The sequence below is a fragment of the Paenibacillus sp. FSL K6-1566 genome (assembly GCF_038050475.1).
GTDB classification, from domain to species: domain Bacteria; phylum Bacillota; class Bacilli; order Paenibacillales; family Paenibacillaceae; genus Paenibacillus_AQ; species Paenibacillus_AQ lactis.
This window is the reverse complement of record NZ_JBBOSR010000001.1, coordinates 2642402-2700072: the sequence shown is the minus strand read 5'-3', so window position 1 is coordinate 2700072 and position 57671 is coordinate 2642402. Positions and strand designations below refer to the sequence as shown.

At 52.8% G+C, this 57671-nt stretch carries 58 protein-coding genes (1 of these 58 cut by a window edge); 9 read left to right on the top strand and 49 right to left on the bottom strand.

Going from position 1 to position 57671, the window contains the following annotated elements:
- The 11 genes from NST08_RS11800 to metH form a co-directional block, all read right to left on the bottom strand.
- Positions 1-1077 carry the 5' portion of an SAF domain-containing protein gene (locus tag NST08_RS11800; protein ID WP_007129984.1) on the bottom strand. 15 nt of this gene lie to the left of the window's left edge, so 1077 of the gene's 1092 nt are visible here — the first part of the coding sequence; it begins with the start codon at positions 1075-1077; the stop codon falls past the left edge of the window.
- A 27-nt stretch (positions 1078-1104) separates the two neighbouring features.
- Positions 1105-2568, bottom strand: a complete 1464-nt coding sequence (locus tag NST08_RS11795; protein WP_341341778.1) for a serine/threonine protein kinase — start codon at positions 2566-2568, stop codon at positions 1105-1107.
- Positions 2569-2723: 155 nt separating this feature from the next.
- Positions 2724-3788 carry an SAM-dependent methyltransferase gene (locus NST08_RS11790; RefSeq protein ID WP_007129982.1) on the bottom strand — a complete coding sequence of 355 codons (1065 nt, stop codon included), beginning with the start codon at positions 3786-3788 and terminating at the stop codon, positions 2724-2726.
- Positions 3789-3793: 5 nt separating this feature from the next.
- Positions 3794-4567 carry an ABC transporter ATP-binding protein gene (locus NST08_RS11785; RefSeq protein ID WP_007129981.1) on the bottom strand — a complete coding sequence of 258 codons (774 nt, stop codon included), beginning with the start codon at positions 4565-4567 and terminating at the stop codon, positions 3794-3796.
- Positions 4564-4911, bottom strand: coding sequence for a thioredoxin family protein (locus NST08_RS11780; protein ID WP_007129980.1), 348 nt, complete (start codon positions 4909-4911; stop codon positions 4564-4566). The genes NST08_RS11785 and NST08_RS11780 overlap by 4 nt, the downstream gene beginning before the upstream one ends.
- Positions 4908-5249, bottom strand: a complete 342-nt coding sequence (locus NST08_RS11775) for a cyclic-phosphate processing receiver domain-containing protein (RefSeq protein ID WP_007129979.1) — start codon at positions 5247-5249, stop codon at positions 4908-4910. The genes NST08_RS11780 and NST08_RS11775 overlap by 4 nt, the downstream gene beginning before the upstream one ends.
- Positions 5250-5267: 18 nt before the next feature.
- On the bottom strand, positions 5268-6116 hold the full coding sequence (locus tag NST08_RS11770; RefSeq protein WP_007129978.1) for a deoxyribonuclease IV: 849 nt from the start codon (positions 6114-6116) through the stop codon (positions 5268-5270).
- Positions 6106-6924: a DNA-formamidopyrimidine glycosylase gene (gene mutM / locus NST08_RS11765; protein WP_007129977.1), complete on the bottom strand. Its 819-nt coding sequence runs from the start codon at positions 6922-6924 to the stop codon at positions 6106-6108. The genes NST08_RS11770 and mutM overlap by 11 nt, the downstream gene beginning before the upstream one ends.
- 53 nt (positions 6925-6977) lie before the next feature.
- The gene (locus NST08_RS11760) at positions 6978-7766 is read right to left on the bottom strand and encodes a TIGR01457 family HAD-type hydrolase (RefSeq protein ID WP_007129976.1); all 789 of its coding nucleotides are present in this window, start codon (positions 7764-7766) and stop codon (positions 6978-6980) included.
- Between the two features lie 413 nt (positions 7767-8179).
- On the bottom strand, positions 8180-9109 hold the full coding sequence (gene rnz / locus NST08_RS11755; protein ID WP_007129975.1) for a ribonuclease Z: 930 nt from the start codon (positions 9107-9109) through the stop codon (positions 8180-8182).
- A gap of 87 nt (positions 9110-9196) precedes the next feature.
- Positions 9197-12637 (bottom strand): methionine synthase, encoded by a 3441-nt coding sequence (gene metH, locus NST08_RS11750; protein WP_007129974.1) that lies wholly within the window; start codon positions 12635-12637, stop codon positions 9197-9199.
- A 168-nt stretch (positions 12638-12805) separates the two neighbouring features.
- On the opposite strand from metH, the gene NST08_RS11745 reads away from it, so the two are divergent.
- A complete protein-coding gene (locus NST08_RS11745; RefSeq protein WP_007129973.1) occupies positions 12806-13342 on the top strand; it encodes a cupin domain-containing protein in 537 nt (178 codons plus the stop codon).
- Positions 13343-13450: 108 nt separating this feature from the next.
- On the opposite strand, the gene NST08_RS11740 is transcribed toward NST08_RS11745, so the two are convergent.
- The 5 genes from NST08_RS11740 to NST08_RS11720 all read right to left on the bottom strand — a co-directional run bounded on the left by NST08_RS11740 (position 13451) and on the right by NST08_RS11720 (position 16557).
- The gene (locus NST08_RS11740) at positions 13451-13855 is read right to left on the bottom strand and encodes a FixH family protein (protein WP_007129972.1); all 405 of its coding nucleotides are present in this window, start codon (positions 13853-13855) and stop codon (positions 13451-13453) included.
- A 278-nt stretch (positions 13856-14133) separates the two neighbouring features.
- On the bottom strand, positions 14134-14925 hold the full coding sequence (locus NST08_RS11735) for an HAD family hydrolase (protein ID WP_007129971.1): 792 nt from the start codon (positions 14923-14925) through the stop codon (positions 14134-14136).
- 39 nt (positions 14926-14964) lie between these two features.
- On the bottom strand, positions 14965-15489 hold the full coding sequence (locus NST08_RS11730; RefSeq protein WP_007129970.1) for a hypothetical protein: 525 nt from the start codon (positions 15487-15489) through the stop codon (positions 14965-14967).
- Between the two features lie 216 nt (positions 15490-15705).
- Entirely contained in the window at positions 15706-15912 is a 207-nt protein-coding gene (locus NST08_RS11725) for a DUF896 domain-containing protein (RefSeq protein ID WP_341341777.1), read from the bottom strand.
- Between the two features lie 273 nt (positions 15913-16185).
- Positions 16186-16557 (bottom strand): LysM peptidoglycan-binding domain-containing protein, encoded by a 372-nt coding sequence (locus NST08_RS11720; RefSeq protein WP_007129968.1) that lies wholly within the window; start codon positions 16555-16557, stop codon positions 16186-16188.
- Between the two features lie 177 nt (positions 16558-16734).
- On the opposite strand from NST08_RS11720, the gene lexA reads away from it, so the two are divergent.
- Entirely contained in the window at positions 16735-17361 is a 627-nt protein-coding gene (lexA, locus tag NST08_RS11715; RefSeq protein ID WP_007129967.1) for a transcriptional repressor LexA, read from the top strand.
- A 205-nt stretch (positions 17362-17566) separates the two neighbouring features.
- Here lexA and NST08_RS11710 read toward each other — a convergent pair whose 3' ends face one another.
- The 24 genes from NST08_RS11710 to NST08_RS11595 form a co-directional block, all read right to left on the bottom strand.
- Positions 17567-17791, bottom strand: a complete 225-nt coding sequence (locus tag NST08_RS11710) for a sulfurtransferase TusA family protein (RefSeq protein WP_007129966.1) — start codon at positions 17789-17791, stop codon at positions 17567-17569.
- Positions 17792-17803: 12 nt separating this feature from the next.
- Complete coding sequence (locus NST08_RS11705) at positions 17804-18868, bottom strand: YeeE/YedE family protein (protein ID WP_034272143.1); 1065 nt, start codon at positions 18866-18868, stop codon at positions 17804-17806.
- 283 nt (positions 18869-19151) lie between these two features.
- Entirely contained in the window at positions 19152-19967 is an 816-nt protein-coding gene (locus NST08_RS11700; RefSeq protein WP_007129964.1) for a hypothetical protein, read from the bottom strand.
- Complete coding sequence (locus NST08_RS11695) at positions 19964-20506, bottom strand: RNA polymerase sigma factor (RefSeq protein WP_321184922.1); 543 nt, start codon at positions 20504-20506, stop codon at positions 19964-19966. The genes NST08_RS11700 and NST08_RS11695 overlap by 4 nt, the downstream gene beginning before the upstream one ends.
- Before the next feature lie 329 nt (positions 20507-20835).
- The gene (glnA, locus tag NST08_RS11690) at positions 20836-22164 is read right to left on the bottom strand and encodes a type I glutamate--ammonia ligase (RefSeq protein WP_007129962.1); all 1329 of its coding nucleotides are present in this window, start codon (positions 22162-22164) and stop codon (positions 20836-20838) included.
- A gap of 51 nt (positions 22165-22215) precedes the next feature.
- Positions 22216-22626 (bottom strand): MerR family transcriptional regulator, encoded by a 411-nt coding sequence (locus tag NST08_RS11685; RefSeq protein ID WP_007129961.1) that lies wholly within the window; start codon positions 22624-22626, stop codon positions 22216-22218.
- Positions 22627-22708: 82 nt separating this feature from the next.
- Positions 22709-23962 carry a methionine gamma-lyase family protein gene (locus tag NST08_RS11680; RefSeq protein WP_213615120.1) on the bottom strand — a complete coding sequence of 418 codons (1254 nt, stop codon included), beginning with the start codon at positions 23960-23962 and terminating at the stop codon, positions 22709-22711.
- A gap of 449 nt (positions 23963-24411) precedes the next feature.
- A complete protein-coding gene (hflX, locus tag NST08_RS11675; protein WP_341341776.1) occupies positions 24412-25698 on the bottom strand; it encodes a GTPase HflX in 1287 nt (428 codons plus the stop codon).
- Between the two features lie 126 nt (positions 25699-25824).
- Positions 25825-26808, bottom strand: a complete 984-nt coding sequence (locus NST08_RS11670; RefSeq protein WP_028403544.1) for an AAA family ATPase — start codon at positions 26806-26808, stop codon at positions 25825-25827.
- Between the two features lie 82 nt (positions 26809-26890).
- Positions 26891-27550 (bottom strand): YdcF family protein, encoded by a 660-nt coding sequence (locus tag NST08_RS11665; RefSeq protein ID WP_028403545.1) that lies wholly within the window; start codon positions 27548-27550, stop codon positions 26891-26893.
- Positions 27550-28107: a DUF402 domain-containing protein gene (locus NST08_RS11660; protein ID WP_028403546.1), complete on the bottom strand. Its 558-nt coding sequence runs from the start codon at positions 28105-28107 to the stop codon at positions 27550-27552. Before NST08_RS11660 ends, NST08_RS11665 begins: the two co-directional genes overlap by 1 nt.
- A gap of 102 nt (positions 28108-28209) precedes the next feature.
- Positions 28210-30891, bottom strand: a complete 2682-nt coding sequence (locus tag NST08_RS11655; protein WP_251536805.1) for a transglycosylase domain-containing protein — start codon at positions 30889-30891, stop codon at positions 28210-28212.
- Positions 30892-31153: 262 nt separating this feature from the next.
- On the bottom strand, positions 31154-31393 hold the full coding sequence (gene hfq / locus NST08_RS11650; RefSeq protein WP_007129953.1) for an RNA chaperone Hfq: 240 nt from the start codon (positions 31391-31393) through the stop codon (positions 31154-31156).
- Between the two features lie 54 nt (positions 31394-31447).
- Positions 31448-32395 (bottom strand): tRNA (adenosine(37)-N6)-dimethylallyltransferase MiaA, encoded by a 948-nt coding sequence (gene miaA, locus NST08_RS11645; protein WP_007129952.1) that lies wholly within the window; start codon positions 32393-32395, stop codon positions 31448-31450.
- Entirely contained in the window at positions 32385-33164 is a 780-nt protein-coding gene (locus NST08_RS11640) for a class I SAM-dependent methyltransferase (protein ID WP_007129951.1), read from the bottom strand. The genes miaA and NST08_RS11640 overlap by 11 nt, the downstream gene beginning before the upstream one ends.
- A 17-nt stretch (positions 33165-33181) precedes the next feature.
- On the bottom strand, positions 33182-35161 hold the full coding sequence (gene mutL, locus NST08_RS11635; protein WP_251536807.1) for a DNA mismatch repair endonuclease MutL: 1980 nt from the start codon (positions 35159-35161) through the stop codon (positions 33182-33184).
- Between the two features lie 278 nt (positions 35162-35439).
- Positions 35440-38244, bottom strand: a complete 2805-nt coding sequence (gene mutS / locus NST08_RS11630) for a DNA mismatch repair protein MutS (protein ID WP_341341775.1) — start codon at positions 38242-38244, stop codon at positions 35440-35442.
- 59 nt (positions 38245-38303) lie between these two features.
- Complete coding sequence (locus tag NST08_RS11625) at positions 38304-39560, bottom strand: putative amidoligase domain-containing protein (RefSeq protein ID WP_251536811.1); 1257 nt, start codon at positions 39558-39560, stop codon at positions 38304-38306.
- Between the two features lie 107 nt (positions 39561-39667).
- Positions 39668-40234 carry an outer spore coat protein CotE gene (locus tag NST08_RS11620; protein ID WP_007129947.1) on the bottom strand — a complete coding sequence of 189 codons (567 nt, stop codon included), beginning with the start codon at positions 40232-40234 and terminating at the stop codon, positions 39668-39670.
- 129 nt (positions 40235-40363) lie between these two features.
- Complete coding sequence (locus NST08_RS11615) at positions 40364-41344, bottom strand: aromatic acid exporter family protein (protein ID WP_341342624.1); 981 nt, start codon at positions 41342-41344, stop codon at positions 40364-40366.
- A 121-nt stretch (positions 41345-41465) separates the two neighbouring features.
- Entirely contained in the window at positions 41466-42344 is an 879-nt protein-coding gene (locus NST08_RS11610) for an ABC transporter permease (RefSeq protein ID WP_050954024.1), read from the bottom strand.
- Positions 42311-43084 (bottom strand): ABC transporter ATP-binding protein, encoded by a 774-nt coding sequence (locus NST08_RS11605; RefSeq protein WP_007129944.1) that lies wholly within the window; start codon positions 43082-43084, stop codon positions 42311-42313. The genes NST08_RS11610 and NST08_RS11605 overlap by 34 nt, the downstream gene beginning before the upstream one ends.
- Before the next feature lie 40 nt (positions 43085-43124).
- A complete protein-coding gene (locus NST08_RS11600; protein WP_028403555.1) occupies positions 43125-44132 on the bottom strand; it encodes an ABC transporter substrate-binding protein in 1008 nt (335 codons plus the stop codon).
- Positions 44133-44379: 247 nt separating this feature from the next.
- Positions 44380-45897, bottom strand: a complete 1518-nt coding sequence (locus NST08_RS11595; protein ID WP_341341774.1) for a carboxypeptidase M32 — start codon at positions 45895-45897, stop codon at positions 44380-44382.
- A 135-nt stretch (positions 45898-46032) separates the two neighbouring features.
- On the opposite strand from NST08_RS11595, the gene NST08_RS11590 reads away from it, so the two are divergent.
- From NST08_RS11590 to NST08_RS11560, 7 genes are all read left to right on the top strand, one after another.
- A complete protein-coding gene (locus NST08_RS11590) occupies positions 46033-46362 on the top strand; it encodes an iron-sulfur cluster biosynthesis family protein (protein ID WP_341341773.1) in 330 nt (109 codons plus the stop codon).
- A gap of 34 nt (positions 46363-46396) precedes the next feature.
- Positions 46397-46966: a beta-class carbonic anhydrase gene (locus NST08_RS11585; RefSeq protein WP_007129940.1), complete on the top strand. Its 570-nt coding sequence runs from the start codon at positions 46397-46399 to the stop codon at positions 46964-46966.
- Between the two features lie 203 nt (positions 46967-47169).
- Positions 47170-47727 carry a PadR family transcriptional regulator gene (locus NST08_RS11580; protein WP_341341772.1) on the top strand — a complete coding sequence of 186 codons (558 nt, stop codon included), beginning with the start codon at positions 47170-47172 and terminating at the stop codon, positions 47725-47727.
- An 80-nt stretch (positions 47728-47807) separates the two neighbouring features.
- Positions 47808-48278: a hypothetical protein gene (locus NST08_RS11575; RefSeq protein WP_007129938.1), complete on the top strand. Its 471-nt coding sequence runs from the start codon at positions 47808-47810 to the stop codon at positions 48276-48278.
- A 3-nt stretch (positions 48279-48281) separates the two neighbouring features.
- Positions 48282-48560: a YxcD family protein gene (locus NST08_RS11570; RefSeq protein WP_007129937.1), complete on the top strand. Its 279-nt coding sequence runs from the start codon at positions 48282-48284 to the stop codon at positions 48558-48560.
- Between the two features lie 367 nt (positions 48561-48927).
- Positions 48928-49533 (top strand): YjgB family protein, encoded by a 606-nt coding sequence (locus NST08_RS11565; protein ID WP_007129936.1) that lies wholly within the window; start codon positions 48928-48930, stop codon positions 49531-49533.
- Between the two features lie 158 nt (positions 49534-49691).
- Positions 49692-49994, top strand: a complete 303-nt coding sequence (locus tag NST08_RS11560; protein WP_338112048.1) for a cysteine-rich CWC family protein — start codon at positions 49692-49694, stop codon at positions 49992-49994.
- Here NST08_RS11560 and NST08_RS11555 read toward each other — a convergent pair.
- The 9 genes from NST08_RS11555 to NST08_RS11515 form a co-directional block, all read right to left on the bottom strand.
- Complete coding sequence (locus tag NST08_RS11555) at positions 49942-50943, bottom strand: phosphotransferase (protein ID WP_341341771.1); 1002 nt, start codon at positions 50941-50943, stop codon at positions 49942-49944. The genes NST08_RS11560 and NST08_RS11555 overlap by 53 nt on opposite strands.
- A gap of 58 nt (positions 50944-51001) precedes the next feature.
- Entirely contained in the window at positions 51002-51607 is a 606-nt protein-coding gene (locus tag NST08_RS11550) for a methyltransferase domain-containing protein (RefSeq protein ID WP_341341770.1), read from the bottom strand.
- A gap of 174 nt (positions 51608-51781) precedes the next feature.
- On the bottom strand, positions 51782-52564 hold the full coding sequence (locus NST08_RS11545) for a sulfite exporter TauE/SafE family protein (RefSeq protein ID WP_341341769.1): 783 nt from the start codon (positions 52562-52564) through the stop codon (positions 51782-51784).
- A 105-nt stretch (positions 52565-52669) separates the two neighbouring features.
- Complete coding sequence (locus tag NST08_RS11540; RefSeq protein WP_341341768.1) at positions 52670-53797, bottom strand: MBL fold metallo-hydrolase; 1128 nt, start codon at positions 53795-53797, stop codon at positions 52670-52672.
- A 101-nt stretch (positions 53798-53898) separates the two neighbouring features.
- The gene (locus NST08_RS11535) at positions 53899-54486 is read right to left on the bottom strand and encodes a sulfurtransferase TusA family protein (RefSeq protein WP_144869483.1); all 588 of its coding nucleotides are present in this window, start codon (positions 54484-54486) and stop codon (positions 53899-53901) included.
- 145 nt (positions 54487-54631) lie between these two features.
- Positions 54632-55117: a DsrE/DsrF/DrsH-like family protein gene (locus tag NST08_RS11530; RefSeq protein WP_028403563.1), complete on the bottom strand. Its 486-nt coding sequence runs from the start codon at positions 55115-55117 to the stop codon at positions 54632-54634.
- Positions 55118-55180: 63 nt separating this feature from the next.
- Complete coding sequence (locus NST08_RS11525) at positions 55181-55408, bottom strand: sulfurtransferase TusA family protein (protein ID WP_007129929.1); 228 nt, start codon at positions 55406-55408, stop codon at positions 55181-55183.
- A 136-nt stretch (positions 55409-55544) separates the two neighbouring features.
- Positions 55545-55805, bottom strand: coding sequence for a metal-sensitive transcriptional regulator (locus tag NST08_RS11520; protein WP_007129928.1), 261 nt, complete (start codon positions 55803-55805; stop codon positions 55545-55547).
- Positions 55806-55984: 179 nt separating this feature from the next.
- Complete coding sequence (locus NST08_RS11515) at positions 55985-57370, bottom strand: MATE family efflux transporter (protein WP_213615143.1); 1386 nt, start codon at positions 57368-57370, stop codon at positions 55985-55987.
- Between the last annotated feature and the right edge of the window lie 301 nt (positions 57371-57671).

Sequence of the window (57671 nt, the reverse complement as noted above, 5' to 3'; positions counted from 1 at the left end):
TATCAGCTCATCATCTTGGGTGCCTTCAGCCGCTGTCGTTGCGGAAGTCTCCAATCCATAGCCTCCCAATATTTGCTCGGCCTCAACGTCCCTCTCGACACGAGGCTCATTCACCTCCTCGCTCCCGCCGGCTGGAAAAGATCCAGTGCTCCTGTCGCTAGTGGTCTGCCCGCCGCTGCTTGCTGGGCTCCAGGAATCAGGACTCCTCGCCGTTCCGGCCAAAGCCGGTACAACATGAATCTCGCTCATTTGAACCTGCTGTTCCGTATTCCTTTCGCGTAAATCCTCCTCTAGTAATCTCCGCACCGCTGTCTCCAGCTGCTTCTCGGCCCTCTGGACGATATTCGGGTCGCTTGCGATCAGCTTCGCCACCTCCTCATTCGGTGGATAGGTCGGAATTGCCTTCGCCTGCAGCTCAGGCTCGACATAAGTCAGCGCATAGATGGTGGCCTGGTGCAGGTATGCATCCACCAGCGCGCTCGATAGAAGTAGAATCTCTTGCTCGCTCAAGGTCGTCCAGAAGGCAGGAGTCTGTAGCTTATCAATTTTCTTCTTGGATAAAACAATGTAATCCTGGCCCGTCGGGAATTGGACCCTGATATCAACAACGTCCCCTTTGATTAAATTGCTCGGCAGGTACACGGCTTTCATCTCGCGGTGTCTGAGATCGTCCGGCGTCGGCGCTTCTTCGAACAGCATCGATCGGGTAATGGGTGTTCCTTTCAGCAGGCCGATCTTGGCTCCCTTGCCTTCGACCTCATCCTTAAGCGACGCTAAATTCGCTGGTGCAGCGTCGGCTGGAAGGCGAACCTCCTTTAGGTCCTTCGCTTCGATCCGATGTCCGGGCGGGATATCCTTCAATGGAACCCAAGCCGTCTTCATCGTGTTCAAATGCAGCAGCTGGGACTGTTCGAGCTCGGTGATCCGCTGCTCGTATTTGGAGCGCTCCATACTCTGCTTCTCCTTCAGGTCTTGTATAAAATACATCGTGGTGCCGCCACCTACCGCCCCCATTACAGCCGCTCCCGCCAGTCCGGCTACGATCAGCTTACGGCTGCGCCGTCTAATTATCGGCATTGCTTCATCTCCTTCTCGATAATCCGGTCATTTCTTGCGGAAGAGAAATTTGCGTTTCCGCCCGGTTGTTGGTATAAAATCCCGGCAAATTCCGGCGTATGTACGCTCGCTATCCTCCAGCATTTCGAAAGGGTCCAGCTGTAGCGGAAGCCCGACCACCTTCTCCGTTTCGAGCGCACGCTTCACCCGCTGAACGGAATCCGCACCTGCAAGCGGCAGCGCGTAGATCCGATGCGGCTGAGGATGTCTGGACAGCATCCGGGCCAAGGTCACTAAGTCATGCTGCCTCCACTCCGCCCCCGAGCCGATTACGATCGGCAAATCCGCGCGAAGAAATTCCTCCAGCCGCTCGCTATCTCGGTAGGCTCCCAAGTCCAGCACGACCGCCTCATAGCACCCTCCGAGCACTCGGATCACTTCGCCCCTGGAGGTTTGTCGCCAGAAATCTATGCCGTTCAGCTCAAACGTTCGGCTAGTCCCTCCCTGCCCCCCTTCGGCAATGTCCTGAATGCGGCTGAAGGCATTGGCTTTAACACTCATCTCTACGACTGCGACTTTACCGTATTTCGTTGCCAGGAAATGTCCAAGTGCGATGCAGGTATGCGTCGTGCCAACTCCCGGCGACGCGCCTAGAACCGCCGCAACCAGCGTTCCGGCTGCAGACCCCGGGCTGGGCTCCTGAACGGCCGCAAACGTTCGCTGGCGGAATAATGCTTTGCGAACCTCTTCTGTTGACTGGTACCGCTGCTCGGGCGCATACTGCAGCAGCTTTCGGATCACCGGCACCATTTCTCTCGGCAAGTCTCCCCGAATATGCCGCTCCACGCCGGTGATCCATTCGCTGAATCGGCCTGCAGTCGCAAGGTACAGCAGCAATGCGCCTAGACCGTATAAGTCTGATCTCGCATCACTTTGCCTCCCCCCATACTGCTCCGGTGCCGCAAACCCGACCGTGCCGAGCTTAACGGTATCCTCGCTTCCGGCCGACTTATAGCTACGGGCGATCCCGAAGTCAATCAATCGGACCTCCAGCATTCTCGTCAACATAATGTTCGATGGCTTTAAGTCCCTGAATATGACCTGCGGCTCATGGCTGTGCAAATAAGCCAAGACTTCCAGCAGCTGATCCGCAAGGGACATGATAAACTCGGGCGGGACATCCGCCCGCCGCTCCCGGAAATACTTCTCCAAGGTTACACCGTCAATATAATCCATCACCAAATAGGTGCAACCGGTGTCTTCAGTACGAAAAAAATCGACGATCCGCGGCAGGCGGGGATGGTTGAGCTTGACCAGCAGCCGAGCTTCCTCCTCGACCGTGCGCTGCATGGCCGGCTCGGACTGGCTTTCCTTCACCGCCCATCGTTTTCCTGGGAGCTTCAAATCTTCCGCCAAATATACACAGCTCATGCCTCCTTGGCCGATAACGCGATCAATCGCATAGCGTCCGCCCAGCACTTCGCCGTGCACCAATCTCGAAGCATGCGTCATTCTTCGTCCACTCCTTCGCCCTGCATAGGCAACAAAAAAAGGGAAGGCACGCCGTCGTATCGATAATTGATACGAAACGGGATGCTTTCCCTTTGGTTGTTTGGTTAATTTTGGAATCATTATAGACCAGGTTGATCTCATTTGTAAAGACTTTTTTAATACTTAATCATATAGAGCGTGATCTCATCCCGGTTGTGGAACAGCTGCTTCGCACCCTGAATCTGCATCCGGGCTTCCTCAAATACCGCGATAATCTCCTTAATGAGCGCCATTGGCTTCTTGGTCAGGAGCTTGACGGTAATGACGGCCGTCCCTCCAGTCTGAAGACTGTACAGCAGGCCTGTCACCAATCTGGCCATTTGCTTCGGACTCCAGCTCATATCGCAGACCAGCAGATCGAACTCCTGCTCCTTAAAGGATACGTCCGCCGCATTTTTATGAATGACCCGAAGCATCCGGTTCCCCTCTAAGGAAGGGTGCATGCGCGCCGGATCCACAGCCGTCACCTCCAAGCCTTGCTCCAGTAAAAACGAGGTCCAACCGCCGGGGGCTGCACCGATATCCAATGCTCGGCGGAAGCTGCGGAAAGGAATCCCGAACTGCTTTTCGGCTTCGAGAAGCTTAAACTTTGCTCTGGAGATCTGACCCTCCTCGCGTTGGAAGCGAACAGCACCTCCGTTCCAGTCGGACAAATTGTCCTCAGGTTTCGATACGCCCAAATACCAGGTTTCTTCATCGGCAAAGATTGAGATGATCCACTCCGGCTCCTGTACGGTAAATTCAAGCTCAAGCGCTGACAATCGGCTTTGCAGCATATCGCGTAACGCCCCCGGACTATCCGTCCATGAGCTATTTTCACTCTTACGGATCTGGATCGCAACCCGGCTCCTGCCAATCTCATCACGATTCAGCAAATACTGCTCCGCCTCGTTAAGCGCTTCTTCCGCTTGACCGGCAGGCAGCTCAACATTCACTGGAAACAGATGCCTCAGAAATATTGGAGGCTGGGATTGAATCATCCTCACCGCCTCTTCTACGGATCTTGCCAATGTAACGAGAAATACTTCGCCGGGTATTAACACGGAGCTTTTCAAGCTGCCGAACATCCGGCGCAGCTCCTCTTGGGCATAGGGGGCGAAACCGTGATTCGCCGTGCATACCAGCTTGCTGTGGAAATCCTGTTGCTGCTCCCGCTCATCATTCACATTCCATTCGTCCAATCGGATTAACCTCCAGAAATAACTTTGATCCAGGGACGACCGCTTTCCCATTCCAGCCGGGCGTCGATATCATAAGTTTGTTTAATAAGTTCGCTGTTCAATACGTCTTCCTTCAGGCCGGCTCCTTCAAGCCGTCCTTCCTTAATTAGCGCTACATGGGTGAATAGCGGGACAATCTCCTCAATATGATGGGTTACGTAAATGACGGCAACGTCCCGTTTTCCTAATCGGCCAATCTCCTCCAGCATTAGCTCGCGCTCGTACAGATCCAGGCCGGCACAAGGCTCATCCAAAATTAAAAGCTTCGGGTCATGCATTAAGGCACGTGCCAGCATCACCTTTTTCCGTTCCCCTTGAGATAAGGTGCCAAGCGGCTGTTCGGCCAGGTGTCCAAAGCCCATCTCCTCTAGCAGAGCGTAAGCCTTACCGCGGACATCTGCCGGGATTTCCTGATAAAACCGCAAGAACGCATAGGCGCCTGTGGACACAACCTCCCATACCGGATCATGCAGCGTCAGCTTCTCCATTAACGATTGGCTGATATAGCCGATTTCCTTGCGGACCTCCCGGACGTCGCATTGACCATACACATTCCCGAGCACCTCAATCCTACCGCTGCTGGGAAACTGATAGCCGGTCATCAGCTCGAGGAGCGTCGTTTTTCCGGAGCCGTTCCTCCCCAGAATAACCCAATGCTCTCCCGGCCGCACCGTCAACGAAACATCATGCAGGATTTGGCGTTCTCCGCGAACCAGAGATACATACTGCATCTTGATCATGGCTTCACCCTCCTGACAAAGTTCAAAATATCCTCGACCGATCCCATCCGGTACAGCACTTCTGGCTCCTTATTCGGCGTGCTGCCGGCCGTCATCAAGGCAGGCACGCTTCGAATCTGATACCGGTTTACAACCGCAGGAAGGAAGTTGACATCGGCCTCCAAAATCTCCACGTCCGGGAGAATATGCTCCACGATATGGAGCATTTTGCGGGCTGCCGCGCACGTACCGCAGAATGGCGTGTGCAGAAAGACTACGACCGGCTCGCCTTCCATCTTTCTGCCGGCAAGCCTCTCGAGCCACTCCAGCCGATCCAGCAATTCCCGCTCCGTCACTGCCTTCATCTCGTTCCCTCGGCGATCTCGCGGATCAGCGCTTCCGGCATCGGTCCATTATGGACACGGACATCCTCCGGCATATGCTCATAGAGCATTTCGTACATTTTGCGGCGGCCGTATGGACTCGATGTATGGAGGTATATTTCTTTTGCGCGCAGCTTCTCAGCGATCATGGCCGCCACCACGTCACCACCGTTCATCTGATCGTGTCCCAGCTCATAATCCAGAGACAGCACGTCCACTTCACATTCGCGGAGCATCATCAGACATTCTTCCCCGTTTCGCGCCAAAGCAAATCCTTTCGGATGGGGGCGCCAGTCATCCAAATATAGATGGATCTTCATTGCCTACTCTCCCTTGATTTAAGACCAGGACAATACCGTGGCGATATCTTCCCGATGCGTACCGTCCGGTCCTTTTTCGCTTTCCAGAACAAGTGCCTTGCCGGCAATTTCAGGCGCCAGCGCAAGCTGTTTCAGCGCGTCCGCACCGATCTTCCCTTGACCGATCCGGGCATGGCGGTCTTTCCTGGAGCCGGCACCGTATTTTGAATCATTAAGGTGCACTGCAATCAGATGCTCCCAATACTGCAGCGAGCGTCCTCTGGCAAGCAGCTCCTCCGTATTGGATGGATCCCAGCCCCCTGCGGCGAACAAGTGGCAGGTATCGAGACAAAAGCCTATTTTTTCAGGGTATTTCGCAAGCTGCCTAATCTTCACGCACTCCTCCAGCGTTATGCCCATTGGACCATGATCGCCTGCCTGATTCTCAATTAGGAGCTTGGTCTGTCCCTTCCAATCCGCCAGCACGTCGTTCAAGCATTGGATAATATTCTGATACCCTGCCAGCGGATTATCGCTCTTGAGGTGCCCGAAATGAACGACGATGCCAAGGGATCCGCAGGCTTCTGCGATTACCAGGTCGTTCTTGAGAGAATCCACCGTCAGCCTGTAATGCTCTTCACCGCGCGTGAACCCCGTCGCCATGTTCGTCGGGTACGGCGTATGGGCGATCGAGACCAAATTTTGCTCGCGGCAAAATTTTGCGCATGCAGCGGCATTCGTAAAATCAGGTGCTTTTAAGTGCAGGCTGCGCGGATTTTTCGGAAAATACTGATACGACAGCGATCCCAGGGAAAGGGCATGCTGGGCGGCGGCCAGAAACCCGCCCCGGGTACTGACATGGCTTCCGATCCGCAGCTTAGGTTTCATGCTGGCAATTCGGACAGAAGAATACCTTCCGCCCGGTATGCTCCGTTTTTATAATCGGTGTCCCGCAACGGACGCAGGGCTCTCCTTCACGGTCATATACCTTGCACCTGTCATTGTAAGATCCGGTCAAGGCGTCGCCGGCTTGAAACGGCATTTCCATGTAGCCCCCTCCGTCCGTCGCTTCCGTCATCACCTTAACCGTACTGTCATACAGCTGCTCCAGCGCCTCTGCAGACAGGTCTTGGATTTTCGAGAGCGGATGAATCCGGGCATCAAAGGCGATTTCGTCCGCATAGCAATTGCCGATTCCAGCCATCACCTGCTGATTGACCATGGTGCTCTTCAGCGCACCCCGGCGCTTGCCGATCAGCTCGACAAAGCGAGCTTTGTTCATCCGGCGATCCATCAGCTCCGGCCCGAGATGCTTCAGCGCCTCATCGGTCTCTCTTGCCGTCAGAAAATGCAAATAGCCGAGGCGGAGTCCGATGAAATACAATATCTGGTCTCCAAAAGTGATCTCAACCTGTGTAGAACGCGATGGGCGCTCCTCATCCTTCCGTCCTAAATACAGCATGCCGCCCAGCATGAGATGCAGCAGCAGACGGCCACCATTATTGAGGTGAAACACGAGATGCTTGCCTCTTCGTTCCACAAAAATAACCCTGCTTCCCATGAGGGCCTCCGTAAATTGCTCCATCGTTACATTGAGCGATTTCTCCCGGTTCACGACGACATTCGTGATCGGAATATTAACGATCGTCTGAGTCAATAATCTTCGGTAATTTTCCATTTCCGGCAGTTCAGGCATGATTCATCTTCCCTTTCGTCCATCAGCATCATCAGCTAATTCAATAAGGTTACCTACGGACACAGCAGCCGGGCCGCTTCATCTAAATCCCGGCAAATATATTCCGGCGAAACACCGGCGGCGTCGATATGAGACTGCATATTTTGATCCGTCGTAATTCCTGTTAACACAAGTACCGTTTTGCATCCGGCGTGGACGCCTGCGGCAATATCCGTGCGTATATTATCTCCAACCACGTAAATATCCTCGGTCTGAACCCCGAGACGATCCGCGGCGAATTTCATCAGAATCGATGAAGGCTTGCCGATGACCAGCGGCTTCACACCGGACGCCGCTTCCACGGCCGCTCCAAGCGATCCCGCTCCCGGCATCAGCCCGGCGTCGGATGGAAGGAGCAAATCCGGGTTGGTCAATACCGACGCGGCACCTTCCTGAATCCAGCGAACGGCCCGGGCAAGCGCGTTATAATCAAACGAACGATCGATCCCTTGAACGACATACTGCGGCGATTCCTCAACGATGTGAAGCCCCTGCTCGAGCAGTGCTTGCCGAAGCCCTTCCTCACCCAGCATCGCAACTCTCGCCCCCGGCGTCTCCTCCGCAATATGCTTCGCAGCCGCTAGCGATGAGGTACAGACCTCCTCCGGTAAAGCGGGTATGCCCATATCCCGAAGATGGGCTGCTACCTGCTCCGGGGTTTTAGACGAGTTATTCGTTACGAACAAGTACGGAATGCCTCTTTCCTTCAAACGGAGGATCAGTCGATCCGCCCCTTCGATTCGCATCTTTCCATGATATAGGGTTCCATCCAAATCAATCAGAATCCCTTTCGGTTGTTCCATTGATGTATGCACCTTCTTTATTCCTGTCTTTCATCCGATGAATGATTCATATCGTAAAGCGTTGGCATTTCGTATAAGGTCAGCTTCTTCGAATCTTAATGAGATTATGTATAGCTGGGCCGAACCCGCAGGATTCCGTCCTGTCCTTCGCGCTATCCTGAAACAGCCTAGTACCATTGTAAAGAAGGGGACAGCCTGTTGCAAGGAATCCTCCGTTCGAGTCCTTTCCGTCCTCATGGACGATGTATAGACGACAAGGGTTTGACGAAACCAGCCTTCGTTTTTTTCGCTTCCGCTTCTAGGGCGGTCGAAAGAAATCGAAGGCTGTCCGTGCTTGATCGTTTCTGCAATCGCTTTGTCATATTCTGCGCTTTCCCGGAAAATAATGCTTCATTTCCTGGGGAAATGCCTGCTTAGGTGCTGCGCTGCACCGGGTACAGGCCGAAATCCTCGGCGAGCCGTGTATTCTCAAATACATCCTTCGCTTCTTGCAGCAGCGGCTGCAAATGCTCCACGTCTTTATACCTTGAGCTGAAATGCGTTAAAAACAGCGACTTCACGCCGGCCCGCACCGCTGCTTCTGCCGCTTGCTTGGCCGTACTATGGTAGTACTCATGAGCCAACTCGGCCAAATCCTCCATAAAGGTCGCCTCATGGACAAGGATGTCCGCATCTTTCGCGAGCACCTCTACTCCAGGGCAAGGACGCGTATCTCCGAGAATCGTCACAACTCTACCCTTCTTGGGTGCAAGCAGCACATCCGCGGGATGAATCCATCTTCCGTCCCCTAGCTCTACGCTTTCGCCTCGTTTCAGCTTCCCGTATTGCGGACCCGGCTTCAAACCATAGGCCTCCAGCCGTTTGGGATCGAGGCTTCCGGGCAGATCCTTCTCCACGACCCGGTAGCCATAGCTGTCCGCTCGGTGATCAAGCCCTGCGGCCTCCACGCGGAAGTACTTGTCTTCAAAAATAATTCCGCCGGTGTGCTCGATGATTTCCATTGTATACGGCACACGGGATTGGCTGATCGAGAGCGACGTTTCGATGAACGATTTGATTCCCGGAGGACCGTAGATCGTCAGGGGTGCGGTTACCCCCTGTGCTCCTCGGCTTGAAAGCAATCCGGGCAATCCAAAGACATGATCCCCATGCATATGTGTAATGAATACCTTTTCAAGCTTGGACAGCTTGAGAGGGGATTTCAATATTTGATGCTGCGTTCCTTCCCCGCAATCAAACAGCCATAAGCTTCTGCGTTCCTCAAGGAGACGCAGGGCAATGGACGTAACATTGCGCTGGAGTGAAGGAACGCCGGCATTGGTTCCCAAAAAATACAGTTCCATCCCTCTCTACTCCCTTTCGGTCGCAAACCGGAGAAATCCTCCGAAACGGTCGGAGGATTTCGAACCGGATGCACCGGTATAGTCAAGTTAAGCTTTATCTACATTAAAATAATGGGCCTCAGGATGACTGAATACCATTGCGGATACGGACGCTTCCGGCTCCATCATGAATCCTTCCGTCAGCGCCACGCCGATATCCTCAGGCTGCATTAAGCGGAACAACGGCTCTTGATCTTCCAGATCCGGACAAGCCGGATACCCAAACGATACCCGGATTCCCTGATATCGCGCACCAAGACGCTGCTTCATGGTCATGTCCGCCGGATCCGGGAAGCCCCACGTGTCCCGCATCATATGATGGACCCGCTCGGCAAGCCCCTCGGCTGTCTCCAGCGCGACGGCTTGAAGCGCATGGGAACGCAGATAATCTCCCTTGTCCTTCCATTGGCTGGACAGCTTGCCGACACCATGACCCGCCGTGACCACCAGAAAGCCCACGTAGTCCATAATGCCGCTGTCCACAGGCTTCAAGAAATCCGCCAAGCATAGATAAGGCTCGACCTGCTGCCTCGGGAACGTGAACGTATGCAGAATCTTTGAATGATCCGACGGATCATAGATGATGATGTCGTTGCCTCTCCCCTGTGCCGGGAAGAAGCGGTACATGGCATGCGCTTGAATGATCCCCGATCGGATCGCTTCATTCAGGATTCCGTCAACCGTTTCCTTCAGCGAGACGGCCTTTGGATCATTCGCCTTCAGCAGCTGCTCAACAGACCCTTTTAAACCGAGGTGATGTCCTAACAGCATCTGCATGTTGATATACGGCAAAATATGCGATATCGGATAATTGCGGAGCACATGGCGCTCCATATCCGGCGGGATATACACCGGCGCCTCGGTTGATATTTTGGAACGAAGCCCTTGGGAAAGCTTCGGCATAACCTTAACGGCCTGCGGGGCAGCGGCATCCGCCTCCATCTCGGCCTCGATATCCTTGGCCATTTCGGCCCGCTGCTGCGGGTCGCTCAGCTTGTTTGCCAGATCCAGACCTTCCATCGCGTCCTTTGCATACAGCACCATGCCGTCATATTCGGGACGAATACGCGTTTTCGTGAATTTTCGCGTCAACGCCGCTCCGCCTACCATGATCGGCACGTCGATGCCAGCGTTTTTCAAATCCTGCGCGGTTAGGACCATTTGTTGAGCGGACTTTACAAGCAGTCCGGACAACCCGATCGCATCGGGCTTTTCGCGCCGATATGCCTCGATAATTTGCTCCGGTGGTACTTTTATACCCAAATTCACAATTTCATAACCATTGTTGGAGAGGATGATCTCGACCAGGTTTTTGCCGATGTCATGGACATCGCCCTTCACCGTCGCCAGCATGATCTTCCCTTTAACCGACGTCTCATTTTTTTCCATAAAAGGCTCGAGATGGGCGACCGATGCTTTCATAACTTCAGCGCTTTGGAGCACCTCGGCTACGATCAGCTCATTATTGTTAAACAGGCGGCCAACCTCGGTCATTCCAGCCATCAACGGGCCGTTGATAATGTCCAGCGGTCCGTATTTCTTCAGCGCTTCATTGAGATCGGGAATCAAACCTTCCTTGGAGCCTTCAACAACATAGGAAGCAAGGCGCTCCTCCAGGCTTAGATTGGAGACTTTCTCTTTCTTCTCCACCTTTTTATCCCGGAAAGCCGCAACAAATGCCGCCAGCGTCTCATCGTTGGTGCGATAAATCAGATCCTCCGCAAGCTTCCGCTCTTCCTCGGGTATCGACGCATAACGCTCAAGCTTCTCGGTATTGACAATCGCGTAGTCAAGACCTGCCTTGGTGCATTCATATAAATATACCGAGTTCAGCACCTCGCGTCCAGCCTCCGGCAAGCCAAAAGAGACGTTGCTGATTCCAAGAATCGTATGGACCTTCGGCATCGCTTCTTTAATAAGCCGAATCCCTTCAATGGTCTCCTTCGCGGATCCGATGTACTGCTCATCCCCTGTTCCTACCGGAAATACCAGCGTATCGAAAATAATATCCTCCGGCGAAACGCCGTATTTATGAACGAGCAGGTCATACGAACGCTTCGCAACCTTCAGCTTGTCCTCGCGGGTAATCGCTTGACCCTTCTCATCGATCGTTCCAACAACGACCGCAGCTCCGTATTTATGGACCAGCGGAATGACCTTTTCGAATTTTTCTTCACCATCTTCAAGGTTAATGGAGTTAATAATCGCTTTACCCTGGGAATATTGCAGCGCGATATCAATAACCGCCGGATCCGTCGTATCGATCATGAGTGGAACCTTGACCTTCTTGGCGACCAGTTCCAAAAATTTAACCATATCCTCCGCTTCCTCGCGGTCGGGATCCTGCACGCAAATATCGATAATATGCGCACCATTCTTAACCTGCGCCCTTGCTATTTCGGAAGCCTCTTCGTATTTCCCTTCCACGATCAAGCGCTTGAATTTGCGGGAGCCCAGCACGTTGGTGCGCTCGCCCACCATATAAGGACGGTTGTCCTGCTCAATGTACACCGGCTCAATGCCCGACAACGCCGGCAGATGCGTCCCCGTCAGCGGGCGCGGGTTAAACCGGCTCATGGCATCCTTCAGCGCGCTGATATGCTCCGGCGTCGTCCCGCAGCAGCCTCCGGCGATGTTCAGCCATCCCTTTTCCGCAAATGCGGCCATTTTTTGTGCCAGCGACTCAGGGGATTCGTGATACTGGCCATTCTCATCCGGTAAACCGGCATTAGGGTAGCAGCTGATGGCGCTGCGGGACATTTCGGACAGGGAACGGATATGGTCCCGCATGAACTCCGGTCCTGTCGCGCAGTTCAAACCGATCGAGATCGGATTTAAGTGCTCAAGTGATATATAGAAAGCTTCTATATTCTGTCCGGCGAGCGTGGTGCCCATCGGCTCAATCGTTCCGGAAATCATGATCGGCAGCGTAATGCCCGTCTTCTCAAAAGCTTGGCGAATTCCAATGCTGCCTGCCTTCACATTAAGCGTATCCTGCGATGTTTCCAGGAGAAGGGCATCCACCTTGCCCTCGATTAACGCAATCGCTTGCTCTTCATAGCTTGCGATCAGCTCCGCGAAGGTTACGCCTCCCGTTACGGACAGCGTCTTTGTCGTAGGTCCCATTGCCCCGACAACATAACGCGGCTGCTCGGGCGTCGAATATTTATCGGCAGCGGCCCGAGCCAGCCGTGCAGCCTCCAAGTTGATTTCCCGGGCAAGCTGAGGTATATCGTATTCCGCCAGCACAACCGACGTTGCGCCAAAGGTATTGGTTTCGATCAAATCGGCACCTGCAGCCAGATACTGCTCATGAATGTTCTGGATGACATCCGGCCGGTAAATGACGAGTGTTTCATTGCATCCTTCCAGTTCGGCGCCGCCGAAATCGTCAGCCGTGAGGTCCTCTCGCTGGATCATCGTACCCATGGCACCGTCAAGGATTAATATTCGTTCTTTCAGTACTTCCTGTAAGCTAGGCTTGTTCAACTCATAAACCTCCCCGGAAAACGTTAAATCTTAGTGTATCAGAATCCTTTTCAATAGAAAAGGCGAAATATGCGCCACAGCGCGTATTATTCATGATTTACAGATGACAAAACGCGGTGACGCGTCTATAATACATATTAAACCAACTGGAGAAAGAGGGTTAGACCTATGGCAGAAATCGTGATTCGTAATACGAACGAACGCATTAGCGGGGAAGAAAATGTTCGTGAATTCCTGAAAAAACAAGAAGTGCTGTACGAGCATTGGAATATGGATAAGTTCCCGGCTGATCTTCAAGAGAAATTTCAGCTAAGCGATGAGGATAAGCAGCGTATTCTCGACGCATTCGATCCTGAAATTCGTGACCTGGCTGCTAGACGCGGCTACAAAATTTGGGATATCATCACGCTCTCCGAATCCACTCCGAATCTTGAGGATCTGCTCCAAAAATTCGAAGAGGTACACACGCACTCCGAGGATGAAATCCGGGCGATTGTAGGCGGTAAAGGTATTTTCATTATCAAAGGCTCCGAGGACGTAGGTTATTTCAATGTGGAGCTTGAGCCGGGCGATGTCATTTCCGTTCCGGAAAATACGCCTCACTTCTTCACGCTGATGGACAACAAGCAAATTGTGGCCGTACGTCTCTTTATTGAAGAGAATGGCTGGATTGCTACACCGGTGGCGGATCCGCAATTCCAATAATCGACAGCGCTTGATGGATGAACGCTTTTTAATGCTTCCATACGAAAAGGCAGCCCACGGACCCGAAAACGGCGTACCGGTGCTGCCTTTTTGAAATGTTCCGATCGTTTATTCCGTTACCGTTAGCTCCTTAAGCGGCATGGAATGCTGTCCTCTCGCGGTTACATGAGATATGATGCGGTAGGTCCCAGGCTGGTCGAAGGTTTTCTCCAGCTTGTATATTCCTCCCTGGTCATGCTCGATCGGCACCGTTGCCGACAAGCCTCCGCCTTCCTGGGTGACTTCGATCTCAACCGAATCCGCGTCTTCCACAGGCTGACCGGCCTGCGTGACCTTCGCCTCAATAAAAACCTTCTCCCCTGCTGCAACCGTTTCCGGGTTTATCGTCAGATCGACGATAATCGGCTCGGCGAGCGTGTCTTCATCAATATCGGCCTTACTTTCGTTACATGCTGCAAGGGCGACTGCCATCAATACCATCGCCGCGATCAATGCTATCTTTCTTCTTGTCATGCACTACACCTCTTTACAATATCGTGCCTATGTATGCTGCACGCCATGGTCCGGATCTTACAGAATCTGCTCACCATCATTATATCCCAAGAACCTTTTTTTTCGATCTCACGAAGCTTACAATTGTGTGACGTTTCTCACAGGGATTTAACGGGTCGTGATGACAAGATCTCGATAGAAAAACAGCCCGGATTCGCGATTACCGCGTCCAGGCTGTGCCATATGTACTCGTCACTAACGATTTGCTTCTTCGGACGTATCGATTGACATTTTCGTTTTTAAAGCGCAGCCAGGATGGCGTGTAGCTCGGACAGATGCTTAATCTCAAATTCCGGAACAATGGCCGGATCCTTGGGCCGATCTACCCGATTAATCCAAACGGTATGCAGTCCGGCCGCATTGCCTCCCTTGATATCCGTCGTCAGCTTATCGCCGACCATGACAGCCTCTCCAGGCTTCGCGCCAAGCAGTTCAAGCGCATGCTGGAAGATCGACACATCCGGCTTGCCTTTGCCGAAGTCGCCTGAAATGACAATGTGATCGAAATAAGGAACCAGCTCGGGAACACCATCAAGCTTTTCCTGCTGAAGATCAGGGCTGCCGTTTGTGAGCAGCAGCAGCTGCACCTTTCCTTGCAGCTCCTTCAGCACGTCGAATGTTTCTTCATACACATAGGGTCTGGATCTGCGCTCTGACGCAAACCGCTCCGCCAGCGTTTCGGCAAGGCTTTCATTCTCAACGCCAACACGAGCAAGACCGCGACGCCAGGATTCCTTCCGATACATCGGTGCGAGCTCCTGCAATTTCCGGAATTCCGGCTGCGACCCAGCCGTAAAATTCGCCCACAGCCCTTCGAATGGATTGATCCCGATCATCTGGGTAAATGCAAAGGTGTCATAGGATGCGTACAGCGATCTTGCTTCTTCCCGTACCGCATTCAGCAACTCCTTGGCATCAACCCCAGCTGCAGCGGCACCTGCTTCGGCTGTCACTTCAAAAGCTTCTTCCACACTTCGTTCATCCCACAACAACGTATCATCCAAGTCAAACAATACGGCAGTAATCGGCATGTTCTCCCTCTCCCTTTGTTCGTTTAGGCGCTATATATATTAATGATGTTCTACCGGAATATGATGGGCCTTCGCGAACTCTTCAAGCCGTTCTCCCATCGCCTGAGTGTCGTACAAATTGATCATACGCGAAAACACCCAGTTGCCTGCTTTCCCCTTGCCTTGTATGACGACAGAGCCAGAAGCAATTTTAATCTTCTCGATCTCCGAAGCGGCCAATCTTCGCTCCCGATTAAACTTCATGGTGGACACGGATGCGCGTTCGATCTTCAGATAAGGCTTGCGCAGGAAAATCATCAATGCAAGCAGAATGTACAAGCCGACACCGACCCAGTTCAGGACCCCATTGCTATCGCCCGTCGCTTTAGCTGCCGCGGAGCCGAGAAGCGCATAAAGAGCCGCAAGGGCAAGCAATACGATCGGCAGCACATATTTCCGTCCCTTAAACACGTCCATTGTATCGGAAATGGCAGATCCCTGATAGGTGGACATTCCCTGCTTCTTCCGTTTTTTGTTCAGTTGTTGCATATTTTTGCTGACTTTTCGTTCCCAAGATCTTGACATATCGTTCCTCCCAAATCTGATATCGCCTGTGCTATCTATAAAAGTTGAATAAATGAATGGATGTTATGGCAATATACTCCCTTGCCTGCATCGTTTTCTTAAACTCAACTCATTTATATCCGGGAAGCAGCAGTGCTTCGTTCATGCAGCATCCCGGCTTGATAATAAAACATCATTTGAAGCCCTAATGAGTCCTTCAGGATGTATCGACAAAACCTAGTGCTTCAGACGGGGGCCGCCTTTTTGCTCGTTCTCATCGACCCACTCGATCGATTCCAGCTGCTGTCTGAAGTTTCTGCGGATATTGTTAAGGTAGATTTCCCGAAGCTCTGCGCGTTCCTTCATTTCCTCTTCGGTCAAACCCTCGCTTTTCTGCTTAAGTGCCAATAGATTGATGCGTTCTACCAAAGTATCGATGTCCATGGTTTCTCCTCCATTTCAAATATCATTATAACTTAACCATGTGAAAAAGAGCTTGTCAAGGCGACCACCCTTGCAAGCTCTTGCATTCAGCGAATATAAACATATTAAGGAATGAATGTCATGATCTATATCATAAAGAGTGCGACAAATTCAATCATTATATAGTAGATTTCAAATACGACCTCATCGATCTGTGAAATGGCGAATTTCACTTCCTACTATATATTAAGATCTAAACCGAACGACTAAGAGTGCCGTTACCTGCATGGACGCTTACCATACCGGCAATGACAATACGTCGCCTGCCTGAATATCCGGACCCTTCAGCCCGTTATTTCTGCGAATGGTATCGATATATACCCGTATGTCCACATTCTCTGGCTTATGAACGGAAGCGATCTTCCACAAGGAGTCACCCGATTGAACAATAACTAGCTTCTCTCCGGTGGGTTCTTCCGTTCCTCCTGCGAACACGGAATATGCGCCTGTCCAACCGAATACAACGATGAGCAGAATGATCAGCAGTTTCGTTAATGGAAGTGAAACGATCTTTGACTTTATCTGATGGATCCAGGCTTCGGAGTCGGAATCCGTCTCTGTCGGTATGTTCTCATAAATGCTGCGGTATGTACTATATTTCAACATGAAATATCATCCCCCAAACAAGTGTTCTCTTAACTACAAATCGATAATAACACGAACACCTGTTTGTTTCAATACCCAATCGAACATTTGTTCCAATAATTTTAGAACTTATGTTTGTACGAACGGCAGTTCTATGTTATAATTTTCCCAAACGTTACTAAATGGGGTTGATACGGCATGTCGAAAATATCCAGCCGCCAGCTGGCGATCTTAGAGTTTATCCGAAACGAAGTTCGTAGCAAAGGCTATCCGCCTTCTGTCCGGGAAATCGGCGAGGCTGTCGGACTAGCTTCCAGTTCAACGGTCCACGGCCATCTTGACCGCCTGGAGAAGAAAGGCTTGATCCGCCGCGACCCTACGAAGCCAAGAGCCATTGAGCTGCTTGGCCAGGAAGAATCCGAGAGCAGCAACCTGTTTACCCACACCATCGCCCGGGTTCCCGTGGTCGGCAAAGTTACAGCAGGTGTTCCGATCACGGCGACCGAGAACATCGAAGATTACTTCCCTCTGCCGCAGCACTATGTCGGGGACGACAAGGTGTTTATGTTGTCCGTCGTCGGTGACAGTATGATCGAAGCAGGCATCCACAGCGGCGATTATGTGATCGTACGTCAACAGCAGACCGCCGATAACGGCGATATTGTGGTGGCCATGACCGAAGAGGACGAAGCAACGGTGAAGACCTTTTACAAGGAGAAGGACCATATCCGGCTGCAGCCGGAGAACCCTAGTTATGAGCCGCTGCGACTTAATCATGTGACGATCCTCGGCAAAGTCATTGGATTGTTCCGCGATGTTCACTAGCATAAAATCTACACATTAGAAGCCCGCTCCCTCTTTCAACAAGAGGATGAGCGGGCTTTATTATTCGGGCGGAGATTTCCACGTTGACGAAAGGAAATTAGCAAGTTGGGCTGATATAGGGATGGCCGATCAAACAAATGACCGGCCATTTTGATATATATTTTTTTATCCGTTGATAACTTCAGTCACGACCTAGTATGATCCGTTACTTCTTCTGAACCGTAATCGACCAGGATGCATCCGTAAGCTGAACGAAATTAGTAATTTTGTGGCCCGCTTCAGCAGCCCAACGCGGAATGCTTTCCGTTGCCTGCGTGCAGTCAAAATCAATCTCCAGTTCGTCGCCGCTTTTTAGAGATTCCATCGCTTCTTTCGCTTCTATCAAAGGAAAAGGACATACCATTCCAAGTACAGCTAATTTTTGTTTCATTAATATAACCTCCTAAGCCGTTGTCGTTTGATAAACTGCCGCCTTCTTCTTGGCGCTGGCACGTGGTCGCACATATACAAAATAAGAAGCTGCCCACGTACCTAAAATCATGAAGAATAATGAAACCCATCCTTGCCATGTCATCATCGCCGTCATGACCAGACCGTTTCCAATAGAGCAGCCGCCTGCCCAGCTTGCCCCGAAGCCCATCAAAATGCCGCCGGAAAAACTGGATACGGCCGTCTTGGCATCAGGAGCCCGAAAGCGAAACTCGCGGCTTCCTTTGGCTGCGATGAACGAGCCGAGGAATATCCCCAGTACAAGGAACACGCCCCAATTCAAATATTTATCGCCATCTCCGGTTACCAGATACTGAAGAATGTTAGCGGAAGGCGTGGTAATTCCTAGCCCCGACATTCTGCCTGTCGCTTCGCTGAGCGGCCATGCCAACAGCGCAACCAATCCGACGAGAATCGCGGTGACGAACGGATGCCATCGTTTCTCGAACAATAGATGGTTAAGGCCTTTACGCTTCGGCGGCAGCGACGGAATAAACACTTTTGGCTTGCGCAGCTGCTTGACGACAAGAAAAATAGTAATCAGAGCAAGTAAAGCGATAAATGGCCATACCGATAAACCGAACGTGGCCGGAATGGAGTTCGTTGGTGTTGAAATTCCTTTGAGGCTGTTGTTCACCGGCGACAGGGCCCCGGATTTCATAACAGCGCTCATCCCCATGTACCCGAAAAGAGCGATCCAGCTTCCAATAAGCCCTTCCCCTGCCCGATACCATGTTCCTGTCGCACAGCCGCCGGCCAATATAATGCCGATTCCAAATATGAAAGAACCAAGGATCGTAGCCAGCCAGTTAAACTCGCCGGCTTGGAACTGAATAAGTCCCATCTGGATCAATGCGAATACGCCGATACTCTGTACGCTGATCGCGATCAGCAAGGCGTAGAACATCCGGTTATCTTTTGTAAGATACATGTCCCGGAATCCACCTGTCAGACAAAAGCGACCCCGCTGCATAACAAATCCGAGTAAAGCACCGCATAATAACCCTGTGATAATCATTTGTGCCAAATTCGATGCCCCCTTATCTATTAATCCGACTAATTCAATATACTTTGTATACTATACGATTTTACTTACACTAATCCAAGGAGTCAATGATTTTTGATCAGGAAAAAAGTTACAAATCCCGATATTTTCTTAGTCGTTTTAATCAACCGCATGTTTCACATGCGGGTTTTGTTCTCTAGTTTGAATATCCATGGGAATCTGCACTAAAAGCTAACCGGGTTTAAAAAAGTTATTAAAAAAAGCACCCCGAAGGATGCTCATTATATATTGCACATCATTCCAGAATAAGGGCTCTCTCCCGGAGATCAAGCCTGTACTCGCGCTCCCCGTCAAAATCGGGCGAGCCTTCGCCTCCCGGCCCTTCCGTTGATTCCAGCACCAATCGATTCATTCTTACCATAGGCTGGCTCAGCGGCTTGTAGTAGGAAGTGACAAAGCTGCCCACTCCTTCCTTGAACGAAAGCGGGAAGGCTTCGCCGGTTCCCCGATCCATGGCGAAAGCATAAATTTCGATGGCATGGCAATCCCGATACTGCGGGGCAAGCAAAAATACGTCCGCATCCTGAAGCGGCAAGCGGATCATTTCAACCGGTTCCGAATTCGGCTGGATAAATGTCCGATCTTCCAACACTCCGATTTCGGTTTCGCTGCCATCTGCAGCTGCGTGGATGACATGATACCTTCCCGAAAAAGAAAGATCCGTTTCAATTCCGAAACAGCTTGGAGCACCGAGCCGTTGAACGGCCTCGCTTCCTTCCGCTACGACGAGCAGCTTCCCTTCCGGCCCGGTCCCTTGCGCACGAACCGTTCCGGCTTGCCGGTTTGCTGCCTCCGTCGCCAGCGGAACCGTCTCTGGCTTCGACTTTGGCGAAAATGGATCTCCTCCCCCCATCCAAAGGATAGCGATAATCAACAAAACGCCGGCGATGGCTGCCGTCCAATTCCTGCGACGCTTGAGCGTCCTTGTACTCCGGCCCTCCCCCTCCTTCAGACGCTTATGCACCCGCCTCTTTAGATCAGGCAGCAACAACTCGGCATCAAACGGCCCATTCTTCGCCCTTTCATACCACCCAGGTTTATGCTCGTTCATATCTGATGCTCCCCCAGTTTGTTCTGTACTTTTTGCCTAGCCCGATACAGCCTGGATTTAACCGTTCCGGCCGCAATCCCCAGCAGCTCGGCAATCTGTTGAATCGGCATATCATAATGAAGATCCAGTACGAGCACCTCTCGGAATTTAACCGGGAGCTCCATGATGATATCCCAGATATCGTCCGTATATTGTCTGTCCAGATACTCCGTCTCCGCCGAGATGCTGTGCCCTGCCGGTTGAATCCGATCCAATAAGGTTACGCGCCTTAGAAAAAATGACTTCTTGTGCCGAAAAGCCGTATGCCGCGTGATCGTAAGCAGCCAAGTTTTCAAACTGGATTGTCCGCGAAAGGTATGTATGCCGTAATAAGCTTTGATAAAGACTTCTTGAGCAATGTCGTCCGCAAGCGCGTGCTGCCCCGTCAAAAAGTATGCATAATTCCAGATGTCACTACCGTAATGCTCCATGATCGCGTCTAACGTGTCGGTATCCATGGAAGCCATGTGCTTGACGTATTCGAACTCCAACCGATTCACCTCATCCAATTAGAGTCCAACTCAGGGCGAAAAGTTCCCTTTTATTGAAGAAAAATTTATCCTTCCCGCAGCGAGCACGACTGTCATTAGCAGGTGCAGGCCGTATCCTCCGAGCGACCCAGAATCTTCACAAATTTTCTAGCAATATTTTCCTGTTCTGATGAGCTCAGATGGATGGATATGCCGTCCAAGCTTGAATTTGCCACAAGGCATAGAAAACAGATTTTCTAGGGGTGTTTTGGGGGCACACCCTTCGAAATAACCTCAATAATTAAATTGCCCCCAAGCAAAAAAATCCCCCACGCCATACGGCGCAAGGGATTCCTCTATTAATACATGGTGATGTACTGATCGCGTTCCCATTGGTGAACTTGCGTACGGTACATATCCCACTCGATTTCTTTCAGCTCGTAGAAGTGAGCCAGCGCATGGTCGCCGAGCGCTTCGCAAATCACCTCGTTGCGGACCAGCTCATTCAGCGCTTCCTTCAGGTCGGCCGGCAAGCTTGGAATGCCTTCCTCGATGCGCTCCTCTTCACTCATCACGTAAATGTTGCGGTCAATCGGCGCTGGCAGCGCCAGCTCGCGCTTAATGCCGTCTAATCCGGCTTTCAGCATAACCGCCAGGGCCAGGTACGGGTTAGCGGCCGGATCCGGGTTACGAACCTCAATCCGCGTGCTCAGTCCGCGGGAAGCCGGAATACGAATCATCGGGCTGCGGTTGCTCGCAGACCATGCCACGTAGCAAGGAGCTTCATAGCCTGGTACAAGACGCTTATACGAGTTGACCGTCGGGTTCGTAATCACCGTGAATGCACGGGCATGCTTCAGGATACCGGCCATGTAATGCCGCGCCGTCTTGCTCAGGCCGAGCTCATCCGACTCGTCAACGAATGCATTCTCCGCGCCTTTGAACAGCGATTGGTTGCAGTGCATACCCGAACCGTTCACACCGAAGAGCGGCTTCGGCATAAACGTAGCGATCAGACCATGCTGGCGGGCAATGGTTTTAACTACCAGCTTGAAGGTTTGAATCTGGTCGGCCGCCTTTACGGCGTCTGCATATTTAAAGTCGATTTCATGCTGCCCCGGAGCTACCTCGTGGTGGGAAGCTTCGATCTCGAAGCCCATCTCTTCCAGGGTCAATACGATATCGCGGCGGCAGTTCTCGCCAAGGTCTGTAGGGGCGAGGTCAAAGTATCCGCCTTGGTCGTTCAATTCCATCGTCGGATTGCCTTTTTCATCGGTCTTGAACAAGAAGAACTCCGGCTCTGGGCCGACATTCATCGAGGTGAAGCCCATTTCTTCGGCTTCCTTCAGGCATCGCTTGAGTATACCGCGAGGATCACCTGGAAAAGGTGTGCCGTCAGGCAGATACACGTCGCAAATCATACGGGCAACGCGATCTTCGGATACCCATGGGAAAATCATAAACGTATCCAGGTCCGGGTACAGATACATATCGGATTCCTCGATACGCACATAACCTTCGATGGAAGAGCCGTCGAACATCATTTTATTATCAAGCGCTTTAGGCAGTTGGCTTACCGGAATTTCAACGTTCTTAATGGTCCCGAGCAAGTCCGTGAACTGCAAGCGGATAAAACGAACATTTTCCTCTTTGCAAATGCGTAGTATGTCCTCTTTGGTATAACTCACTTTACCCTCTCCTTTGTCATGAATGGCTTGGTCAAGAATTAAACTGCTTCTTTATTTATTAAAAAACCGGGATAACTCCCCTTGAATCAATGAAACCTGACCCGGTCTTTTAGCGGTAATCAATTCCTGCTTCAGTAAACGCCGCAGCTGAGACTCCGACATTTCCCGGCGTTTGCTTTCCGTATCCGCAGTGATCACGGTAGCCTCCTCGGACTCCTTCGTGACAGGGTTCATGACCTGCTTGATGCCGGCGATATTGACGCCCTTCTCAATCAATGCCTTGATCTCCAGGAGACGCTCGACATCATTGAAGGAGAACAGGCGCTGATTACCAGATGTGCGTGCGGGGACAATCAAATTATGCTGTTCATAATAACGAATTTGTCTGGCGGATAAATCCGTAAGCTTCATCACGATGCCAATCGGAAATAACGCCATATTCCTCCGAATCTCATCACCCATATCTCATCAACCTTCCAAGTGGTCTATTCTGATCTTATTGTACATTTCCTGATCAGCTGCGTCAACCGCATGTAAGAATAACTCACAAGAGATTGCGATCCTTCATTCGTTGAAGTGACATAAGTACCCCGTATTTAACATGAGAATAGGTTAGCCCGCCCTGCATATAACCGATATAGGGTTCACGAATCGGCGCGTCTGCGGACAGCTCCAGGCTTCCTCCTTGAATAAAGGTTCCTGCCGCCATAATCACCGGATGCTCATAACCCGGCATGTCCCACGGCTCAGGCACGACGTGACTGTCAACCGCTGCCGCTCTCTGAATACCTTGCACGAAAGCGATCAGATGCTCCGGGCTTGTAAACGACACCGCTTGGATCAGGTCGGTCCGCGTCTCTTTCCAGCCTGGCTTGGTTATGAAGCCGACCGCTTCGAACATAGCCGCTGCATATAGGCTTCCTTTCACCGCCTGTCCAACCGTGGAAGGGGCAAGAAACAGCCCTTGATACATCGAGCGCGTCGTTCCGAGCATAGCCCCCACTTCGCGTCCGATGCCGGGAGCGGTCAAGCGGTAAGCGGCCAGTTCCACGTAGGATTCCTTGCCGCAAATATACCCTCCGGTTTCTGCAATGCCTCCTCCTGGATTTTTGATCAGCGAGCCGGCCATCAAATCCACGCCAACCTCGGTAGGCTCCATCGTTTCCGTAAATTCACCGTAACAGTTGTCGACAAACACGATCAAATCCTCGCGAATCGCTTTGAGCCGGCTGACCATCTCGCCAATTTGGGACACCGTGAAAGAAGAGCGCCAATCATATCCTCTGGAGCGTTGAATCCCGATAACCTTCGTCTCCGGTTTAATCGCCTTCTCCACACCTTCCCAGTCGATGCCGCCTTCTTCGGTCAGCGCTACCTCTCCATACCCGATGCCGAAATCCCGTAGCGAGCCGGTGCCGTCGCCCGCTTGTCCGATGACCTTATGCAGCGTATCGTAGGGTCGTCCGGTAATATACAGCAGCTCATCCCCCGGGCGCAGCACGCCGAATAACGCAGCCGAAATCGTATGGGTCCCGGAAGCAAAATGCGGACGTACCAGCGCGGACTCGGTCCCGAACACTTCCGCATACACCTCGTCCAGCACTTCCCGCCCGCGATCATTATATCCATAACCGGTGGAATTCGCGAAGTGATAGTCGCTCACCTGGTATTTCTGGAAAGCATCGATCACCTTCCACTGGTTAAAGTCTACGATCCGGTCGATCTCACGTACCCGATCTGCTATGTTCCATTCAATCTGCTCGCTTAAATCCATTAAATCTTGCGAAAATTTCACCATCTCGTACAGCTCTCTCCTCTATAACACATCATGTCTCACATCTTAACATATTTCGCTTGGTGGTTGCGACCGTTGACCTCTCGATCCGTTTGCATGATCTACTTCTCTCCTCAGGCATAAGGCAGCGGACCACCTTACAACGCCGCACGGACAGGCCTGCCCTGTCACCCGCGGTTCCCCTTGATTCCATCATTGGTCCAACCATTTCTTTTAAGAGTATCCGGGTCGGCCAACTCCGCCCAACCGCAAATAAAGCCCCGGAATTGGGGCTCTACTTGCAATTGATTTCGTATTCTGATTCATGCCTCGCTTACTTTCACGATCCGTCCTTCATCCCGCAACAAGCATACTATCATCCGCGGTTTCACCGCCGGCATGCGGCCTAACGATAGACAATCAACCATGACTATAGACAACAACCATGTAGACGATCGCTGCCGCTATGCCGCTCATTGCTGGACATAATCCTCCAGAAGATATCCCATTTTTTCGTAATCGGCCTTGTTGATCCTCACCTCGTACAAAATATCGGACTCGTCAAAGGTTTGCTCAATGACATCTCCTACCCGGTACACAACCGAGCTTAAATCGCCCCGGTCAGCCGGAATCCGGAACGTCACGTTCCCGCCAGATAAACGCTCCTGGATCGTTTCGCGGACGCTGGTCAAATCTTCGTCATCATAAGCGCTGATCTTCAAGTAGCCGTCTCCGGAAGGCAGCATTTCTAGCTGCTCCGGCTGGCAGGCGTCCTTCTTATTGAACAGGACAATTTGCGGTTTATCCGCTGCTCCGAGGTCCTCCAGAATCGATTGGACGACCGCCATCTGCTCCTCCCGCATCGTGGAGGACGCATCGACCACATGGAGAATCAGGTCCGCTTCGTTGGCCTCCTCAAGCGTTGCGCGGAATGCCGCTACCAGATCATGTGGCAGGTTCTGAATGAATCCGACCGTATCCGTCAGCACGACTTCCTTGCCGCTAGGCAGCCCCAGCACTCTGGAGGTCGGGTCGAGTGTTGCGAACAGCTGATTCTCAATGTAAACGTCGGCATTGGTCAGACGGTTCAGCAGGGTGGACTTCCCCGCATTCGTATAGCCTACCAAGGCTACCTGGACGGCACCGCTCTTCTTGCGGCGCTCGCGGTGAAGATTGCGATGCCGCGTTACTTCATCCAGCTGGCGTTTCAAATCGCTGATCCGGTCGCGGATATGCCGGCGGTCCGTCTCCAGCTTGGTTTCACCCGGTCCGCGTGTCCCGATCCCTGCCCCGAGGCGCGACAGGTTCTTGCCGTGACCCGACAGACGCGGCAGCAAATAGGTGAGCTGCGCCAGCTCAACCTGGATGATGCCCTCTCGCGTCTTGGCCCGCTGTGCAAAAATATCGAGAATCAGCTGGGTCCGATCAATGATCTTCACATCCAGCGCTTCCTCCAGATTACGAACCTGGGCCCCTGAAAGCTCCTGGTCAAAAATAGCCGTAGTCGCTCCGAGGCCGTCAACAGCCATGCGCAGCTCCTCTACTTTTCCTTTACCGATAAACCATTTCGAATCCGGCGTTTCCCGGTTCTGCGTGATGACATCCAGCACGGTCACGCCTGCCGTCTCGGCAAGCTGCACCAGCTCCTGCAGCGAATGCTCCGGATTGATGCCTGAGCGCTTCACCGCATCGGTCACCAAGCTCACCAATATCGCTTTATCTTCAATCTCGGTCGAGGTATCATGTGTTATATTTGCCATATATCCAGCTCCTTTGAACAATAACGTACCTTAAAACATATACAACCCGCATTCGCCCCTTCTAAACCAACCCTTCAAAGCGAATGCTGCGTTACCTCTTCATTATGGCCGAAAAACCGCGGCAAATCATTGTAATTTTCCGTTTAATTTAAAGTCTTCCGGCCGAAGCGTCATCAGCTCCAGCTTTCCGGGGTTCCCCGTGACATACTGATTCAGAAGACGGACCGATTGATTGCGGATCGATTTCTCGATCAAATTGCGAACATAACGGGCGTTGCTGAACGCATGCAGCCGCTGCTCCTTCTCGTTCTGCAGATGCTCCTTGAGCTTCCCGAGCGACTGGGGCATGAGGATGTAATCGCGCTCCTTCGCCATCAGCTCGGAGATTTGGATCAGCTGATCCAAATTATAATCCGGGAATTCCATCTGAATCGGAAAACGGGAATGCAGGCCGGGATTCGTGCTCATGAAATAATCAATCTCATCGCTGTAGCCGGCCAGGATGAGCACAAACTGATTCTTGTGATCCTCCATCGCTTTTACCAGCGTATCGATCGCTTCCTTGCCGAAATCCTTCTCGCCGCCCCGCGCCAAGCTGTACGCCTCATCGATAAACAGAATACCGCCCAGCGCCTTCTTCACCAAATCTCTCGTTTTCTGTGCCGTATGGCCGATGTATTCGCCGACGAGATCCGCCCGCTCTACCTCGACGAGATGCCCCTTATTGAGCACCCCCATCTTCTGAAACAGCTTAGCGATGATGCGGGCTACCGTCGTTTTGCCAGTTCCGGGATTTCCCTTGAAAATCATATGGAATACATGACCGCCGCTGAGCAAGCCCGCCTCTGATCTCATCTGGGCCACCTGAAGCAGGGCATAAATTTCAAAAACCAGCTCTTTAATTTGATCCAAACCTACAAGCTGATCCAGCTCCTTCTGTATTTCCTGGAATAGACTGTGCTGGGAAACAGGGTTTGGCGAAGGGGACGGTTCCCGCTCGGGAACTGCGCTGCTGATAAGCGGAGGTTCCGCGCTGCGGAGCACGACATTAATCTGTCTGGATGGCCGTCCTTCAGATCGGCCGTTTACGGCCGTTACTCGCCCGTTCATAGCTCCTCACCTCTTTATCCAAAGGGCTGACTATCTATTCCAATGTATTCTACTGACAGCCTGCTTATTAGAAGTTTCGTCCTCATAGGAGCCCGGCTGCAATCAGAAGCCGATCGGCCGTCCATTTCGTATAGGCAAGCACTTCCCTGGATTTATGCTTCGCCATCGGCAGCACGGTAGATTTCGTCAGCGAAACCGTTGGCCGCTCATAGCCGAGCGTCGCCGCCACTTCCATCGATCTAGTGCCGTGATAATCATGCGTGATGATGATCGCGGTCTTCCATCCCTGCTCTTTCATAATTGCCTGGCTGTACAGCAAATTCTCATAGGTGCTGGTCGCTTCGTTTTCCAAAAAAATGTCGCTCTCCGGAACACCCGCCGCTACTAAATAATTGCGCATCCCTTCGGCTTCGGTGTAAGGATAGCCGGGCTTGTCGAGTCCGCCGGTTACGATAAACGTGCCAAACCGCCCTTCCTTATACTCGGTGAGAGCATGCTCAAGCCGTTCGCGGAGCCCCGGACTCGGCTGATCTCCCCACATGGATGCCCCGAGTATGATGCCGACGTCCGCCTTGTCAGCCGGATTGCTGACGGCGCTTTCGATTTTCCAATACGCATACCCTGACCATAATACGCCAGCCGCAACGAGGGTAAGCAGCGCATACAGAGCCCTCTTCATCCATAGTTTCTTCCCGGTCTTGGAACGTATAACCCGCTCTTCTCCGTTTATTTCCTGCCGCATTATGACTTCCTCCTGAATTCGCCGTTATGAAATAGCTGCTGCCGATGCTCCAGAGACATCATGAAATAGGGGAATTCATGGGCATCGATCGCCCGGAGCAGGCTTTTCGCCGTTACTTTGGCCAACCGATAGTCGTCGCGGGTAATATCATTGCGGTTCAGGGCATCCTCCAGCTCATCCTCATCCAGCAAAAATACTTCGCCATTGCTGACGACCACAACGTCCAGATACAAATCATCGAACCACGGTACGCCCTGGTCGGTTACGCCCTGCTTCTTGCAAATATCGATATACCACTGCACGATGTTTCGCTTATCGTCAAACATGGCCGTAACGATATAATGGCTGTCCTTCGGATAATACTGCAGCCAAGAGTAGCCTTTGTCCGCAATGCGGTATGTATGGCGGCCATAGGTTTTCCATAATGGTTCTTTCAGGCCATATATGGTGTATAAGGTCAGGTACCCTGTGAATTGCTCGGAATCCACATACCGGGAAGTGAAGTGCCGGCGGGTGATACGGCGCCAATTTGCCCGATCTCCGAATTTACGTTTCATGGAACTCTTCCTCCCCATATCGTATTCCCAGCTTACCACATTTAGGTTTCACACTCAAAACAAAGAAGCCCTCGCTTTTATCCGCGAAGGCTTCTTTGTTCATTATGGACTAACTTGGTTAGGATCAGACTCGGTGGCCGGAACATCCGGCTCCACGATGGTTCCGGGAACCGTCGTGACGTTGCCCGAATCGGTGGTGCCTTCAATCGTTCCCGAATCCTCGCCGCCCGTGCCATCACCCGCATCCGACCCGGATCCATCGCCCTGTCCGCCGTCCGCAGGCGGATTGGTACCGCCATTGTCATGGCCGTTTCCTTGGCCATTGCCTTGACCGTTTCCATTTCCGTTGCCTTGACCATTGCCGTTGCCCTGGCCGTTTCCATTGCCTTGGCCGTTGCCGTTATCTTGGCCGTTACCGTTGTCTTCGCCATTTGGTATGTCGATGCCATCGCCGGCATCTCCTTCATCCGGCGGAATCACATCCTCAATATCCCCCGGATCCGGCTCAAGATCATCCGGCGGCAGCTCGGATACGGCAGCGATCTGCAGCACGTTCGAGCGCTCGGATTCTTGATCCGTTGCCGGGTCATAGGCCGTTACGTAATATTCGTACGTCAGCCCCTCCATCGCGCTCATATCATCCGTGGAGGTGCTGTTCACCGCATTCAGAATCCGCGTGAATTCGCTCTCCGAGGTTTCCCGGCGGTAAATCCGGTATTGAATGCCGCTGCCCTGAACGCCATTCCAGCTCAGATAGACGGTCTGATTCGCGCCGTCATAAGATCCGGTCAGGCCGCTGACAGGCTCTAGCTTCGGCGTCTCCACCACCGGCGGGGCCGGCTCGGTGCTCGGGAAGTTTTTCGGCTCATAGGACTGAACCGCCCTCTCCATAATCTTGCCCCAGAGCGCTGCGGACATTGAGCTGCTTCGCTTCAGCAGATGCTGCTTGTTCGGTTTGTCGTATCCCATCCATACGGCCGCCGTCAGTTCCGGCGTGTAACCGACAAACCAGACGTCACGGTTGGAACTGATGCCTTCGTAGCCGCTTTGCGTCGTGCCGGTTTTACCGGCAACCGGACGGCTGATCCGGGCATTCCGGCCCGTTCCGTCCTGAACGACACGCTCCATCATTTCCGTCATCTGGGAAGCCGTCGACTCGCTCATGACTCGCTTGCCCTTGCTTCCCTTATTCTCATGCACGACTTTGCCTTGATTATTCCGTATTTCCTTAATTGCGAATGCTTCCTTCAGCTCGCCGCCATTGGCGAATGCGCTGAACGCTTGAGCCATCTCGAACGTGTTCGTTCCGGAATTCATGCCGCCAAGAGCCAGGGACAGGTTCGCGTCGGCCTCCGTCATCTGGATGCCCAGACTCTTGGCGAACTCGACCCCGGTTTTAACCCCGATCTGGTTCAGCAGCCATACCGCCGGGATGTTCTCGGAGCGCTGAATCGCTTCCGGCATGCTGATCGTATCGGAGTATCCATGCAGATTGTTCGGACAGTAATCCCCGAAGCATTGCTTCTTGTTGCTCAGCCTGGAATCCTTCGTAAAGTTGCCGGATTCCAGAGCCGGCGCATACGACACGATCGGCTTCAGTGCCGAGCCCGGCTGACGACGGCTGTCGGTCGCACGGTTGAATCCGCCGCGCATATACTCTCTGCCGCCCGATATCGCCACGATCCCGCCGTTCTCCTGATTAATGATAACCATGGAGCCTTGAACGATCTCCTCATCCGGGCTCTCTTCAAAGTTGGCCGGATTGTTGAATTCTTCCTCCATCGCCTGCTGGGCGTTCGCGTCCATCGTCGTATAGATCTGGTAGCCACCGATATTCAAATCGTCCTCGGTAAGCCCCCACTTCTCCTCAGCCTCATCCATGACGTAGTCGATAAAGGCCGTATATTTCTGCTTTCTTTCCGGCGGCGTATAGTCGTAATCGACTTTCTTCGCCTTCTCGGCCTCTTCGGCCGTAATATAGCCCTGCTGCTCCATCAGCGTCAGCACGACCGCACGGCGCTCCTTGGACAGCTCCGGATTTTTCAGCGGGTTGTACCGGGAAGGCCCCTTCGGCATGGCGGCCAGCGTTGCCATTTCCCACAACTCAAGCTCCTTAAGATCCGATTTGCCGAAATAACGCTCGGAAGCCGCCTTAATGCCGTAGTAAGGTCCGCCGAAGTTAATCCGGTTCAAATACATTTCAATGATCTCTTCCTTGCTGTGCTTCCGCTCCAGCGCCAGCGCGATCGACATTTCGGTCGCTTTGCGGAAGAAGGTTTTGTCCCGGGTCAGAAAAATATTTTTCGCCAGCTGCTGGGTGATCGTACTTCCGCCCTCCACCATGGAACGGGCCATAATATCCTTCACGGCAGCGCGGCCGATCGACCAAATGTCGACGCCGTTATGTTCCCAGAATCGTCTATCCTCTGTTGCTATAAATGCATTAACCAGTTGCTCCGGAATATCCTTGTATTCAACCGGATCGCTCTTCTGGATCGACAATTCGCCCATTAAATTGCCTTGTCGATCATATACTTTCGAGGTACCGTAAGCGGTCAGTTTATCCTTATTCTGATCCAGAAGCTTCTCGCCGCTGACCAAGATAAACAGATACCCTGCCAGGGCGCAAAATATGGCGATAACCGCCGTAAAAAACAAAGCCCATGCAATCCGCTTGCCTCTGCCTTTTTTCTTCTTCTTCGACCCTGATTTGGATCCTTTGGATGCCTTCGGGTTATCTTTGTTTTTGTTCACCCTGGACATCTCGTTATCTCTTCCAGCCATTTGTCCCCCTCCTTGCTCCCTTGCGGGATACAAAACTCTGTACACATTACAGACTCTCGGAAAGAAAAGAACAACCTTCTCAGGTTGCTCTCTGCACTCCTTATAAACTAAACGAAATATAAACCAAAAAGTTTCAAGTTAATCAGGACGCGATCATTCCAAGAAGCCAGGGCCGCTAATGACCTCATGATTGCAGCGATGATTAGGGAAATCCAGGTATAGAGACATTATCCCAAGCATATCGTGCAAAAATCCGTGAATTTTATTGATCGTTGCTGCTATCCTGCATCAGGGAAACATTGCGCTGCGGCATGAACGTGGAGATGGCATGCTTGTACACCATTTGCTGACGGCCGTCGCTGTCAATCACGATGGTAAAGTTGTCAAAAGCCTTGATCGTTCCACGGATCTGAAAGCCGTTGGTCAGGTATACCGTAGCCGGGATGTTCTCTTTGCGCAGTTGGTTCAAGAACGTATCTTGGATGTTGATGGACTTGTTCATTAGCCGTACCCCCAATGGTTCAATTAGATTGTTTTGAAGAATATATTCAAGATATTAGTGAAACTTTCCTGCTATTATAGCACGGATTTTTTGATAGTTCGCAGAAAAATTTCCCGAGTCGGTGACGTCTACCCACTCGATGTCCTTCATATGGCGGAACCAAGATAGCTGCCTCTTCGCAAACCGGCGGGTATCGCGCTTGAGCAGCGTCACCGCTTCCTCATAGCTGCATTCCCCTTGAAGATACGAAACGATTTCCTTGTAGCCAAGACCCTGCATCGCAACAAGCCCGGGGCCGAACCCTTTCTCCATTAGCGCTGCCACCTCTTCGACGAGCCCCTGCTTCAACATCAGATCGATTCGCTCTTCAATACGGTTATATAGCATTTGCCTGTCCATTGTCAAACCGACCAGGCATAATCGGTACGGAGACTCCTTCTTCTGAGGGGCCAACTGGGACGAAAGTGGGATGCCGGTCACATGGAATACTTCCAAAGCACGAACGACCCGGCGCAGATCGTTCGGATGCAGCCGCTCCGCGCTCTCCGGGTCCACTTCCGCAAGCCTCCGGTGAAGCGCCTCCGCCCCGTATTCATCCGCATAACGGAACTGCTCCTTGCGAAATTCCTCATCCGCTCCGCTCTCGCTGAATTGGTAGCCGTAGCAGACGGATTCGACATAAAGCCCTGTGCCGCCGACGATGAAGGGCAGCTTGCCGCGCTCCGTAATTTCGGTAATCAAGCGCTGGGACTGCTCCTGAAATTCCGCCACCGAGTAAGGGTAATCCGGTTCATGGATATCGATCAAGTGGTGGGGAACCCCCTCCATCTCGTCTTTCGTAATTTTGGCGGTCCCGATATCCATGCCGCGGTATACCTGCATGGAATCGCCGGAAATAATTTCGCAATTAAAGGCTTTGGCGATCTCGATGCTCATTTTCGTTTTGCCGACGGCTGTAGGACCGATCAGAACAAGCAATCTCGGTTTGGATTCAACTGTCAATGGATATCACTCCGTACGTAGTTTTCGACTGCCCCCGCTGCATGACCGTAAAGCCCAATCGCTCGAACTCGCCGCTGTACCGCGTTTCCTTCATGACAACGGTTTTGCGGGCCACTCTGACCGCCTGCTTCACGCTTTCCTCATCCAGCGGCTCGCCGTTCGCATAGAGTCTGAGCGGATTCATCGAGTCGGAGCTTGTAATCGGGTCACGGAACATCGGATCAAAATAGACGATATCGACGCTTCGGTCCGGCAGCGACCGTAAATATTCCAAATGATGTCCATGCTTGACCATAATGCGCCTCATCGCTTGATCACTCGCCTCGAACTGGCTCTTATAGGTCCTGAGCCCCTCTTTCAGCATCGCGAACAGCGGCAGGGAGCTCTCCAGTGCAACCACGCGGCTGTTCGGCCCGCCTTTTCCGGAAAAAACAAGCGCGTCCGCGCCCAGCCCTGCCGTGCAGTCGAGCACCGAGTCGCCCTCCTCCATGCGCGAAGCCTCCAGCATCGGGTCCGGTTTGCCGCGAAGCACCCGCTTCAGCCTTACAAAGCCCATGCTGGGGTGAAACTCCGTGACCGAGCCATCCGGACCGCTTAAGCGGACATGCTCGTGCAAGACGACCAGCACGTCCTCTTCGCCCATCCGGCGGGCCAGCTTTCTTAACGATTGGCCGCCTCTTGGAACATACCGGCAGCCGGTTTCCTGGGCTAGGCGCTTGGCGCGTTCCACGATGTCAGGCGCTTCCGCTTCTCCAGTTGTAATAATCATGAATTTCCTCCTTGCTGTTACATGACGCGCTTGAACATTTTCTCCAAATCGTACGGGGAGAAGGAGACGACAATCGGTCGTCCGTGCGGGCAGGTATACGGCTGCCGGCACTCGGCCAAACGCCGGATCAGCGTCATGGCCTCCTGCTCGGTCAGCTTCTGGTTCGCTTTAATTGAGGCTTTGCAGGAGCACATGATCGAGGAAGCTTCCCTTAGCTTGGCAATATCGATGTGCCGCTCGTTCAGCACCCACTCGGCCATTTCCTCGATCAAGCCCTTCTCATCGCCTTTCGGGAACCAGAACGGATGGGAACGGACCAGGAAGGTGTTCCCTCCGAAAAATTCCATGTATACGCCGGCCTTCTCGAACCAATGCAGGCGTTCCTTCACCTTCTCCGTTTCCGAAGGCGTGAACTCCAGCGTTATCGGCAGCAGCAGCTCTTGCGAGGCATCCGCAGGCTTGCCGAATTGCTCATAGTAGTATTCGTAGTTAATGCGCTCATGAGCCGCGTGCTGGTCGATCAGATACAGGCCGGTCTCATTTTGCGCGATAATATAGGTTCCATGATGCTGCCCGATATAGGTTAGCTGCGGAAACGGCGGAATGTCCGGAGCCGGGCCCGATGCCGCCGCCATCCATTCCTTCGTGACGGCCGGCACATTGGCCGATCTGCGATCCGCCGCACGGTCCTCATAGCTTGGCTTCGAAGGATACGCGGCCGCCGCAGCCGTTTCCCTCGTCTGCGGCTGCTGTGCAGTCCATTCCTTGTAGTCTCCGGAAGAGCCCGTTACGGATTCTTGCAGCGAATCCGGTCTCGGCGGCGTCTCCCGCCGGAATTCACGCCCAGAAGATTCACCCGGGGGCTTGCCGCCCAAGCCGTCTTGAGGGATCTCCGCACGCTCCCCGCGAGCCGGCGCTCCATAGGATGGAGCAGGAAAATTCAGCTGCTCCTGGATAAAAGCGTTATCGCTCTTGCCGATCGTTTGCTTAGCCGGGCGCGGAATGAGGATCTCCTGCCGGAGCACATTCCGAACCGCTTCTTCTATGAACGAGAACAGCTCCGGCTCCTTGCTGAAGCGGACCTCCAGCTTGGACGGATGGACGTTTACGTCGATTAGCGACGGGTGCATCGACAGCTGAAGCACGACGAGCGGGTACCGGTTGATCGGCAGGAGCGTATGGTATCCCTTCAGCACCGCCTGCATCAGACCGTAGTTTCGAATATATCGTCCATTGACGATCAAGGACATGCCGTTCCGGTTGGCCCTGGTAAAATCAGGGCGGCTAATATACCCCTGAAGGGTATAGTCCATATTCTCCGCTTCGATTTTCATCATCGCTTTCGCGGATTGGGTGCCGTAAATGGCCGCGATGACCTGCAGGGCATCTCCGTTTCCGAGCGTCTGCAGGAGAGTGTTGCCGTTATGGCGCAGCGTGAACGCGATATCCGGTCTCGACAGCGCCAAGCGGTACATATAATCGGAAATATGGCCCAGCTCCGTTTGAATCGTCTTCATATATTTCAGCCTTGCCGGCGTGTTGTAAAACAATTCCCTGACAAGGAAATCCGTCCCTTTAGGCGCAGCGGTCTCTTCGTTCACACGCAGGTTGCCGCCCTCGATTTCGATTTTACGCCCGCGGCCGTCCTGTTCATTCGACGTCACGACGCGCACCTTGGACACCGCCGCGATCGAAGGGAGCGCTTCGCCCCGAAATCCGAGGCTGATGATCTGGAACAGATCTCGCCCCTCGGCAATCTTGCTCGTCGCATGCCGGTAGAAGGCGGTCTCGCAATCGTCGGGATCGATGCCGGAGCCGTTATCCGTTACGCGGATGCTGTCCAGGCCGCCTTCCTCGACGGCCACGTCGATTCTCGTGCTGCCGGCATCGATCGCGTTCTCCACAAGCTCCTTCACCACGGAGGCAGGCCGTTCAACCACCTCACCGGCTGCAATCTGGTTCGCAATATGCTCGTCCAATACGCGAATTTTTCCCATGATCCCCTACCTCCGTTTCCTTGCTGTATTTAAATGCAATTTCGTCTTATAAACTGCAGGCTCAATTACCATTACTTACTTCGTGAACAAAACTTCTGTAATTACAGCGCAGCTTTCACTAGAATGTGACTACAATGTGACTACAATGTAGCTAAGATTGCAAAACAGCTTTGGGTCACAATGGAGCTCTGTGCAGCTGCTAATACTTTGAGCCTCAATGCAAATCAGCTTTGAATCACAATGCAGACTGGTTGCAATTGCGAATCGGCTAATCACCGCTACATATCCTTCGCCTTCATCTTCAGATCATTTAATAGCTGCATCGCTTGCAGCGGCGTCATATTCATCAGGTCTGCACCCTTCACCGCTTCGATGAGCGCCCGAACGGACGGATCCTGCGAAGCGGAGGCGCCTGCCTCCTCAAAAACCGCTTTATCCTTGCCGATTGCGGCATTTTTCGGCTCTCTGACAGCCTCATCGTCAAAAATCGAGAGCTGAATCACCTCTCCGATTCTGCCGTTTTCGCGGCTCTCAAGGCTTTCTGATCCTGCCCTCGCCAATGGCTCGGCTGCCTCCACCGCTTCCCTGACAACGTCATGCTGTCGCGTGTTGGCATAACCTCCTACAGTGCCTCCTTGTGCTGATTCGATACGCTGGAGCGCAGCGCCATGCTCGGAAGCGACAGCGGCCAAGGAAGCCTGCTCCAGGCCCTGCAGCAGTCCGTAGGCACGATCGATGATGCTGCCCGGAAGACCTGCCAGCCGTGCGCAGTATATGCCGTAGCTGCTGTCGGCGGCGCCCGGAATCAGCTTGCGCAGAAAATGCACCTTGTCCCCGCTTTCCTGAACGGCCATCGAATAGTTGCTAAGCCCCTTAAGGCTTTCCTGCAGATGGGCCAGCTCATGGAAATGCGTCGACACAAGCGCCTTACAGCCGATATGGTCATGCACATATTCGATCACGGCTTGGGCGATCGCCATCCCCTCGCTCGTGGAGGTTCCCCGTCCCAGCTCGTCAATAATGATGAGGCTTCGGGGCGTCGCCTTCTCGGTCATGACCTGAATATCGGCCATCTCCACCATGAAGGTGCTCTGGCCTCCGATCAGATCGTCAGCGGCCCCGATCCGGGTAAAGATGCGGTCAACCAGCGGAATGACGGCGCGCTCCGCCGGCACGAAGCAGCCGATCTGGGCCAGAATCGACAGCAGCGCAACCTGGCGCATATACGTGCTTTTTCCCGCCATGTTCGGACCGGTGATCAGCAGGATGGAAGAACCCTCCTTGCGCAGCTCCGTTCCATTGGCGATAAATGCCGAATCCTTCATCACCGCCTCCACCACCGGGTGGCGTCCGCCTTCGACGATATAATCATAGCCATCGCTCAGCTCCGGCTTCACGAACCGGTGCTCCGCACTGACCGCAGCCAGCGATTGATACACATCCATCTCAGCGATTCTTTCGGCCAGCTTCTGCAATCTGGACACCTGCATATTCAGCTTGTCCCGCAGCTCGGTGAACAGAGCATATTCGAGATCGACCATCTTCTCCTGCGCTTCAAGGATCAGTCCTTCCTTCTCCTTAAGCTCAGGCGTGACGAACCGCTCGGCATTCGCCAGCGTCTGCTTGCGCTCATACCGGCCTTCCGGCAATGAGGACAAATTGGATTTCGTGACCTCAATATAATAGCCAAACACTTTGTTGTAGCCGATCTTAAGCGACTTAATCCCCGTTGCGGCGCGCTCCCTCGCTTCAAGCTCCGCGATCCAGCGTTTGCCGTTCGTGCTCGCTTCCCGCAGCTCGTCGAGCCGCTCATGGTAACCGGGCTTAATGATTCCCCCGTCCCGCACCGAAACCGGCGGTTCATCCACGATGGCATCCTCGATAAGCTGATACAATTCCTCGCATGTATCGGTCTCCTCCGCCAATCGGCGAAGCGTACCGGAGGTTGACTGCGCACACAGCTCCTTCAGCGCCGGGACTTGCCGCAGCGACAGCTTCAGCGCATTCAGATCGCGGCCGTTGGCGCTGCCGAATGCGATCCGGCCTACCAAACGCTCGAGATCATAAATTTCCTTCAGCGCCATCCGCAAATCTTCACGCAGTATGTACTGGTTGTACAAATGCTCAACAGCCTCTAGCCGCTCCTCGATCCGCGCACGGGACAAGAGCGGCTTATCGATCCAGCGGCGAAGCAGCCTCGCTCCCATCGACGTCTCGGTTTGATCCAGAAGCCACAGCAGCGAGCCTTTCTTCGACCGCTCCCTCACCGTTTCGACCAGCTCCAGATTGCGTCTGGTGAACGGATCCAGAACCATGAATTGCCCCGGTTCATAGGAATCGATCTGGGTCAGCTGGCCGAGCGAACGCTTCTGGGTTTCGCTGAGGTACGAGATCAAGAGAGAGATGCACGCTCTTCGCTCCTCCTCAAGTCGGGCCCAGGCAGCCTCGCCGAATTGCGATTTGACCAGACCGTCCTCCCGGCGTTCCCATGCCGTATGCACCACGTTGCGGCTGCCGGGAAGCGCCTGGGAAGCAATGATCTCCAGCAGCTTGGCATCCCCGATAATTTCGGACGGCTCGTAAATATTGATCTCATCCCTCAGCCATTCCTCGGAGAACGGCACCGAGGTGACGTACAGCTCCCCGGTCGACAGATCGCATGCGGCAAGAGACAGAAGACCTCCCGCCTCCGTTACACACACCATATAGTTGTTGGATTTATCGCTAACCGCCTTGCCTTCCATGATCGTTCCCGGCGTGACGACCCGGACGATCTCCCGGCGGACCATGCCCTTCGTGACGGATGCATCCTCCATCTGCTCGCATATAGCCACTTTGTAGCCTTTTTCGATCAAACGCTGAATATAGCCTTCTGCCGAATGATAAGGCACGCCGCACATCGGAATCTTCTCGGCGCCTCCGCCCTCGCGGCCGGTCAGCGTAATTTCCAGCTCCTTGGCAGCCAAAATCGCATCATCAAAAAACATTTCATAGAAATCGCCCAGACGGAAAAAAAGAAACGCATCCTGCGCTTGTTCCTTCACTTTCAAATATTGCTCGATCATCGGCGTATATTTAGCCATGACTTACCTCCATGCCGTTTATAGCTGAACTCTATTATAACAGAAATGCATCCTTTGTCTCACGGCATCGAAGGAATATTCCAAAGCGGCCGGATATCCCTGCTCTCATCCCACGTCCGGCCGCTTTCGATATACGACAGCGCCTTTTCGATTTCGAAGGCAAACTGCGGGTATTCCGGCAGCGCTAACAGATCCCGGTGCCAGCCGGGAACACATTCCCTGAGCACGGCCTTGTCGCCTTCATAGTACGCGCGGTGGTACCGCTCGGCATTCAGCGGCCTGGCAGGCAGCAGGTCGCTGTATTTGGCCGCCAAGTATGCAATCGCTAGCGAAAACTTGGTCACGAAGGGCGAGATCAGGAAGCTGGGGAGCGTCCGGTATTCGAATCCGCCGTACGGCTGGCGGCGAAAATCGCCCAGAAAGCCGTAGCGCGGCCTGCGCTGTCGTCCCTGCGGGTCTTCCAGTAGAGCCAGCGGCAGTGCCAAATAATTATCGAGCACTTGTAGAAGCGATATATTCAGCGGCACGCCGCTGAAGTGGATATGGCCGCCGAGCGGAAAATCCCTATAAGGCAATGCCCCCGCCCGCCACGACAGCGTCCGGTCCGTTATGAGGGCATACGCTTCACGCATCGCCCGCTGCAGCTCGCGAATCAGCTCCTTCGGCTGCGCCTTGGGATCAGGCCGCAGCTCTGCCAGCGGGTAAATGACTTCTCCGCGAAACCGTACGGCATCACTACCGGCCAGACCCCCGCGCTGCATAAACTCCGATGCGTGGACGATCTCCCCGTTATCCTTCATCAGAATAAATTCGGGATCCATTCCGAGCAGCAGATTCCCCTCTCCCGCCTCCGTACCTCCCAAGCTCCGGCGATCGTACCGTCCTGCTGGAGCAGCCTTGGCGCTCATAACGGCCCGGCCGGGAGATCCATGGAGCCGAATTTCCTCCACTACATATCTGCGGCCGGGCCGAGCCGCGATAACGACTTCCCCTTCCTCGGCACCCAATGTGTACAGCGAACGCACTGCAGCCTTCTCCAGCCTCCGGTGAAGGCCGTCGGCATATCCTCCGCTGCCATGCTCCGGCTCATGGCGCGTGCTGCCGCCTCCGGTCTGATCATGCCTTATCCATTCGGCCGTCAGCTCCCGTACGCGCACCGAGTATCTGGCCGCATAGCCGGCTGCCGGCTCGGGCCTTGCGGTAAGCCGGCACGGTATGCCGGCTCTCGACAATCTAGCCGCAGCGCGCGCTGCAGCAGAGCCGTCAAGAACGGCAAATCCGCGTTGTTCCCCTGCTGTTCCCATGGTCAGCGCCATATTAGCCGGCCCCCTCAAAAATAAAATAAAAAAGAGGGCATCCGCCCTCCGCAAAGCTGCTTTCACCGCATATGCTGGATTATAAGCTTCCCTGATGGAGGGTTAACTTACAATTCATCTTCCAGACCTTCATAGTCCAGGTCTTCGTAATCGTCGTCTCCGTCTCCCAGGACGTAGTCGAACTCTTTGTCTTCATAGTCGCCGTGATGGTGGCTGCACACTTTGACGACCACCTTCGTCTCGGCAACAAGCTCTACCGCGAACTCTCTCTCTACCCGTAGAATGACACTCGTGCCATTGGAGGATACGCTAGCTTCCACACAACTCGGCTCCTGTGTCGCTTCCGCCGACACTTCAACCGTTGAAGCACGATGCTTCGGATCCAGATAGGAGAGAGGTACGCGTTCTACATAAGATACCGTCTCTTTAGCCACGTCGGTCTGCGAATTTTTGTCATAGGAATACCAGATGTTCACATCGTAAGTACCAATAACCTCAATTCCGTCTCCGGCGGCAACCGCCTCGTATTGATGGTTTATAATCCAAGCCCCCAAAATACTGGTCGGATTATTAGGCGGAGTCACGGTATGTGTTACGGTAGAGAACTTACGACCCTTGCCGCAGATCGCCTTCGTGATGATTTCTCTACATTGGTGTTTATGACTCAATGACATCTTCGAACCTCCTCCTTACACTCATTCCATACATGTGTATGCACGACATGGGCGAATGTTGAATGAAGTGGTCCAAATAAATTCGGATGATGCCAAAAAAATTGAAAGAAACGTTCAGAATTATCGCATTCAGCCTGCGGAACCCGCATGCTTCTGCGGTTTTTTGGCCGTAGGGGCCTTGTATTTCTTTGAAATATTCAAATAATAAGCAAGCTCGCGGCACAGCTGGAGAATCGCCGACCGGACCTCGAACTCCTCCCTCGTGGCCGGCAGCTCCATCTTCTTGAAACGTTCCTCCAGCTCATTAAGCAAAGCTTCCGATTTGCCGGTATATCCCTCGGATATGACATCCTTGCTTAATTGCTCGAATACCTCGGCAGCGAGAATCCCGTGCGGCAGCCTCTCGTATACCTGAGAGATTTGATGCATCATGCTCTGGATATTCTCCATCTGTTCCTTTCTCATATAAAAATAGATGTTCCACGCTCCGTCCGGATGGATCATCTGGTTCTCCGATGCCCGTTTCGCCTCCTCAATCCCCCGGTCGATCTGACGGTTGGCCTCGATCATTTCCTTTCCGTCCCAGATATGCTCCGGATCTCTTAAAGTCAGGGAGAAATGACTGAAGATCACGGATAACAGCCCGTCCACCTTACGCCGGATGTCCATCATGGTTCCTTCGCTATTGGGCATGTACACCAGATTCACAAGCATCGCGGAGCCCAGTCCGATCACGAGCAGCGCAACCTGAGTGAGCATAATGTCCGGCGCAATCTCTTCTCCCTGGAACACCCGGAACACAACAACCGAGCTGGTGACGATGCCTTCCTTGAAATTCGCCCTCGATATGAGAGGAAAGGCGAGCAGTATGTATAGCGCCAGTACCCAATAATGGAACCCGAGCAGATAGAATAAAATACAAGCCAGCGCCAGCCCCAGCAGCGACGCAAAGAAACGCGACGAGATGGAGATAACGCTGCGCTTGCGGGTGACGTCGACGCCAAGGATCGCAAGAAGACCGGCGGACGTAGCCCCCGGTATATTGAAAGCATCGGTTATTAGGATGGCAAGCAGACTTGCCACAGCGGTTTTAATGACACGAAATCCCATGAAAATCAAAAGCCCCCAAGCGTGGATAATCAAGTTCAATCTTGTTCCATCCTAGCCTATTTTCATGTCATTCACAACCGGCTTCAGCCTCTGCCGTGGAAGCGAGTCTTTGAACGTGATGCTACCTGTGGGCCAGCAGCTTTCTTTCAATATATACGACGATTTGGTACATCGCCGTTGCCACGACTGCAATAATGAGGAGACTCGACAGCACGAGCGTGAAGTTGAATACCTGAAATCCGTACATAATCAAATATCCAAGCCCGGATTTCGCAACCAGGAACTCACCTACGATCACGCCAACCCAGGCCATGCCCACATTTACCTTCAAGGTCGATACGATAGCCGGATAGGAAGCAGGCAGAATGACGCGCTGGAATACTTGCCGCTTCGTGCCGCCGAAGGTGCGGACAACCTTGATCAGATTGGAGTCCACCTCATTAAAGCTGTTGTATACAACGAGAGTCGTCACAATCACCGTGATCGACAGCGTCGTCACGACAATCGCCGTAAATCCCGCGCCAAACATGACGATGAATATCGGCCCCAGCGCCACCTTCGGCATACTGTTGAATACAACCATGTAAGGATCGAGCACCTTGTTCAAGAAAGGCGACCACCAGATGATGACCGCAAGCAGGGTGCCGACCAGGGTCCCCAGAAGAAATCCGACAACGGTCTCTCCGACGGTAATCCCCAGATGACCCCACAGCTCCCCGGTCACGATGTTATCCCAAATATTCGAGAAGATTTTGGTTGGATAACTGAAGAGGAGGACATCGATCCACTTCATTCTGCCCGCCGCCTCCCACCACGCGAAGAACAGGAGCAGCAAGCTGAGCTGGACGGTGAGCACCCGGCTCTGGATGCTGCGCTTTTTCCTTCTATGCTTATCATAAATATCCTGGAGCCAGCGGTTTGAAGAAGAAGCCGGCTCTTTCCGCTCTCGATTGGTTGTCAATGGCTTCACTCCTTCCCGATTCGCTGCATTTCGCCCCATATTTCATGAAATAATTCATTAAACCCCGGTTCCTTGCGGGCATAAAACGGCTGTACAGCCCTTATGTTCTCCGGCACTGCGAACATGCGGTGAATGCGTCCCGGATTGCGGTTCAGCAGGACGACCCGGTCGCTCATGGCGATCGCTTCGGACAAGTCATGGGTTACCAGGATCGCGGTTTTTCCCCGCTCCCTCAGCGTCTCGACAATCAGGTCCTCCAGCTGCAGCTTGGTCTGATAATCCAGCGCGGAGAAAGGCTCGTCGAGCAGCAGCAGCCCCGGATCTGTCGCCAGCGTACGCACCAGGGCTACCCGCTGTCTCATGCCTCCCGATAGCTGGGCCGGGTACAATGGACCGCTGCCCGCAAGCCCCATCTCCTTCAGCAGGCTTTGCACCTCGCTCCGGCTGTCCGGATTCAGACGCTCCGTCAATTCCAATCCGATCAAGGCGTTGTCCATGATGGTCCGCCACGGGAATAAGTAATCCTGCTGAAGCATATAGCCGACTTCCGGCGACGGGCCGCTGACCTGCTTGCCGTTGACGATCGCCGTTCCTTTCGTAGGCTGGAGCAGACCGGCAATGACGGACAATATCGTTGTCTTGCCGCAGCCGCTCGGCCCGACCAAGCTGACGAACTCGCCCGGCTCGACGCTCAAATCAATTCCTTCCACAGCCAGAGAGGCTTCCCGATCCGTCACGTATACATGCGTGATATCGTTCAGTTCTACTACCGGTACCATGGTGCTCTCTCCTTTCATTCCATGGATGGGAGATGAAACGCTACTTTGCCTGTTTGGCCTTCTCCGCAAAGCTGTTGTTGACGATTTTGTCAGGTGCGACCCGCTCCTTCAGCTCCCCCGCCTGTTCCATGACGTCAAGCAGATTGTTCCATTCGGCTTCATCCACGATCGGATCCGTCGCAAAGCTGCCCTGCTCCTTATAACGCTTCACAGACGAGACGACGATATCCCGGTCGCTGTCCTTGAAATACGGCATGATTGCATCGGCGATGTCCTCCGGACTGTTTGCGTCCACCCACTGCTGGGCTTTATATAGAGCATTCGTAAATTTTTGCACTGTAGCCTCATGGTTATCGATGTAGCTTTGCTTGGTCATGAACACGGTGTACGGCAAGTTTCCGCTCTCGACGCCGAAGGATGCCACCACCTTGCCGCGCCCTTCTTTCTCGAATATCGAGGCTTGCGGCTCAAACAGCTGCACGTATTCCCCTGTCCCCGAGGCATAAGCCGAGGCGATGTTTGCAAAATCAATATTCTGAATCAGCTCCAGATCGGCATGGGGATCGATGCCTTTTTTCTTCAGCGTAAATTCTCCGGCCATCTGCGGCATCCCGCCTTTGCGCTGGCCGAGGAACACGCTCCCCTTCAGCTGATCCCAATCAAATTCGCCGCCTTCGTTCCGCGCCATGAGAAACGTGCCGTCCGTCTGCGTCACCTGCCCGAAGTTGATCACCGGATCCTCCGAGCCCTGCTGATACACATAAATGGAAGTTTCCGACCCGACAAGCGCAACATCGATGGCCCCCGACAGGAGCGCCGTCATCGTTTTATCGCCGCCGGGAGTCGTCTGCAGCTCGACATCAAGCCCCTCTTCCTTGAAAAAACCTTTCTCCAGTGCGACATACTGCGGAGCATAGAAAATCGAGCGCGTGACTTCGCCCACCTTGACCTTCGTTGCCGAGCCGCTGCCGCCTCCGCATCCTGCCAGCGCTGCGGCACACACAAGCAGCAGGCTTGCCGCCAGCGCCCGCCATATTCGACGCTTCATGCTACCCCTCCATTCCCTTAACCTACCGTTTCATTTCAGCATATGCACCCACTCGCCCAATGGTTAACTAGCCATCATAGAGGTGGAAGGACCGCAATCGTGCTCTTTCACCATAAAAAACGGCGGTGCTGGGACATCATCCCTATGCACCGCCGCTTCTTATCATGCTTCATTCAATTCATCCGTACCGTCCCGTTAACGCTCATTTCTTCGGGAACCGTGATACGGCTTCTTGTTTATGTTGAGATTAAAGCTTATAAATCTCTTTATATTTTGCCTCCAAATAGTCGGCCAAGTAGTCCGGATTCAGTTCTTCACCGGTTACACGCAAAATAATTTCCGAAGGGGTCTCCGTTTTTCCAAACCGGTAGACTTTCTCCGTCAGCCATTCCTTGATCGGCGCCAAATTTCCTTGCTCGATCAGCTCATCGAGATTCGGCATTTCCTTGCGGAGCGTATGCAGCATTTGCGCTGCGTACATATTACCGAGCGAGTACGAAGCGAAATAACCGAAATCCCCGCCGGACCAATGCACATCCTGAAGGACGCCGAGTCCGTCATTCGGAGGCATGATGCCAAGATACTCCTTGTACTTCGCATTCCATACTTCCGGAAGCTCCTTCACGGAAAGCCCTTCGTTAAAGAGCTGCTTCTCGATCTCATAACGGATAATGATATGGAGATTATACGTCAGCTCATCGGCCTCGATCCGGATCAGGGAGTTCTCGACTTTATTGACGGCCAGATAGAAATCCTCCAACGAAACATCCTTCAGCTGTTCAGGGAAATGCTGCTGAAGATCGCCGAAGTATCGGCGCCAGAACGGCCGGCTGCGACCGATCATGTTTTCCCATAAGCGCGACTGGGACTCGTGGATGCCCATCGATGCCCCTGAAGACAGCGGCGTGCCCGCCAAGCTCTTGTCGATGTTTTGCTCGTACAAGGCGTGACCGCCTTCATGCAGGGAGCTGAACACCGCGCTTAGAACGTCATCCTGCAAATAATGGGTCGTGATCCGGACATCGCCGGGATTGAGTCCGGTAGCGAACGGATGGACGCTCTCATCAAGCCGGCCGGCCTCAAAGTCATATCCCATCTGCCCAAGCAGGAACCTGCTGAATTTATCCTGCTGGCCGATATCGAACAGCTGCTTCAGAAAGCCGGTCTCCGGTTTGAAGGACGATTCCGAAACCGCATGCACAAGCGGCACAAGCCGAGCTTTAAGCCGGTCAAAGATCGCGTCCACTTTCTCCACCGTCAAATCCGGCTCATACATATCCAGAAGCGTGTCATATCGGGTGCTTTTCACTCCCCAATAGTCGATAAACTCCTGCTTGAATGCCACGATCTTCGTTAAGTATGGTTCGAATCCGGCGAAATCGCTGTTCTTCTTGGCTTCCTCCCACTTCGTCTCCGACTGTGAGGCAAGAATGGAGTACTCCTTAAAGCGTTCCGGCGGAATCGATTTGTTCTGCTCATAGAGCTTGCGTATCTCTGCTACCATGCGGCGTTGGCGTTCGTCCAGCTGCCCCTCGTGCTTCGGATCCGCAAAAAACTGCAGAAACTGTCCCATCTCCTCCGAGACCTGCAGTTTAAAAGCTTCCGTCGATAATATGCCGATCGTCTCCGAGCGGATGTCCGTGCCTTTGCGCGGGGCGCCTGTCCGCAGATCCCAGTGAAGGACCCCGAGCGCTTCATAATAGCTCATGATTTTGCGTATCAATTGCTGAAACTGCTCCCATTGCTGAGATACCTGCACTTCCATAATCAGCTCACCTGCTCTTTTAAATTTTTTTGGATTGGATTCATAACTACTCTATTGATGATACGTTCTGCTAGGTATATAATCAACTTTCAGAAACAGCAAAATCAGATGCTGCATAGAGGGAGGCCTAGAACTGTGATCATCCAACTATCCCCTGAGGCCGACCTGAAGCTGAAGGAAATGCTCGGGAGCAGGCCTGGGGCCGTGAGACTGATCTATGATACCGAGGGCTGCGGATGTGCCGTTAACGGCGTCCCGGGACTGCAGGTCGTGGACGGTGCTGCCGACGGCGATACCGTGATTCAAACAAACGCCTCGATCCCTCTGGTCATTCATGGCAAGCAGGAGGTTTTTTTCGAGGAAGAGCTTAAGCTGGACTTGCACGCCGGCACCGCTAGTTTTCGTCTCACAAGCCGCAATCAGACGTATGGAACAAATATCATAGCAACCGACACCCGTATTTAAACCTAACTCTTAGATACAGAAGGAGAGATACCCTATGGAAAAACATTTGGACCGCATTCTGGAGCATAACCGCAGCTTTGTAGAGAAGAAAGAGTATGAGCCTTACCTGACCGACCGCTTCCCTGATAAGAAGCTCGTCGTTGTAACCTGTATGGATACAAGACTGGTTGAGCTGCTTCCGAAAGCAATGAATTTCAAGAACGGCGATGTCAAAATCATAAAGAACGCCGGTGCCATCATCTCCCAGCCATTCGGCAGCGTCATGCGAAGCGTCCTGGTCGCGCTGTATGAGCTTCAAGCTGAGGAAGTGATCATCGTCGGTCACCATGACTGCGGCATGGCTGCGCTGGATGCTGACGTCATGATCTCCCATATGAAAGAGCGCGGCATTTCGGACGAAGTACTCTCCACCCTTGAAAATTCAGGCATTCGGCTCACGAAATGGCTTCGCGGCTTCGATAACGTAACCGAGGGCGTGCGGAACACCGTCAGTCTTATCAAGAACCACCCGCTGCTGCCAAAAAGCGTGGCGGTACACGGCATGGTCATCGACCCGAACACCGGGGCTTTGGATCTTGTTGTCGATGGTTACGAAGGCAAATAAAGCAATAAAAGTCAATTCCAAGCACAAACGCATGCTGCGTTTGTGCTTTTTTAGTCACAATTTTACCAAAAACCATCACGTAACCCCTCTCCCCTGTTGTCAAACCATACAGTTTCAGTGTACACTTTTTATCAATCGGACCCCTAGTCAATGAACATCATTGCCTTGTGTCCACGATATGCGTTTCAAAGGGAGTTATGTCCATGAATACGTTGTCATACGGCTTGTTAGGGTTGCTCGCCAGAAGAGAGTCGTCGGGGTATGACCTCATGCTTCGGATCCAACCGTTTTGGCAGGCCAAGCACAGTCAAATCTATCCTCTGCTTGCCAGTATGGAAGAGAAGCAGCTGCTATCCTCGCATTGGGTTCAGCAGACCGACAAACCGGACAAGAAGATTTATGCGATTACGGAGAAAGGCATGCAAAAGCTGCGCGAATGGATGTACCAGCCCATTGCGCCTGCCGTCACCAAGGATGAGCTTTCTTTGCGCACCTTCTGCCTGTGGCTAACCGAGATCGGCATCGCGATTGATATCTACGAGGACCGCAGAAGCAGTTATTTAGAGAAGAAGCGTTACTTCGAGCAGATTCTGGCCGGGATCCCCGAGGATACCCGGGAAATCGGAAGCAAAGCGTTCAGCAATTACATTTTGGCAACCAAAGGCCTGATGATGGCCGAAACGGAGCTGAAATGGTGCGACTGGGTGCTTGGCTTGCTGAAGGAGCATCAGCGTACAGCGGCAGCGAAGCATGGTGATTAATTTTTTGAAACCTTATCGTGACCCGTCCGTATTACGAATCATTCTCTAATTTTAATTACCGGGAGGTACGACAGTACAAGATGAAAAAAGTACTTACGATTCTAGTTGCGTTTACCCTGTTCTTTGTAGCGCTCGCGCCGGTCGATTCCGTAGACGCCCGCAGAGGCGGCGGTTTCAAATCCGGACCGAAGTCCTACTCGAACACCCCGAAAAAGAACGATAGCAACGTGCAGCAATCCAACAGCACGAGCAACTCGAATAAATCCGGGACTACTGCAGGAAATACAGCAAACCGCGGATTCTTCAGCGGCGGCAGCTTGATGAAAGGCCTGATGATCGGCGGTCTGGCAGGGCTCCTGTTCGGCAGCATGTTCGCAGGCATGGGCTTCATGGGCGAGATTATGGGCTTGCTGATCAACCTCATTGCGATTTGGGCGCTCATCATGGTGATCATGATGGTTGTACGCGCCGTGAGAAACCGCCGCAAGCCGGCTGTCGAGCATCATCGTAATGATGATGACCGTTACAACAATAACAACAATAGGTACTAAGCCATGATTCTTAGCATGGACGAAATCGTCAATGCGGTCTGCCTGCATCAGGCGGAGCGCAGAGGCGTGAAACCGACGGACGTGTCGCTCGAGCTGAGCTGGGATGAGGATACCGGATATACGGCGGAAGTATGGGTAAACGGAAGAACGCAGTATTTGATCGAAGCGAACCTGATCGAAGCCATCCTCCGTTATCTGCACTCCGAATATAACATTCGTGCATACAGCGAACAGGTCAGACTGGAGCTGGAAGACGAAATTATCGCCATCGTGCAGCAATAGCATAGCCTTAACATTCATTCAACCCAAACTGCCCTTCGCTCTTTAGCGGAGCGGCAGTTTTTTATAACGGGAGGTTAGTCATGTTTCCGATCCTCGAAACGGAAGCGCATTGATCGACAACGAAGCTTCCCATGCCTTGCTCAACCGCTTAGGCTTTGAGAAGGAAGGCCTCCTTCGGAAGTACATCCATCAGAACGGGAGGTCCTACGATACCTATGTATACTCCCTTATCCATTGGTCACAATTCTGAAATTTCATTTTCATGGATTCGTAACCCAATCCCTCCTCTCTTCCACTACGATAAACATAGATTTTGTTTAAAGAAGATCACTTGTGGTAATGTCATGTTACAAGGAGAGGATACATCATGAACAACGAACAGCGTATTTCAAAAGCCGTCATCGCACTTACGGTGGCAGGGACCGTCGGTTTGGCGGGGCTTGGATTCACTCCGGCCGTTTTTTCCGCGCCACATGCCGAGGCGGCCGGGCACACCGAGGCAGCCGCTGCCGACAGCTATGCAGCCAAGGAAGCGTTAAAGACGCTGAACAGCTTCTATAAACCCGCTTTGAAAGGCCAGTTTCCCGGCGTGGTCGGCCGACTGACCGTTGGCAAGAGCACCCGTCAGGACGTGATCAACACGATCGGAGAACCTTCCATTTCGCGCAAGCATGCAGATGATTTTGATCTATATAGCGCGAATATGGGTAATCCCGGTTACGCAATTTCATATAAGCTGAACAAGATTCGGGAGATTCGTTATTTCGGCACGAATGTGGAACGGCAAACGAATATCGGCGGCATTACGATGAAGATGCTGAAGCAGAACTGGTATGCCCCAGCGTCCACCACGACGTTCAAGAACGGCGGTATCACGCAGACCAAGCTCACTTATCATCGGGGTGCGTACAAGCTGGAGTTCATCTTTAACAGCAGCACGGATTTGGATCATATCAATTTGTTGAAAAAATAACGCCCTCCCCCAGCGGCTCTCGTAACGCTTTTGTCTTCTGCCGACCGACGAAATGCTAAGAAACCCGGCTCTTCCATGGTGAAGGGCCGGGTTATTGTGATGGTTCGCATACCAGAGATCTTACTGGACAACGTGGCCGTATCCGAATACGCTTAAGAATGATGAACCATGAATCGAGGTGCTCCTATTCAATGGATACTAAACCTGTCGAGCCGAAAGACGAGGCTGGCGTCGATCAGACGACCTGTCCGATTTGCCGGCAGCCCAATCAGTGCGCATACGCAGCGAAGCTCCCGGATGCAAATGAATGCTGGTGTATGAGGGAGAGCTTTCCGGATCGCGTCTTGAATAGCGTTCCCGCGGAATACACTGGAAGGACCTGCATCTGTAAATCCTGTCTTCAAGCAATCAAAGCAGAAACCTCGCCGCAGCTTCCCGGATCCACGCCATGCTGTCCGTAAGCTGCCTCAAGCCTGACGCCAGCATCGGGACCTGCTCTTGCAGCACCGCGGCACTATCCGTGCCTTCATGGTACCGGCTCATGAAGTGGAGAAATACATCCACCATACGCAGCCGGATTAACACCGGGATCGCCTCAATCTCTTCCGGACTCAAGCGGATCCGGCTCCCGAATCCTTGGCAGAATCGGCTGATGGCCTCCCGCTCCTCCTCGAATCCAAGGAATCCGGAGATCGCCACCGCCGGCTCCATCACCCGGACATCCCGGGTGCAAAATTCAAAGTCCAGCAGCGCCGTAACCTTCTCGGGCTGACGGGGATCGACCAGCAAATTGGAGAAATTGAGGTCCCCGTGGACCAGCTGCTGCGGGAGCTTCCTCAGCTCTCCGAGTCTGCCGCAGATGTCGTCGTACGCATCAAGTAACCGCAGAAGCTCCTGGTGCAGATCGCGAAATGCCGGTTCCGGCTGCAAACAGAACGCCTCGATCGTTTCCCTCGTGCAAGCGGGATAGGACTGGAGCAGTTCATAATACGGCCGGTATGCGGGAGGACGGGGTATGTCAATCCGCCCCAATGCTTTCAATAGCTCTCCCGTCTTCTCCCCGAAGGAATAAGCCGCTTGGAGGCTGTTCCCTTCCGGTCGCTCTCCTTCAAGGAATCCAAACACCACCGCATATCGTTCGCTTCCGTCCGGGAGCTGCACGATCCGTTCCCCTGCTGCCGAGGGGATCGGCATCGGCGTGTCAAAGGAGAGCTTGCTCTGCCGCAGTGACTCCAGCACGGCAAGCTCGAATTCGATTTTGTCTTTGTCGCGGTGGGTGTTATAGATGCGCAGCACGCAGCCGCGGTCTGCTTGATGGATGAAACGCGTCGTATTGTTCCAGCCGCCCGCGCCTTGACTGACCGTCCCGACCCACTCCGGCCAAAACTGTTGGATCAAACGTTCAATCATCACATGAGATTCTTGCCTAATCTTTGAAAACACCCTTCACATTCCTTTCCTCCGGTGCTTACGTGAAAGCAGGCTTCTGCCCGGCAAATTGAATGACATGGGACAAGCCTTGATGCAGCGCTCCTTCGCTGCGATGAACCTCTCCTATAAAAAAATGAATGATTCTCCAATCCGCAAAGCTCCGCAAAAAATCCTCCGGCTCATACAGCATGTCCATCTCCTGCGGACCGCCGCTTTGATACGGAATCTGGTTCATCGAATACACTTCGGTTATGAAATACCCCCCCGGCTTCACCGCTTCTTTAACGCCACGAAGGGTTCGCAGGCGCAGCGCCTTCGGAAAATGTCCGAATATGCACACGATCTGATCCCATTGATCCGGCGTCCACGCCGCATCCTCCAGATCCTGAAGACGGGCAGCAATCTTAACGCCCTTCTCCTTCGCAAGCTTATTCGCTTTGTTCAGCCCCGCTTCTGCGTAATCCCACACGGTTACATCGTGACCTTGCTCGGCCAGATATACCGCATTTCGACCTTCCCCTTCTGCAATCGCAAGTGTCTGGCCGGTTAATGAAAGCCGGCTCTGCATGTCGACCACAAAAGCGTTCGGCTCCGTTCCGTATACATATTCCTCTCCTTGGAAACGCTCGTTCCACGGATTCATCTCCTACCACCCGCCTTCTTATTAGGATTCCATCGCTCTCATCTTGCCGCTTCAATGAAGGACTGCTCCCATCATATCCAAATTAGGAGCAAACCCTGCAGCTGCATCGGGTCATTTAGCTCGCCTTCCTCAGCGGTAAATCCGTTATTGCCATTATACTAAGATACAGCGGAGCTACAATATATCGAGCCAAATTTTAATAGCTGTCGCCAAAATGAGAATGGCCAAGATCAACTGCAGCACACGCGTATTCATTCGCTTTCCGGCGGAAGCGCCAAGCGGGGAAGCGATCAGGCTGGCAATGACCATAATGGCGGCCGGGCCGTAATCGACCTGCCCTGTCGCAAGCTTGCCTGCCGTTGACCCGATGGAGGAGATGAAGGTGATTGCGAGCGAAGTGGCAATCGTCATCCGCGTCGGAATTTTCAGGACGACCAGCATCAACGGCACGAGCAAAAACGCGCCTGCCGCCCCGACGATCCCTGCGCCGATACCGACCGCAAGCGCCAGTCCGGCTGCAAGCCATTTGTTGAACGTCACCTGATCCAGCGGAATTTCGTCCACTCCCCTCTTGGGGATCAGCATCATGACGGCAGCAAGCAATGCCAATATGCCGTACATGATATTGATGAAACTTTCGCTCATAAGGTTGGAACCGAAGCCTCCAAATAGGCTGCCAAGTAAAATCGCCGAACCCATATACAAGATTAAGGTTTTATTCAAATACCCGCCCTTCCGGTAAGCCCACACGCCCCCGATCGTGGCAAAAAACACCTGTACAGCACTAATGCCGGATACTTCGTGCGCCGTGAATGCCGCAAAGCCGAATAATGGCGGAATATACAGCAGCATCGGGTATTTGATGATGGAACCGCCGATGCCTACCATGCCCGAAATATAGGAACCGATAAAACCGATAAGGAATATCGCCAAGATGTAAGTTACAGTCCATTCCATGTGCTTGCCCCCTTGATTCTTTAAAAAAGGGAACCGTCATCCGGTTCCCTTTTCGCTTTTGCAATCAGGCATGACCGTTTACACGGTCATATTTCCATGCCCTTATTACCGAACCGCGCATCGGTTCGGCCCAATCTCCATGTCCCGCTGCTGCTCCGCATTCGGCTGCATCATTCCCATATTGGTCTGCCGGATCTCCAAGTAGGCGTTCGGCTGCTGCGGCAGGCTCTTCGTGACCAGCAATCTGAATTCCTCCTCATCCCGGATGTTCAGACCATGGTTTTCTTCAAACAGCTCGCCAAGCTTCTTCGCTACAGTCCCATCCGCGTTCAGCTCGTCCATGATCATGAAGTGAGCCGGCAGCACGACTAGCTCCCCGGACAGCTCCTTATATATGGAGTACAGCGTCTTCCTCAAATCTCCCGCCCAATCCTCCGCATGTCCAGCAAGGTCCGGACGGCCGATCGAATCGATGAACAGGATATCTCCGGTCAGCAAATATTGATCATCGATTAGGAATGAGGTAGAACCAGCCGTATGACCAGGGGTATGGAGCGCTTCGATCCGGATCACGCTGCTCCCAAGCAGAATCTCGTCCCCGTCTTCGAGCGGCTCATACTTGAATGCCGCCTCTCCGGCGTCCTTTGCAGGCAGCCAGTACTTTGCGCCTGCAGCCTCGGCGATGGCTCGCCCGCCCGAAATATGATCGGCATGCAGATGCGTATCCAAGACGTGCTTGATCTGCACATTCATTTTTGCAGCGAAATCAGCATATACCTCGGTCATCCGTGTCGCGTCGAACAAAGCGGCTTCATGGCCGGACACCAACATGTACGACAGGCACCCTTTGCCGATCCGAACGAACTGGTACAATTCGCCGCCTTCCTTCAAATCTCCGATTTTAAACGGCATGAGAAGCTCGCTCCATGCTTTCATGCCTCCCTTCAAGTAAGCAGCGTTCCGTCCCTGCTCGGCCAGCAATTCGGCGACCATAACGGACGAGCCTTCCTTGGCGCAAACGACCACAATCTCTTCTTCTGCCGGAAGTTGCTCCAATATTTCCTCCACCCCGTCGATCAGCTCGTAATACGGAATGTTGAGATGCTTGAATCGTTCGCCCTCGATCTTCCAATCTGCAAAATCGGCGGGGTTGCGAACATCAAGAATGAATAACGGCTCCTTGCGAATTGCCTTCTCTGCCGCTTCCTGCGGAAGCATAGCTCTAATTGCCATCCTGTATCTTCCTCTCTATTGTTAGGTTTGGTTATTCATCAAGTTCCTCTATCGTTTTTGAATACCGAGGTGCGAGCTACCATTCCCGTCACTTATACCGGTTACTTCATCTGCCCATTGTCCAAGCCGGCCGTCTGCCCGCTCCAGCTGCTCATGCCGGGTACGACATTAACGACATGCGTAAAGCCGCTGTCTGCAAGCTTTTTCGACGCCAAGTCGCTGCGGGCGCCCGACCGGCAGATTACATAGATCCTGTCATCCTTGTTCAGCTCGCCTAAACGGTACTCCAGCTCTCCGAGCGGAATCGAAACCGCGCTTGGAATGTGTCGGAAAGCATATTCGGCTGCCTCCCTCACGTCCAAGACGACAACGGACTCGCCGGAATCCAGCATTTTCTGCAGTTCAGCAGGTTCGCACACATTGGAATACATGAGCTCTCCTCCTTCCTCCTCGGACGATTTGCGAAGATAATGCTGCAGTACGCCATTTTCCTCCATCGTGCCCAAATACTGATGCCCGGCGCTTTCCGCCCAGGCTTTCAAATCGGCCTTGGATCCCGGATCCGTCGCCTCGACCTCGAGCACCTGGCCAGCTTGGAGATCCTTCATCGCTTTCTTCGTACGTACGATCGGCATTGGACATGCCAGCCCCTTCGCGTCCAGCTTCGCATCGGATTGTATTGTAGTCATTAAAGATCTAGCCTCCATTCGGATTTTCATATACCCTTAGGGGTATATTTTCGAATAAAAAAATGTTAATATGCATCTTATTTCATTAGAGAAAAACGGCTTTAATTCTCAGAACACTTTCGCAATTGCCACGGAACCAAATTCTTTAAATAAACAAATTTACATTCCCATCCTGGGCATCTCCCAAATAGGCTGCCACTCCCGCGTATTCGATCCCGTCCATCAGCTCTTCCGCCTGCAGGCCGAGAAGATCCATCGTCATCGTGCAAGCAACCAGCTTGACATCCTGCTCCTGCGCCATCTCGATCAGCTGCGGCAGCGGAACCGCATTGTGCTTTTTGATGACATCCTTTATCATTTTAGGTCCCATGCCGGCAAAATTCATTTTCGACAGCCCCATTTTGTTGGCGCCTCTCGGCATCATTTTGGCAAACATTTTCTCCATGAACCCTTTTTTCTTAGGCAGCAGCACATCCTCATCCTTCCGCAGGGCGTTCAGCCCCCAAAAGGTGTGAAAGATGGTCACTTCATGGTCATACGCAGCCGCGCCATTAGCAATGATGTAGGCCGCCATCGCTTTATCATAATCCCCACTGAATAAGATAATGGTCGTTCGCTTCTGTTCGGTCACGATATCTCTTCCTCCTTTTTATGTGATCTTCTACCCCTATGGGTATATTTATTGATACAAAAATCATCCTTTGCGGATCCAAAACTTCAACACGCCGTCCTCCTCGCGGTGCTCGAGCAGTTCGTTCCCCATCGATTGGGCCCAGGCCGTCAAATCGCTCTTCACGCCCGGATCAGTAGCATGAATCTCGAGCACTTGTCCCTGCTCCATGTCTTTCATTGCCTTCTTCGTTTTAACGATTGGCATTGGGCATGCCAAGCCTTTGGCATCCAATACTTGATCAGCACGCATTCCAAAATTCCTCCTTCGTAGTTTCAACCATTTAATTTATACCCCCATGGGTATATAATATGATAAAACAAACGGACATCAACCCTTTGCGAATTCTGATCCCTGGGTCAAATGCCCTTTTAGATAGCCTGTGACGTTATCTGCTCTGGACGAGCAGATTCACCGCTTCAACCACTAGCTGCTCCGTATCCCGGCCTTTCTCCACAGCCTCTTTGACGCAGTCCACGAGGTTGGCGCTGACGATGACGCCGATCGCCCGGTCCATCGCTGCGCGCGTCGCCGATAGCTGCGTAATGACTTCCCTGCAATCCTTCCCTTCCTCCATCATCCTCAGAATGCCGCGGAGCTGGCCTTCGATCCGTTTTACCCGGTTCTTCATCTGATCATCGTATCTCACCCTCATACCTCCTCGGTTTATTCCATCCAAATTCAAGGATTAAGCTTAAGAATACGGATGTGGCACGCTTATAATATATACCCCACCGGGTATATAGTCAAGTTAGAAAAATGATCCAGGTCAGCCGAAGAAATAAAAAAAGCCCCACGATAGGGGCTTAGCTCATATAGGGATGATAGCTAAATCAGTTTATGCGCATACCACTTTTTGCCGCGGAACCGCCATAGGAAGAGCGCGCCCCGCACGCCCCACTCGCAGTTCATGGCGAGCCAGACGCCGAGAATGCCCCAGCCGAGCACGATCCCCATGATGTAACCGAGGATGACCCGAAACAGCCACATGGTCATCATGGAGGTAATGGAAGTAAACCGTGAATCTCCCGCCGCCCGGAGTGCGGAGGGGAGTATGAAGCTGATCGACCACAGCGGGACCTGAATGATCACGTTGATCAGCATGACAACGAACAGTTCATGCACGATTTCCTGCGGCGGATTAAACAATCCGACGAGCGGATTGAACAGCGGGATCAGGATAAGTCCCATTACCGCCAGAGAGATGGCACCCAGCCATAGAAATGACCGGATGAACTTCCGGGCATCCGCAATATCCCCCCGGCCGATACATTGGCCGACTACCGTTACGATCGTCAGCGACAAGGCGCTCGCGGGTATTTGCGTCAGCATCGCGAGTGATCCGCCGATCGCATTCGTAGCGATCGCATAGGTGCCTAAGCTTACGATAAACACCTGCGTCAGCAGCTTTCCCCCGTTGAAGAACATCTGCTCTGCCGCGAACGGAAGGCCGATAAACATGATTTTGCGAAGCATCGACAATGGAAAATGAAACAAGTCCTTCAGCCGGATATGCAGCGTTGCGTCGACCTTGAATAAATAATACAGCGCGCAGGCCGCACCCGCAAAACGGGCAATGTTAATGGCCAGGGTCATGCCGAAGACCCCCATATGCAGCAGCGTAATAAATAAAATATTCAGCACCACATACAGCAGATTCATAATCAGCGACAGCGCAAGCGAGGCCCGCGTCTTTCCGATGCCCCTGAGCGCTCCGCATACCGCCTGTACGACCGCAATTCCTAGAAAGGATGTTCCGCTGCCGATCAGGTAGATCCGGGCACTCTCCAATACCTCCGGCGAAGCGGAGCCGAACAGAAGCTGGAGTATCGGATTATGCAGCCCGATGATAAGCAGCGCGATCGCTAGTGCAATAATCGTCACCGAGGTGACCGTAGCCGCAGAAGCCCTGGACACCATCTGCCCATTGCCGCTGCCTTTATACTGTGCGACCACGACCGTACCTCCTGTAGCCACCGCTACGAATACGTTGATCAGAAAAATATTCAGCGCATCGACCATGTTGACGGCACTGACCGCCGCCACTCCCGAGGAACTGATCATCGCCGTGTTGACCAAGTTAAGGCCGATGATAAAAGCCTGGTCGATCAGAATCGGAAGCATGAGTGCAAAGATTTGCCGGTAGTCCATCGACTCTCCGGAAAAATGATTTTGTAGTAAACCGTTCATTCGGGTTCGTAGTCGAACCAACATCTGTCATCACATTCTTTTCGCTGTAGTACACGGTTCTTCCGCCATGAAAAAAACTCTTCGTAAGTGAAGAGCTTCTGGTTAACGGTATATTCGCTGCCGCCGTAACCGACCTCACAAGCCGGAGCAGGGCCCGCGGCAAGGGGGCAGATTCGGATCGTTTCGTTGTCTTCCCGGATAAACCCCGTGTTTGATTGGAGAATATCACCTGACCTCTACTCCTGTCAATGAGCCGGCTCCATAGTAATAGACCGTAAACCGCCGTATAGGGGAGCTTCCCGCCATCACAATAATGCTAATGCCG

Coding starts and splice junctions, on each gene's coding strand:
- NST08_RS11795 (WP_341341778.1), bottom strand. CDS start 2,568: ATGACGCATGCTTCGAGATTGGTGCACGGCGAAGTGCTGGGCGGACGC.
- NST08_RS11785 (WP_007129981.1), bottom strand. CDS start 4,567: ATGATCAAGATGCAGTATGTATCTCTGGTTCGCGGAGAACGCCAAATC.
- NST08_RS11780 (WP_007129980.1), bottom strand. CDS start 4,911: ATGAAGGCAGTGACGGAGCGGGAATTGCTGGATCGGCTGGAGTGGCTC.
- NST08_RS11775 (WP_007129979.1), bottom strand. CDS start 5,249: ATGAAGATCCATCTATATTTGGATGACTGGCGCCCCCATCCGAAAGGA.
- NST08_RS11770 (WP_007129978.1), bottom strand. CDS start 6,116: ATGAAACCTAAGCTGCGGATCGGAAGCCATGTCAGTACCCGGGGCGGG.
- mutM (WP_007129977.1), bottom strand. CDS start 6,924: ATGCCTGAACTGCCGGAAATGGAAAATTACCGAAGATTATTGACTCAG.
- NST08_RS11760 (WP_007129976.1), bottom strand. CDS start 7,766: ATGGAACAACCGAAAGGGATTCTGATTGATTTGGATGGAACCCTATAT.
- rnz (WP_007129975.1), bottom strand. CDS start 9,109: ATGGAACTGTATTTTTTGGGAACCAATGCCGGCGTTCCTTCACTCCAG.
- NST08_RS11745 (WP_007129973.1), top strand. CDS start 12,806: ATGGCAGAAATCGTGATTCGTAATACGAACGAACGCATTAGCGGGGAA.
- NST08_RS11740 (WP_007129972.1), bottom strand. CDS start 13,855: ATGACAAGAAGAAAGATAGCATTGATCGCGGCGATGGTATTGATGGCA.
- NST08_RS11735 (WP_007129971.1), bottom strand. CDS start 14,925: ATGCCGATTACTGCCGTATTGTTTGACTTGGATGATACGTTGTTGTGG.
- NST08_RS11730 (WP_007129970.1), bottom strand. CDS start 15,489: ATGTCAAGATCTTGGGAACGAAAAGTCAGCAAAAATATGCAACAACTG.
- NST08_RS11725 (WP_341341777.1), bottom strand. CDS start 15,912: ATGGACATCGATACTTTGGTAGAACGCATCAATCTATTGGCACTTAAG.
- NST08_RS11720 (WP_007129968.1), bottom strand. CDS start 16,557: ATGTTGAAATATAGTACATACCGCAGCATTTATGAGAACATACCGACA.
- lexA (WP_007129967.1), top strand. CDS start 16,735: ATGTCGAAAATATCCAGCCGCCAGCTGGCGATCTTAGAGTTTATCCGA.
- NST08_RS11710 (WP_007129966.1), bottom strand. CDS start 17,791: ATGAAACAAAAATTAGCTGTACTTGGAATGGTATGTCCTTTTCCTTTG.
- NST08_RS11705 (WP_034272143.1), bottom strand. CDS start 18,868: ATGATTATCACAGGGTTATTATGCGGTGCTTTACTCGGATTTGTTATG.
- NST08_RS11700 (WP_007129964.1), bottom strand. CDS start 19,967: ATGAACGAGCATAAACCTGGGTGGTATGAAAGGGCGAAGAATGGGCCG.
- NST08_RS11685 (WP_007129961.1), bottom strand. CDS start 22,626: ATGGGTGATGAGATTCGGAGGAATATGGCGTTATTTCCGATTGGCATC.
- NST08_RS11680 (WP_213615120.1), bottom strand. CDS start 23,962: ATGGTGAAATTTTCGCAAGATTTAATGGATTTAAGCGAGCAGATTGAA.
- hflX (WP_341341776.1), bottom strand. CDS start 25,698: ATGGCAAATATAACACATGATACCTCGACCGAGATTGAAGATAAAGCG.
- NST08_RS11670 (WP_028403544.1), bottom strand. CDS start 26,808: ATGAACGGGCGAGTAACGGCCGTAAACGGCCGATCTGAAGGACGGCCA.
- NST08_RS11665 (WP_028403545.1), bottom strand. CDS start 27,550: ATGCGGCAGGAAATAAACGGAGAAGAGCGGGTTATACGTTCCAAGACC.
- NST08_RS11660 (WP_028403546.1), bottom strand. CDS start 28,107: ATGAAACGTAAATTCGGAGATCGGGCAAATTGGCGCCGTATCACCCGC.
- NST08_RS11655 (WP_251536805.1), bottom strand. CDS start 30,891: ATGGCTGGAAGAGATAACGAGATGTCCAGGGTGAACAAAAACAAAGAT.
- hfq (WP_007129953.1), bottom strand. CDS start 31,393: ATGAACAAGTCCATCAACATCCAAGATACGTTCTTGAACCAACTGCGC.
- NST08_RS11640 (WP_007129951.1), bottom strand. CDS start 33,164: ATGATTATTACAACTGGAGAAGCGGAAGCGCCTGACATCGTGGAACGC.
- mutL (WP_251536807.1), bottom strand. CDS start 35,161: ATGGGAAAAATTCGCGTATTGGACGAGCATATTGCGAACCAGATTGCA.
- mutS (WP_341341775.1), bottom strand. CDS start 38,244: ATGGCTAAATATACGCCGATGATCGAGCAATATTTGAAAGTGAAGGAA.
- NST08_RS11625 (WP_251536811.1), bottom strand. CDS start 39,560: ATGGCGCTGACCATGGGAACAGCAGGGGAACAACGCGGATTTGCCGTT.
- NST08_RS11620 (WP_007129947.1), bottom strand. CDS start 40,234: ATGTCATTGAGTCATAAACACCAATGTAGAGAAATCATCACGAAGGCG.
- NST08_RS11615 (WP_341342624.1), bottom strand. CDS start 41,344: ATGGGATTTCGTGTCATTAAAACCGCTGTGGCAAGTCTGCTTGCCATC.
- NST08_RS11610 (WP_050954024.1), bottom strand. CDS start 42,344: ATGGGGCGAAATGCAGCGAATCGGGAAGGAGTGAAGCCATTGACAACC.
- NST08_RS11605 (WP_007129944.1), bottom strand. CDS start 43,084: ATGGTACCGGTAGTAGAACTGAACGATATCACGCATGTATACGTGACG.
- NST08_RS11600 (WP_028403555.1), bottom strand. CDS start 44,132: ATGAAGCGTCGAATATGGCGGGCGCTGGCGGCAAGCCTGCTGCTTGTG.
- NST08_RS11595 (WP_341341774.1), bottom strand. CDS start 45,897: ATGGAAGTGCAGGTATCTCAGCAATGGGAGCAGTTTCAGCAATTGATA.
- NST08_RS11585 (WP_007129940.1), top strand. CDS start 46,397: ATGGAAAAACATTTGGACCGCATTCTGGAGCATAACCGCAGCTTTGTA.
- NST08_RS11580 (WP_341341772.1), top strand. CDS start 47,170: ATGAATACGTTGTCATACGGCTTGTTAGGGTTGCTCGCCAGAAGAGAG.
- NST08_RS11575 (WP_007129938.1), top strand. CDS start 47,808: ATGAAAAAAGTACTTACGATTCTAGTTGCGTTTACCCTGTTCTTTGTA.
- NST08_RS11570 (WP_007129937.1), top strand. CDS start 48,282: ATGATTCTTAGCATGGACGAAATCGTCAATGCGGTCTGCCTGCATCAG.
- NST08_RS11565 (WP_007129936.1), top strand. CDS start 48,928: ATGAACAACGAACAGCGTATTTCAAAAGCCGTCATCGCACTTACGGTG.
- NST08_RS11560 (WP_338112048.1), top strand. CDS start 49,692: ATGATGAACCATGAATCGAGGTGCTCCTATTCAATGGATACTAAACCT.
- NST08_RS11555 (WP_341341771.1), bottom strand. CDS start 50,943: ATGATTGAACGTTTGATCCAACAGTTTTGGCCGGAGTGGGTCGGGACG.
- NST08_RS11550 (WP_341341770.1), bottom strand. CDS start 51,607: ATGAATCCGTGGAACGAGCGTTTCCAAGGAGAGGAATATGTATACGGA.
- NST08_RS11545 (WP_341341769.1), bottom strand. CDS start 52,564: ATGGAATGGACTGTAACTTACATCTTGGCGATATTCCTTATCGGTTTT.
- NST08_RS11540 (WP_341341768.1), bottom strand. CDS start 53,797: ATGGCAATTAGAGCTATGCTTCCGCAGGAAGCGGCAGAGAAGGCAATT.
- NST08_RS11535 (WP_144869483.1), bottom strand. CDS start 54,486: ATGACTACAATACAATCCGATGCGAAGCTGGACGCGAAGGGGCTGGCA.
- NST08_RS11525 (WP_007129929.1), bottom strand. CDS start 55,408: ATGCGTGCTGATCAAGTATTGGATGCCAAAGGCTTGGCATGCCCAATG.
- NST08_RS11515 (WP_213615143.1), bottom strand. CDS start 57,370: ATGTTGGTTCGACTACGAACCCGAATGAACGGTTTACTACAAAATCAT.